At 69.1% G+C, this 57671-nt stretch carries 49 protein-coding genes and 1 pseudogene (2 of these 50 only partly in view); 28 read left to right on the top strand and 22 right to left on the bottom strand.

All coding sequences use genetic code 11. The features are described 5' to 3' along the window. From IEY87_RS27415 to IEY87_RS27405, 3 genes are all read left to right on the top strand, one after another. Positions 1-825 carry the 3' portion of a carbohydrate ABC transporter permease gene (locus IEY87_RS27415; RefSeq protein WP_189141657.1) on the top strand. It extends 192 nt beyond the left edge of the window, so only the last 825 of its 1017 coding nucleotides appear in the window; its start codon lies beyond the left edge, outside the window; it ends in the stop codon at positions 823-825. Then, positions 822-1673: a carbohydrate ABC transporter permease gene (locus tag IEY87_RS27410; protein WP_189141656.1), complete on the top strand. Its 852-nt coding sequence runs from the start codon at positions 822-824 to the stop codon at positions 1671-1673. The genes IEY87_RS27415 and IEY87_RS27410 overlap by 4 nt, the downstream gene beginning before the upstream one ends. 103 nt (positions 1674-1776) lie before the next feature. Further along, on the top strand, positions 1777-3219 hold the full coding sequence (locus IEY87_RS27405; RefSeq protein WP_189141655.1) for a glycoside hydrolase family 3 protein: 1443 nt from the start codon (positions 1777-1779) through the stop codon (positions 3217-3219). Between the two features lie 39 nt (positions 3220-3258). On the opposite strand, the gene IEY87_RS27400 is transcribed toward IEY87_RS27405, so the two are convergent. Further along, entirely contained in the window at positions 3259-4440 is a 1182-nt protein-coding gene (locus tag IEY87_RS27400; protein WP_189141654.1) for an ROK family transcriptional regulator, read from the bottom strand. A gap of 89 nt (positions 4441-4529) precedes the next feature. On the opposite strand from IEY87_RS27400, the gene IEY87_RS27395 reads away from it, so the two are divergent. The 3 genes from IEY87_RS27395 to IEY87_RS27385 all read left to right on the top strand — a co-directional run bounded on the left by IEY87_RS27395 (position 4530) and on the right by IEY87_RS27385 (position 8094). Next, positions 4530-6641 carry an endonuclease/exonuclease/phosphatase family protein gene (locus IEY87_RS27395; protein ID WP_189141653.1) on the top strand — a complete coding sequence of 704 codons (2112 nt, stop codon included), beginning with the start codon at positions 4530-4532 and terminating at the stop codon, positions 6639-6641. 8 nt (positions 6642-6649) lie between these two features. Then, positions 6650-7099 carry an RrF2 family transcriptional regulator gene (locus IEY87_RS27390; RefSeq protein WP_189141652.1) on the top strand — a complete coding sequence of 150 codons (450 nt, stop codon included), beginning with the start codon at positions 6650-6652 and terminating at the stop codon, positions 7097-7099. A gap of 215 nt (positions 7100-7314) precedes the next feature. Beyond that, the gene (locus IEY87_RS27385; protein ID WP_189141651.1) at positions 7315-8094 is read left to right on the top strand and encodes a DNA-formamidopyrimidine glycosylase family protein; all 780 of its coding nucleotides are present in this window, start codon (positions 7315-7317) and stop codon (positions 8092-8094) included. On the opposite strand, the gene IEY87_RS27380 is transcribed toward IEY87_RS27385, so the two are convergent. From IEY87_RS27380 to IEY87_RS27355, 6 genes are all read right to left on the bottom strand, one after another. Next, on the bottom strand, positions 8091-8447 hold the full coding sequence (locus IEY87_RS27380) for a helix-turn-helix domain-containing protein (protein WP_189141740.1): 357 nt from the start codon (positions 8445-8447) through the stop codon (positions 8091-8093). The genes IEY87_RS27385 and IEY87_RS27380 overlap by 4 nt on opposite strands. A gap of 286 nt (positions 8448-8733) precedes the next feature. After that, positions 8734-9225: a CinA family protein gene (locus IEY87_RS27375; protein ID WP_189141650.1), complete on the bottom strand. Its 492-nt coding sequence runs from the start codon at positions 9223-9225 to the stop codon at positions 8734-8736. Between the two features lie 2 nt (positions 9226-9227). Then, entirely contained in the window at positions 9228-9800 is a 573-nt protein-coding gene (gene pgsA, locus IEY87_RS27370; protein ID WP_189141649.1) for a CDP-diacylglycerol--glycerol-3-phosphate 3-phosphatidyltransferase, read from the bottom strand. Continuing rightward, positions 9797-11206, bottom strand: a complete 1410-nt coding sequence (rimO, locus tag IEY87_RS27365) for a 30S ribosomal protein S12 methylthiotransferase RimO (protein WP_189141648.1) — start codon at positions 11204-11206, stop codon at positions 9797-9799. The genes pgsA and rimO overlap by 4 nt, the downstream gene beginning before the upstream one ends. A gap of 46 nt (positions 11207-11252) precedes the next feature. Further along, positions 11253-12026: a helix-turn-helix domain-containing protein gene (locus IEY87_RS27360; protein WP_189141647.1), complete on the bottom strand. Its 774-nt coding sequence runs from the start codon at positions 12024-12026 to the stop codon at positions 11253-11255. Between the two features lie 78 nt (positions 12027-12104). Further along, positions 12105-14612 (bottom strand): FtsK/SpoIIIE family DNA translocase, encoded by a 2508-nt coding sequence (locus IEY87_RS27355; RefSeq protein WP_189141646.1) that lies wholly within the window; start codon positions 14610-14612, stop codon positions 12105-12107. Between the two features lie 159 nt (positions 14613-14771). Between IEY87_RS27355 and IEY87_RS27350 the strand changes: the two genes are divergently transcribed. Beyond that, positions 14772-17210 carry a SpoIIE family protein phosphatase gene (locus tag IEY87_RS27350; RefSeq protein WP_189141645.1) on the top strand — a complete coding sequence of 813 codons (2439 nt, stop codon included), beginning with the start codon at positions 14772-14774 and terminating at the stop codon, positions 17208-17210. Here IEY87_RS27350 and IEY87_RS27345 read toward each other — a convergent pair. Then, positions 17200-18141, bottom strand: coding sequence for an aldose epimerase family protein (locus IEY87_RS27345; RefSeq protein ID WP_189141644.1), 942 nt, complete (start codon positions 18139-18141; stop codon positions 17200-17202). The genes IEY87_RS27350 and IEY87_RS27345 overlap by 11 nt on opposite strands. Further along, on the bottom strand, positions 18138-19109 hold the full coding sequence (locus IEY87_RS27340; protein WP_189141643.1) for a LacI family DNA-binding transcriptional regulator: 972 nt from the start codon (positions 19107-19109) through the stop codon (positions 18138-18140). Before IEY87_RS27340 ends, IEY87_RS27345 begins: the two co-directional genes overlap by 4 nt. 224 nt (positions 19110-19333) lie before the next feature. Here IEY87_RS27340 and IEY87_RS27335 point away from each other — a divergent pair, with 224 nt between their 5' ends. Genes IEY87_RS27335 through IEY87_RS27320 form a run of 4 tightly spaced genes read left to right on the top strand, consistent with a single transcriptional unit; the run spans position 19334 to position 24101 of the window. Further along, positions 19334-20281: an NAD-dependent epimerase/dehydratase family protein gene (locus tag IEY87_RS27335; protein WP_189141642.1), complete on the top strand. Its 948-nt coding sequence runs from the start codon at positions 19334-19336 to the stop codon at positions 20279-20281. Next, on the top strand, positions 20278-21156 hold the full coding sequence (locus tag IEY87_RS27330) for a 5-dehydro-4-deoxyglucarate dehydratase (RefSeq protein ID WP_189141641.1): 879 nt from the start codon (positions 20278-20280) through the stop codon (positions 21154-21156). The genes IEY87_RS27335 and IEY87_RS27330 overlap by 4 nt, the downstream gene beginning before the upstream one ends. After that, on the top strand, positions 21156-22202 hold the full coding sequence (locus IEY87_RS27325) for a mandelate racemase/muconate lactonizing enzyme family protein (RefSeq protein ID WP_372462297.1): 1047 nt from the start codon (positions 21156-21158) through the stop codon (positions 22200-22202). Before IEY87_RS27330 ends, IEY87_RS27325 begins: the two co-directional genes overlap by 1 nt. A 3-nt stretch (positions 22203-22205) precedes the next feature. Continuing rightward, positions 22206-24101 carry a DUF6807 family protein gene (locus IEY87_RS27320; protein ID WP_189141639.1) on the top strand — a complete coding sequence of 632 codons (1896 nt, stop codon included), beginning with the start codon at positions 22206-22208 and terminating at the stop codon, positions 24099-24101. A gap of 23 nt (positions 24102-24124) precedes the next feature. Here the strand turns inward: IEY87_RS27320 and IEY87_RS27315 are convergent, their stop codons facing one another. The 5 genes from IEY87_RS27315 to IEY87_RS27295 form a co-directional block, all read right to left on the bottom strand. Beyond that, a complete protein-coding gene (locus IEY87_RS27315) occupies positions 24125-25405 on the bottom strand; it encodes a Gfo/Idh/MocA family protein (protein WP_189141638.1) in 1281 nt (426 codons plus the stop codon). A 62-nt stretch (positions 25406-25467) separates the two neighbouring features. Next, positions 25468-26754 (bottom strand): ABC transporter substrate-binding protein, encoded by a 1287-nt coding sequence (locus IEY87_RS27310; RefSeq protein WP_225278209.1) that lies wholly within the window; start codon positions 26752-26754, stop codon positions 25468-25470. Positions 26755-26798: 44 nt separating this feature from the next. Beyond that, positions 26799-27668, bottom strand: a complete 870-nt coding sequence (locus IEY87_RS27305; RefSeq protein WP_189141637.1) for a carbohydrate ABC transporter permease — start codon at positions 27666-27668, stop codon at positions 26799-26801. Then, the gene (locus IEY87_RS27300) at positions 27652-28554 is read right to left on the bottom strand and encodes a carbohydrate ABC transporter permease (RefSeq protein WP_225278210.1); all 903 of its coding nucleotides are present in this window, start codon (positions 28552-28554) and stop codon (positions 27652-27654) included. The genes IEY87_RS27305 and IEY87_RS27300 overlap by 17 nt, the downstream gene beginning before the upstream one ends. Positions 28555-28889: 335 nt before the next feature. After that, a complete protein-coding gene (locus IEY87_RS27295; RefSeq protein ID WP_225278211.1) occupies positions 28890-29684 on the bottom strand; it encodes an NAD-dependent epimerase/dehydratase family protein in 795 nt (264 codons plus the stop codon). Positions 29685-29818: 134 nt separating this feature from the next. Here IEY87_RS27295 and IEY87_RS27290 point away from each other — a divergent pair, with 134 nt between their 5' ends. From IEY87_RS27290 to IEY87_RS27270, 5 genes are all read left to right on the top strand, one after another. Then, positions 29819-31132, top strand: coding sequence for a sugar ABC transporter substrate-binding protein (locus IEY87_RS27290; protein ID WP_189141635.1), 1314 nt, complete (start codon positions 29819-29821; stop codon positions 31130-31132). Further along, a complete protein-coding gene (locus tag IEY87_RS27285) occupies positions 31129-32055 on the top strand; it encodes a carbohydrate ABC transporter permease (protein ID WP_189141634.1) in 927 nt (308 codons plus the stop codon). Before IEY87_RS27290 ends, IEY87_RS27285 begins: the two co-directional genes overlap by 4 nt. Then, a complete protein-coding gene (locus IEY87_RS27280; RefSeq protein WP_225278212.1) occupies positions 32052-32912 on the top strand; it encodes a carbohydrate ABC transporter permease in 861 nt (286 codons plus the stop codon). Before IEY87_RS27285 ends, IEY87_RS27280 begins: the two co-directional genes overlap by 4 nt. A 61-nt stretch (positions 32913-32973) precedes the next feature. Then, complete coding sequence (locus tag IEY87_RS27275) at positions 32974-33741, top strand: IclR family transcriptional regulator (protein ID WP_225278213.1); 768 nt, start codon at positions 32974-32976, stop codon at positions 33739-33741. 12 nt (positions 33742-33753) lie between these two features. After that, positions 33754-34662 (top strand): 5-dehydro-4-deoxyglucarate dehydratase, encoded by a 909-nt coding sequence (locus IEY87_RS27270; RefSeq protein WP_189141633.1) that lies wholly within the window; start codon positions 33754-33756, stop codon positions 34660-34662. 55 nt (positions 34663-34717) lie between these two features. On the opposite strand, the gene IEY87_RS27265 is transcribed toward IEY87_RS27270, so the two are convergent. Then, a complete protein-coding gene (locus IEY87_RS27265) occupies positions 34718-36187 on the bottom strand; it encodes an aldehyde dehydrogenase (NADP(+)) (RefSeq protein ID WP_189141632.1) in 1470 nt (489 codons plus the stop codon). A gap of 89 nt (positions 36188-36276) precedes the next feature. Between IEY87_RS27265 and IEY87_RS27260 the strand changes: the two genes are divergently transcribed. Beyond that, a complete protein-coding gene (locus IEY87_RS27260; protein WP_225278214.1) occupies positions 36277-37548 on the top strand; it encodes a glucarate dehydratase family protein in 1272 nt (423 codons plus the stop codon). After that, the gene (locus IEY87_RS27255) at positions 37545-38795 is read left to right on the top strand and encodes a hypothetical protein (protein WP_189141631.1); all 1251 of its coding nucleotides are present in this window, start codon (positions 37545-37547) and stop codon (positions 38793-38795) included. The genes IEY87_RS27260 and IEY87_RS27255 overlap by 4 nt, the downstream gene beginning before the upstream one ends. Here the strand turns inward: IEY87_RS27255 and IEY87_RS27250 are convergent. Then, entirely contained in the window at positions 38792-39277 is a 486-nt protein-coding gene (locus tag IEY87_RS27250) for a DUF402 domain-containing protein (RefSeq protein ID WP_225278215.1), read from the bottom strand. The genes IEY87_RS27255 and IEY87_RS27250 overlap by 4 nt on opposite strands. Before the next feature lie 197 nt (positions 39278-39474). On the opposite strand from IEY87_RS27250, the gene IEY87_RS27245 reads away from it, so the two are divergent. From IEY87_RS27245 to IEY87_RS27225, 5 genes are all read left to right on the top strand, one after another. Continuing rightward, positions 39475-39624, top strand: coding sequence for a hypothetical protein (locus IEY87_RS27245; protein ID WP_189141629.1), 150 nt, complete (start codon positions 39475-39477; stop codon positions 39622-39624). Positions 39625-39818: 194 nt separating this feature from the next. Beyond that, the gene (locus IEY87_RS27240) at positions 39819-40772 is read left to right on the top strand and encodes an MvdC/MvdD family ATP grasp protein (RefSeq protein ID WP_189141628.1); all 954 of its coding nucleotides are present in this window, start codon (positions 39819-39821) and stop codon (positions 40770-40772) included. Then, positions 40772-42274: a TIGR04500 family putative peptide maturation system protein gene (locus tag IEY87_RS27235; RefSeq protein ID WP_189141627.1), complete on the top strand. Its 1503-nt coding sequence runs from the start codon at positions 40772-40774 to the stop codon at positions 42272-42274. Before IEY87_RS27240 ends, IEY87_RS27235 begins: the two co-directional genes overlap by 1 nt. Next, positions 42271-42459 (top strand): hypothetical protein, encoded by a 189-nt coding sequence (locus tag IEY87_RS27230; protein WP_189141626.1) that lies wholly within the window; start codon positions 42271-42273, stop codon positions 42457-42459. The genes IEY87_RS27235 and IEY87_RS27230 overlap by 4 nt, the downstream gene beginning before the upstream one ends. Beyond that, positions 42456-44588, top strand: a complete 2133-nt coding sequence (locus IEY87_RS27225; protein WP_189141625.1) for a peptidase domain-containing ABC transporter — start codon at positions 42456-42458, stop codon at positions 44586-44588. The genes IEY87_RS27230 and IEY87_RS27225 overlap by 4 nt, the downstream gene beginning before the upstream one ends. Before the next feature lie 289 nt (positions 44589-44877). On the opposite strand, the gene IEY87_RS27220 is transcribed toward IEY87_RS27225, so the two are convergent. After that, positions 44878-45519 carry a response regulator gene (locus IEY87_RS27220; protein ID WP_189141624.1) on the bottom strand — a complete coding sequence of 214 codons (642 nt, stop codon included), beginning with the start codon at positions 45517-45519 and terminating at the stop codon, positions 44878-44880. Further along, a complete protein-coding gene (locus IEY87_RS27215) occupies positions 45516-46997 on the bottom strand; it encodes a histidine kinase (RefSeq protein WP_189141623.1) in 1482 nt (493 codons plus the stop codon). The genes IEY87_RS27220 and IEY87_RS27215 overlap by 4 nt, the downstream gene beginning before the upstream one ends. 111 nt (positions 46998-47108) lie before the next feature. Between IEY87_RS27215 and IEY87_RS27210 the strand changes: the two are divergent. The 3 genes and pseudogenes from IEY87_RS27210 to IEY87_RS27200 form a co-directional block, all read left to right on the top strand. After that, a pseudogene (locus IEY87_RS27210) lies at positions 47109-47762 on the top strand (ABC transporter ATP-binding protein); the annotation flags it as partial. A 65-nt stretch (positions 47763-47827) separates the two neighbouring features. Next, entirely contained in the window at positions 47828-48592 is a 765-nt protein-coding gene (locus IEY87_RS27205; RefSeq protein WP_189141621.1) for an ABC transporter permease, read from the top strand. After that, positions 48589-49365 (top strand): ABC transporter permease subunit, encoded by a 777-nt coding sequence (locus IEY87_RS27200; protein WP_189141620.1) that lies wholly within the window; start codon positions 48589-48591, stop codon positions 49363-49365. Before IEY87_RS27205 ends, IEY87_RS27200 begins: the two co-directional genes overlap by 4 nt. Positions 49366-49513: 148 nt before the next feature. Here IEY87_RS27200 and IEY87_RS27195 read toward each other — a convergent pair whose 3' ends face one another. Further along, entirely contained in the window at positions 49514-51199 is a 1686-nt protein-coding gene (locus IEY87_RS27195; RefSeq protein ID WP_189141619.1) for a ribonuclease J, read from the bottom strand. Positions 51200-51253: 54 nt separating this feature from the next. Further along, positions 51254-52171 carry a 4-hydroxy-tetrahydrodipicolinate synthase gene (gene dapA, locus IEY87_RS27190; RefSeq protein WP_189141618.1) on the bottom strand — a complete coding sequence of 306 codons (918 nt, stop codon included), beginning with the start codon at positions 52169-52171 and terminating at the stop codon, positions 51254-51256. Positions 52172-53697: 1526 nt separating this feature from the next. On the opposite strand from dapA, the gene IEY87_RS27185 reads away from it, so the two are divergent. Both IEY87_RS27185 and IEY87_RS27180 read left to right on the top strand, forming a co-directional pair. Continuing rightward, positions 53698-54414: a GntR family transcriptional regulator gene (locus tag IEY87_RS27185; RefSeq protein ID WP_189141617.1), complete on the top strand. Its 717-nt coding sequence runs from the start codon at positions 53698-53700 to the stop codon at positions 54412-54414. A gap of 757 nt (positions 54415-55171) precedes the next feature. Next, positions 55172-55828 (top strand): JAB domain-containing protein, encoded by a 657-nt coding sequence (locus tag IEY87_RS27180; RefSeq protein WP_189141616.1) that lies wholly within the window; start codon positions 55172-55174, stop codon positions 55826-55828. A gap of 471 nt (positions 55829-56299) precedes the next feature. Here IEY87_RS27180 and IEY87_RS27175 read toward each other — a convergent pair whose 3' ends face one another. Beyond that, a complete protein-coding gene (locus tag IEY87_RS27175; RefSeq protein WP_189141615.1) occupies positions 56300-57118 on the bottom strand; it encodes an NmrA family NAD(P)-binding protein in 819 nt (272 codons plus the stop codon). A gap of 326 nt (positions 57119-57444) precedes the next feature. Beyond that, on the bottom strand, positions 57445-57671 hold the 3' portion of the coding sequence (locus IEY87_RS27170) for a hypothetical protein (protein WP_189141614.1). The gene runs 64 nt beyond the window's last position; only the last 227 of its 291 coding nucleotides appear in the window; its start codon lies beyond the right edge, outside the window; it ends in the stop codon at positions 57445-57447.

Here is a 57671-nt window from a genome sequence, read left to right as displayed (position 1 = left end):
CAGAAGGTGGGCCTCCCGCAGATCAGGCCCGTCAACAAGCGCCCCCCTGAGTGGGTCGGCACCGACAACTTCAGCCAGATCTTCGACAACGAGATCTTCTGGAGCGCGCTGCGGAACACCCTCGTCTTCGCCGTCCTGGCGGTGACCCTGACGCTGGTCGTGGGCACCGCCGTGGGGGTGCTGCTCAACAAGCTCGGCAAGAAGATGTCCACCCTGGTGATCGTCGGCATCATGTTCGCCTGGGCCGTGCCGCCGGTCGCCCAGGGCATCATCTGGAAGTGGCTGTTCGACGCCGAGGCGGGCATCATCAACTGGGCACTGAACCTGCTGCCCGACTGGCTGTCCACCCTGGTGTTCGGCCGGGCGGACTGGACCGGCGAGCCCTGGCTCAACGACGCCTGGTCGATCTACATGGTGCTGATCATCACGGTGGTGTGGGCGAGCTTCCCGTTCATCGCGGTGTCGGTGCTGGCCGGCCTCAAAGGCATCCCCGCCGAGCTGTACGAGGCCGCCCGCGTCGACGGCGCGTCCGCCTGGCGGACGTTCAGGAAGATCACCTTCCCGCTGCTCAGGCCGGTCTTCGCGGTGCTCACGGTGCTGTCGATCATCTGGGACTTCAAGGTCTTCAGCCAGCTGTACGTCCTCATGGGCGGGCCGACCAACCGTGAGGCGTTCAACCTGTCGATGTACTCCTACGCCGAGGCGTTCAGGTCGCCGCCCAAGATGGGGTCCGGCGCGGCCATCGCCCTGGTGCTGACCGTGATCCTGCTCGTCGTCACGGCCGTGTACGTCAGGCAGCTGGTCAAGCAGGAGGACATGACATGAGTCCGCTCGCCCGCAAGCGCCTGGGCAAGATCGCGCTCAACGCGACCGGCCTGCTGGTGTTCGTGTTCGCGATCTTCCCCGTCTATTGGATGGTGTCGACCGCGTTCAAGACCAACGACCAGATCTTCACCACCGAGTTCATCCCGTTCCCCACGTCCTTCACCTTCGAGCATGTGCACCGGGTGCTGACCGAAGGGGTGGCGGGCAACTCGATCTGGGTCTACATGGGCAACAGCGCGATCGTGGCGCTGGGCACCGTGCTCGTCGGGGCGGTGTTCTCGCTGCTGGCCGCGACGGCGGTGGCCCGGTTCAACTTCAAGGGGCGCAGCACGTTCCTGATCGTGCTGCTGGTCGCGCAGATGATCCCGGCCGAGGCGCTGCTCATCCCGCTGTACCTACGGGTCATCGACCTCGGCCTGGTCGACCAGCTGGCCGGGCTGATCCTGGTCAACGTCGGCCTGACGCTGCCGTTCGGCATCTGGATGCTGCGCACCTTCGTCGCCGCGGTGCCCAAGTCGCTGGAGGAGGCGGCCTGGATCGACGGCGCCTCGCGGCTCACCACGTTCTGGCGGGTGCTCTTCCCGCTGGTCGCCCCCGGCCTGGTCGCGACGAGCATCTTCTCCTTCATCACCGCCTGGAACGAGCTGATCTTCGCGCTGGTGCTGATGAGCGAGTCGTCCGGCTACACCATGCCGGTGGCCCTGCAGTTCTTCTTCGGCCAGAAGGGCACCGACTGGGGCGCCATCATGGCCAGCTCCACGATGATGACCATCCCGGTCGTCGTCTTCTTCCTGATAGTGCAGCGCCGCATGGTGACCGGTCTGATGGCCGGCGCCGTGAAGGGCTGACCCACCCGGTCCTCGTACGGCCCGCCACCGGCGTGCCGTACCCGACCCTGCCGTTTTACCGATGAGGGCCGTACCCCGGCTCTCCCCTTTCCGAAGAGGAGCCATGAGTCGAAGTGATCGGGGGCTGCGCCGTCTCGCGGCCGGCACGTTGCTCGTCGCCTTCCCGGGAACCACCGCGCCCGCCTGGGTGCTGCGAGAGCTTGAGCTCGGCCTGGGCGGCGTGACGCTGTTCGGCTTCAACGTCGCCGACGCCGAGCAGCTGAAGACGCTCACCGCCGAACTGCGAGGGGCGGCCGGGGAGCCCGTCATCTCGCTGGACGAGGAGGGCGGCGACGTCACCCGCCTGGCCTACCACGTCGGCAGCCCGTACCCGGGCAACGCGGCGCTCGGCGCCGTGGACGACGTGGAGCTCACCCGCCAGGTCTACCGGGCGATCGGCTCGGAGCTGGCCGCCTGCGGCATCAACCTGGACATGGCGCCGGACGCCGACGTCAACTCCGAGGCCGACAACCCGGTGATCGGCACCAGGGCGTTCGGCAACGAGGCCGCGCTGGTCTCGCGGCACACCGTGGCGGCCGTACAGGGCCTGCAGTCGGTACGGGTGGCCGCCTGCGTCAAGCATTTCCCCGGCCACGGCGCCACCCGCGTCGACTCGCACCTGTCCGTACCGGTCGTGGACGTCACGCCGGAGCTGCTGCGCGCGCGGGAGCTGGCGCCGTTCAGGGCCGCGATCGAGGCCGGCACCAAGTCGATCATGACCGCGCACGTGGCGGTGCCGTTCCTGACCGGTGACGCGCCCGCGACGCTGTCCCCGGCCGCGCTCACCGAGCTGCTCAGGGGCGAGCTCGGCTACGACGGCGTGGTGGTGTCCGACGCGCTGGACATGCAGGCGATCGTGGACAGCGTCGGCCTGGCCGGCGGCTCCGCGCTGTCCCTGGCCGCCGGGACCGACCTGCTCTGCCTGGGCCCCCTGCCCACCTACGACGACGTACGGCAGGTCATCGACGGCATCGTGGCCGCGGTGGACGACGGCTCGCTGCCGCTGTCCCGGCTGGAGCAGGCCGCCGACCGGGTGGACGCGCTGCGCGCGTGGTTCGGCTCGCGGACCCACGAGCTCGCCGAGCAGAACGGGATCGGCCTGCACGCCGCCCGCCGCGCGGTCCAGCTCACCGGCACACCCGCGCCCCTGGTGGAGCCGCTGGTGATCGAGGTGGACACGCCGCCGACGATCGCCGTGGGCGACGTGCCGTGGGGTGTGGGGCCGTGGCTGCCCGAGGCCGAGATCCTGCGCGTCGAACCGGCCACCGGCGACGTGCCCGGCCTGCTGGCCAAGGCCACGGGCCGGTCGCTGGTGGTGGTCGTCAAGGACGCGCACCGCAACGCCGCCAGCCGCGAGCTGGTCTCGGCCCTGGTGGCGGCCCGCCCCGACCTGACGGTCATCGAGATGGGGCTGCCGATCTGGCGACCGGCCGACGTCACCTACCTCGCCACGTACGGCGCGGCCCGGCCGAACGCGCAGGCGGCCGTCGAACTGCTCACGAGGTGAGCAACTCCCAGCCGAACGCCCATGTGGCCGTCGAGCTGCTCACGAGGTGAGCAGTTCCCCCCGGGCCCGGTCGAGCGCGGCCAGTACGGCGCCGCGCAACACCGGGTGGGGGTCGGTCACCGCGGTGGTGACCACCTGGGGGCGCACCGGGCAGATCCGGGCCACGGCCTCCTCGACCCGGGAGGTGAGCGCCTCGCCCCCGGCGTGCCCCACCTCCCCGGCGAGCACCACCAGGCCCGGGTCCAGGATCACGCAGACTGCGGCCACGCCCAGGGCCAGCCGGTGGGCGATCTCATCGAGCAGCGGCTCCCCCTCGGCCCCGGCCGCCACCGCGACCTGGACGCTCTGACCGGCGTTGTCCACCTCGAACCCGTGGCTTCGCGCGAGCTCGGCCACCGCCTCGGCGCTCACCAGCGACTGCAGGCCGCCCGCCAGCGAAGGCAGCCGGCCGGGCGAGGTGCGGATGTCCTCCGGCAGCGGCACGCCGGGCACGGGCAGGTAGCCGATCTCACCCGCGCTGCCCGAGCGGCCCCGGTGCAGCTTGCCCCCCAGCATGACCGCCATGCCCAGGCCCCGGTCGGACCAGAGCAGCACGAAGTCGCCGCGCCCCTGGGCGGCCCCGTCGGCCTGCTCGGCGATGGCGGCGAGATTGACGTCGTTCTCGATCATCACCTCGCGCTTGAGGTCACCCGCCAGCGCCTCGCGGATGCCCTCGTGCCAGCCGGGCAGGTCGAAGGAGAACCGTACGTCGCCGCTGCGCGGATCGACCACGCCCGGGGTGCCGATGACCACGCCGCGCAGCTTGGCCGCGCTCACCTTGGCGGTGCGGCAAGCCTTCATGATCGCGTCGTGCACGACGGGCACCGGGTCGTCGTGCCCGGTGGGATCGACGGCGACCTCGGCCACCGTGCGGCCGTTGATGTCGGCGATCGCGGTGGAGATCAGGTTGGGCCCGACCTCGAGTCCGGCCACGTACGCGCTGGAGGCGATGACGGAGTAGAGGGCCGCGTTGGGCCCGCGCCCGCCCGCCTGCGCGCCGACGACCTCGACCAGCCCGCGCTCTTCGAGCCTGGCCAGCGTCTGTGACGCGGTCACCTTGGACAGCCCGGTCAGCTCCCCGATCTGGCCGCGCGTCATGGGTCCGGTGGCCAGCAACAGATCCAGTGCGGCCCGGTCATTGATCTCCCTTAGCAGTCTGGGCACACCAGGGCGTCGCTCCACGCTGAATCCCACCGTCTTATCGAAAAGGCTTGCTGGAAGTTTAGCGCTCCCCGCCTTGCTGACCAGCGCAGAGAAGGCGAGGATGACTCATGACCTCCCCCCGCCACCAGGCCGTGCTGCTGGCGCTCGGCATCATGATCCTCTACGACGTGCTGCGCGTCTTCCTGCCGTCGCTGATCACCCTGTTCGGTCGCGCCGGGTCCACCCCCGCCGAGCTGATGGGCCTGTACGCCGCCGCCTGGTTCGCGCTGCCGTTGCTGTCCGTACTCCTCAAGCCGCGCTGGGCGCTGCTGGGCGGGGCGGTGGCCCTCGTGGCGGCGCGGCTCCTCCTCCAGGCGGGAGTCGAGCAGTTGTACGTCGCCTCGGCGGGCGTGACGGCCGGCCTGGTCTTCCTCCACGGATGCGCACGAACGCTGCCCCGAGCCGCGGTCCCCGGCGGAATCATGAGCGGCCTGGCATTCTCGACGCTCGCACACCTGCTGCTCAACGGAGTGGACCTCATCTGGCGGCCCGGCCTCTTCCCCTGGCTCGCCACCCTGACCCTCTGCACCTCCCTCCTGCTCCTGGTACGCCAGCCGCCCGCTCCTCCCCAGGCCCCAATGCCGCCCGCTTCTCTCCAGGTACGCGTGCCGCCCGCGGATGATCTGGCGCCCGCCCGCGTCTGGTTCCTGTTCGGCCCCACCTTGCTGCTGACGGGGATGGCCACCACGTCCTGGGCCAAGGCGGCGCAGGGGCCGGACCCGCTGATCTGGGTCATCGGGACAGCCGCCCTGCTGGTGCTCACCCTCGTCGCAGCCACCTGGCAGGCCTTCCGGCCGCCGCTGCCACGGGTCCTGGGCACCCTCGCCGGTGTCCTGCTCGTGTGCTGCACCACCGTCTTACTCCTGCCGTCCGTCAGCCCCGCACTCGGCGGCATCGCCCAGGCGGCCGCCGGTGCCCTGGCGATCCTTTGCCTCGGGCCCACGCTCGCCGCCGCCGGCCGAACCCCGGCACACCCCGGACGGCAAGGGCTCGGCGCGCTCGGCGGCGGACTGGTCTTCCTGATCGCCGCCTTCGCCTACTACGCGGCGTACGACATGGACCTCGGCTTCCCACAGCGATTCGTGCCCATCGCGACAGCAGTACTCGTCGCAGCCGTCGCGTTCCTCCCCCGGCCATCGCCCCGGACAGACGACCAGCGCCCCACCAACGCCACCCCCGCAGAAGACAGCCAACCTCCCACCAGCACCGCGTCTGGAGAAAGCAGTCAGCTTTCCACCAGTGCCACCCTCGTAGAGGGCGATCTGCCTCCCACCGGCTTCGGAGGAGGCGGCAGGCGGCGTGGCCGGGCTGTGCTGGGGGTCGCGGTGCTGCTCGTACCACTCGTGGTGGCGGCCACCTGGCGGCCCGCGCCGCCGGTGCGGGCCACTCAGGGGGACACCATCAAGCTGATCGCCTACAACATCAGGATGGGATTCGGCCTGGACGGGCGGCTCTCGCTCGACGACATAGCGGCCTGGGCCGCCGCCCAGCGGCCCGATGTGGTGCTGCTCAGCGAGGTGGACCGCGGCTGGTTGCTCAACGGCGGCCACGACGACCTGGCCAGGATCGCCCGCGGGCTGGGCATGCGCTACCACTTCGCCCCGGCCGCCGACAACGTCTGGGGCGACGCGCTGCTCACCCATCTGCCGGTCCGCCAGGTGCACTCGCACCCGCTCGGCCGCCACGACTACCCCACCGGCGCCCAGGCGCAGGCCATCGTGCTGGAGGTGGGCGGCAGGGAGCTGGGCATCGTCAACACCCACCTCCAGGCCCCGGACGGGCAGGCGCCCGAGGTGGCCGCCATCGTGCGCGCCCTGGCAGCGGGCGAGGACGCGGCGCGGGCCCGCCCGACCCCCACCGCCCCCGGCGAGCCCGCGCAGACCCCTGTGAGCGCCACGTCCGCAGGCGTCGTCAGGCCGGTTGTCCTCGCCGGTGACCTGAACACCCGGCCCGGCGATCCGGCCATGGCGGTGCTGGAGGCGGCAGGTCTCTCCGACCCGCTGACAGCGCTCGGCGATCCGCCCACCTCGCCCGCCGACGCGCCCACCGAGCGGATCGACCACGTGCTGATCAGCAAGGGTCTGACCGCGATATCCGCCCAGGCACCGATGATCGCGTACTCCGATCATCTGCCCGTTCTGACGACCTTGCGACTAACCAGTGTTGACCAGGAGGGATAATCGAGAACATGCGCCTTTCCGCTCGTGTCGACTACGCCCTCCGCGCCGCCGCCGAACTTGCCGCGGCCGGTGCCGGTCCGACCACCGTGGGTGAGCTCGCCAAAGAGCAGGACATGCCCCCTAAATACCTGGAAAACATCCTTTTGCAGATGCGCCGGGCCGGTCTGGTCCGCGGCCAGCGTGGCCCCGAAGGCGGCTACGTCCTGGCCCGGCCTCCTGCGGAGATCTCGCTCGCCGACGTCATCAGAGCCGTCGACGGCCCCCTGGCCAACGTCCGGGGCGAGCGCCCCGAGCACGTCGGCTACCGTGGCCCAGCGATGTCCCTGCAGCAGGTGTGGATCGCCCTGCGGGCCACCGAGCGGGCCATCCTGGAGGAGGTCACCCTGGAGCAGGTCGCCAGCGGCGCCCTCCCCGACCGCGTCCGCCAACTCGCCGCCGACCCCGCCGCCTGGGACTGACCCCACCCCACCGCTTCACAGCACACCGGCCCAGTGAAGAGCACCCCCACCTAACAACCACCGGCCCCCGACCCCACCACCGAAACAGCGCTCACAGCGAACGGCACCACACGCCCGCCGGTCACGCGGACCCTGAAGTGCGGGGTGCCAGGGGGCTGCGGCGGTCGATCCGTGCCGGTACGCGGGCGGCCCCGTCTGATTTCTAGACTGAAGGCATGCCCGAAGGAGATGCCGTCTACCGCACGGCCGCGCGCCTGCGCAAGGCGCTGGACGGCCAGGTGCTCACCCGGTCGGAGTTCCGGGTGCCGCGGCACGCCACAGCCGATCTCACCGGGCGCACGGTGCTGGAGACGGTCTCCCGTGGCAAGCATCTGCTGACCCGGGTGGAGGGCGGCCTGACCGTGCACACGCATCTGCGCATGGACGGAAGCTGGCAGGTGACAGCCCCGGGCCGGCGGGTCGTGGGGGGAGACAGGGTGCGGCTCATCCTCGCCAACGCGCAATACCAGGCCGTGGGCATACGCCTGGGGATGGTGGACCTGCTGAAGACGGCCGAGGAGGGCCAGGTCGTCGGCCATCTCGGGCCGGATCTCCTGGGGCTCGACTGGGACCCGGTCGAAGCCGTGCGTCGGCTGCGCCGGGATCCGGACACGACGATCGGGGAGGCGCTGCTCGACCAGCGCAACCTGGCCGGTATCGGCACCATCTACCGCGCTGAGACGCTGTTTCTACGCGGGATCTGGCCGTGGCGGAGGGTCGGGGACATCAAGGATCTGGACGGGCTGGTCATGCTCGCCCAGCGACTGCTGGACGCCAACAAGCACCATGCGGGCACGGTCACCACGGGCGACCGCCGTCCGGCGAACCAGACCTGGGTCTACGGCAGGGCGGGCAGGCCCTGTCGCCGATGCGGCACCCGCATCAGCCGCGACGAGATGGGAGCACACGCACAGGAGCGGCTGGTCCTGTGGTGCGGCGGCTGCCAGCCTCGTTAGGCAGCCACCATGTCCTTGACTTCGGGGAACACAGTGTCGGAAATGGCTCCGGGCACCGACTCGGCAAGGGGAAGACGCTCGTGCTCAGGCGCGTCGGCCAGCACCGGGGCAGCCTGGAGCTCTGCCAGTGCGAACTGGTCGGACACCTCACGCAGCACTTGCGACAGCGGCACTCCGAGTGCGCCACAGATCGATGCGAGCAGCTCGGATGACGCTTCCTTCTGGCCGCGTTCGACTTCGGACAAGTAGCCCAGCGAGACACGCGCCAGCGTGGACACCTCGCGAAGTGTACGTCCCTGCCGCACCCGCAGCCGTCTCAGCACATCGCCGAGCAGCTGACGCAGCAGAATCATCTGTCGCTCCCTCCCCGGCGTGGATGTCTTCACCACGCCCCGCGCGATCGGATCGTGCCGCCCATTGTTCTTCTTCGCTTCGTACATGCTCCTCGCCGTCATCATCGGACGTCTCCGCCCCTGGCCCGTCGCACGTGGCTCATCGCGTGACTCATCAGGCCCGCCTGCCGGGCGCTTGCTGCTTGCAGTTGGCTCACGGACCTCACTCACACATCCACCGTACCCGTATCGACCGACACCGCGTCAGACCGTGCTTGGCTTGTTCGCTCGGGACGTAACACGGTAATCATCCGGAATGTTCCCCTTCGTTAGCCTTCACCACACTTGCTAGGAGATCAATCGCCTGATCCATCGTCTCTATCCTGATACGTTCGCGAGACCCTTTCAGGCTCAGCTGTCGCTGATGTATCTCATCATCCGGACCGCTCACCGCCACGAAGACCGTCCCGACCGGCCGGCCGTCCTGCGGCTCCGGCCCCGCGACCCCCGTCACGGCCAGGCCGTACGACGCCGCGCAGAGCCGCGCGACACCGGCCGCCATCGCCGCCGCCACCTCGGGGTGCACCGCCCCCTCGCGCCGCAGCAGGTCCTCGGGCACGCCCAGCAGGGCCTGCTTGAGATCGGTGGCGTACGAGATGACCCCGCCCCTGAACGCCTGGGACGCCCCCGGGACGGTGGTGATCGTGGCGCCGATGAGGCCGCCGGTCAGCGACTCGGCCACGGCCAGCGTGGCCCGCCGGCGCACCAGCGCCGCCAGGACCTCAGCCACCTGCGTCATGCTCACTCCCCGCGTGCTCGCCTGGCCACCTTGCGCAGCTGGAACGCTCGTACGACATAGTCGACCCCCGTCGCCACGGTCACCACCACGGCCGCGCCCATCGTCACCCAGCGCAGCGGATCGGGCACGCCGGGCAGGATGTAGAGCACGATCGCGGCGATCTGCAGGACCGTCTTGACCTTGCCGCCGTAGCTGGCCGGGATGACCGCGCGCCGGATGAGCACCAGCCTGAGCAGCGTGATGCCGATCTCCCGGCCGAGGATCACGATGGTGACCCACCACGGCAGCTCGTTGAGCACCGACAGGCACACCAGCGCCGCGCCCGTGAGCGCCTTGTCGGCGATCGGATCGGCGATCTTGCCGAAGTCGGTGATGAGCCCGTAGCGCCGGGCCAGCTCACCGTCGAGGTGGTCGGTGAAGGACGCCACACCGAAGACCGCCAGCGCGGCCAGCCGCCACCCGGTGCCCGGCATGAGAAGACAGAAGACAAAGAAAGGGACGAGCGCCAACCTGAGGACCGTGAGGACGTTGGCGATGTTCCACGGGCTCACCACGCGGCGCTCGTCCTTGGTCATGGACCGGCCTTGATTCGTGCGATCAGGTCAACCCCCTCGGCGTCGACCACGACCGCCCGCACGATCTGGCCCCGGACCAGCCCGATGCCCTGCACCGTGCAGGATCCGTCGACCTCCGGTCCCTGGTGGGCGGCCCGGCCCTCGTAGCCGCCGTCGCCCAGGTCGTCGTCGATGAGCACGTCGACCTCGGTGCCGATCCGCTCCTCCGCGCGCTGCGCGGTGAGCTCCTCGGCCAGTTCGGTGAGCACGCGCACGCGCTCGTCGACGATCTCCTGGTCGAGCTTGCCATCGAAGCCGGCCGCCTCGGTGCCGTCCTCGTCGGAGTAGCCGAACACACCGATCACGTCCAGCCTGGCCCGCTCCAGGAAGCCGACCAGCTCACCGAACTCCTCCTCGGTCTCGCCGGGGAAGCCCACGATGAAGTTGGAGCGCACGCCCGCCTCCGGGGCGTGCTCGCGCACGGCGTCCAGCAGGGACAGGAAGCGCTCCGGATCGCCGAAGCGCCGCATCCGGCGCAGCACGGTGCCGCTGGCGTGCTGGAAGGACAGGTCGAAGTAGGGGGCGATGCCCTCGGTGGAGCTCAGCACGTCGATGAGGCCCGGCCGCAGCTCGGCGGGCTGCAGGTAGCTCGCCCGCACCCGGTCGATGCCCTCGACGGCCGCCAGCCTCGGCAGCAGCTTCTCCAGGGCTCTGAGGTCGCCCAGGTCCTTGCCGTAGGACGTGGAGTTCTCGCTGACCAGGACGAGCTCTCGGACGCCGCGGTGGGCCAGCCAGTCGGCCTCGGCCACCAGATCGTCGGGATCTCGGGAGACGTAGGCCCCGCGGAAGGCCGGGATGGCGCAGAACGTGCAGCGCCGGTCACAGCCGGAGGCCAGCTTGAGTGAGGCCACCGGGCTCTCGTCGAGCCGCTTGCGCAGCACGCGAGGGCCACTGACGGGGGCGACCCCGTCGGGGAGGTCCCCGTGGCCGGGGATGTGGGACCTGGGCGCGGCGGCGCGCTCCACAGGTGAGATGGGCAGCAGGGTGCGGCGATCACGTGGGGTGTGCGGCTTGAGCGAGCGGCCGGCGACGACGTCGTCGAGCCGGCCGCCGATGTCGGCGTAGTCGTCGAAGGAGATGACCGCACTGGCCTCTGGCAGCGCGTCGGCGAGCTCGTTGCCGTAGCGCTCGGCCATGCAACCCGCGGCGACCACCTTGGCCCCGGAGTCGGCGGCGGCCAGCAGCGTGTCGATGGAATCCTTCTTCGCCGAGTCGATGAAGCCACACGTGTTGACGACGACGACGTCTGGGTCGTCGTCGCCCAGCTGCCAACCGGCAGCCTCAAGTCGCGCGGCCAGCTCCTCGGAGTCGACCTCGTTGCGCGCGCAGCCCAGGGTGATCAGCGATGCGGTTCGGCGGGATGACATGGTGAACACTACGGTATCGGGAGTTGGCCACCACCCGATGCACGGGCTACCGCGCTCGTGGTTTGGCGGGCCCGAACGAGCGCTTCACCATCTCCCCGCTGGGGCCCGCCGGACCCAAATTCTTACCGTTGACCTGCAGCGAAACCGCGCCTCCGTCGGCGATGACGAGATTCATCCGGGTCGCCGTGCGCCAGGTCGAGGATCGGCCCGCCTGCAGCGTGCCGGCGAACATCTTCTTGCCCTTGGCGTCGTTGACGTTCAGATAGGAGGCGCGCTTGGCCTTGACCTTGACCACGACCAGGTCCTCCTTGGCGATCGCCTTGGCCTTGGACTTGGCCGGTGAGCGGCGCGGCTCCTCGGTGAACGGCGAGTTGGGCGGCACGCTGGACCCCGCCGGGTTGCTCCCGCCGGCCGTGCGCACGTGGTCCGACTCGCCGCCCATGACCCGCACCACCCCGAACACCACCACCACGGCCACCGCGACGCCCAGCGCCATCGTCCAGCTCGGGCCGCGCCGCTCGCCGAGATTGGTCGTACGGTCGGCCTGGAACACCGCGGCGGCGCGGATGGGCGGCGGCGCGCCCCCGTGCTGCTGGTCGTAGAGGTGCACCACCTCGTCCGGATCGAGCCCCACCGCCTTGGCCAGTGCCCTGACGTGCCCCCTGATGTAGAAGTCGCCCTCGAACTTCGAGAGGTCATCGCGCTCGATCGCAAGGATGATCGCCTCCCGGATGCGCGTGATCGCGCTGAGCTGCGCGACCGTCAGCCCCGCCGACTGCCTGGCGGCCGCCAGCATGGCCCCTGTGCTCTGCTCCTGCACAGCAAACGCCTCCCCCACCACGACGTAGCGTAGTGGCTTATATTCAACCAGTTAGCACCGGGGAAGTCTGCATTGGGGTCATTCGCCACGCAGGTCGGCCAGCAAACCCGGCAGATCATCCGGCTTCACCAGCACCTCGCGCGCCTTCGAACCCTCGCTGGGGCCGACCACGTTGCGGCTTTCGAGCAGGTCCATGAGCCGCCCCGCCTTGGCGAAGCCGACGCGCAGCTTGCGCTGCAGCATCGAGGTGGAGCCGAACTGGGTGCTCACGATCAGCTCCGCCGCCTGGATCACCAGGTCGAGGTCGTCGCCGATGTCCTCGTCGATCTCCCGCTTGACCGGCGCCGCGGACACGTCGTCGCGGTATTCGGCCTGCATCTGCGTCTTGCAGTGCGCGACGATCTCGGCGGTCTCCTTCTCCGAGACGAACGCGTTCTGGATCCGGATCGGCTTGCTGGCCCCCATCGGGAGGAACAGGGCGTCACCCTGACCGACCAGCTTGTCGGCGCCCGGCTGGTCGAGGATGACGCGCGAGTCGGTGAGCGAGGAGACCGCGAACGCCAGCCGGGACGGCACGTTGGCCTTGATCAGGCCGGTGACGACGTCCACGGAGGGCCGCTGGGTGGCGATGACGAGGTGGATGCCGGCGGCGCGGGCGAGCTGGGTGATGCGGACGATGGAGTCCTCGACGTCGCGCGGGGCGACCATCATGAGGTCGGCCAGCTCGTCCACGATCACCAAGAGGTAGGGGTAGGGCTGGTAGACGCGTTCGCTGCCGGGCGGCGCCACCAGCTTGCCCGCCTTGACCGCCGCGTTGAACTCGTCGACGTGCCTGAACCCGCTGGCGGCCAGGTCGTCGTAGCGCCGGTCCATCTCCCCCACCACCCATTCGAGGGCCTCGGCGGCCTTCTTCGGGTTGGTGATGATCGGGGTGATCAGGTGAGGGATGCCCTCGTACACCGAGAGCTCCACCCGCTTGGGGTCGACCAGCACCATGCGCACCTCGTCGGGCGTGGCCCGCATGAGGATCGAGGTGATGAGCCCGTTGACGCAGACGGACTTGCCCGCGCCGGTGGCGCCCGCGATCAGCAGGTGGGGCATCTTGGCGAGGTTGGCGACGATGGTGCGGCCCTCGACGTCCTTGCCCAGTCCGACGATCATCGGGTGGTGGTCGGCCTGCGCGACCTGGGCGCGCAGCACGTCGCCGAGGGAGACCAGGTCCTTGTCCGCGTTCGGGATCTCCACCCCGATCGCCGACTTGCCAGGAATCGGGGACAAAATCCGCACATCTGCGGATTTAACGGCGTACGCGATGTTCTTGGTGAGGGCGGTGACCTTCTCCACCTTCACCGCCGGGCCCAGCTCGATCTCGTAGCGCGTCACGGTCGGCCCCCGGGTGAAGCCGATCACCTGGGCGTCGATGGTGAACTGCTCCAGCACGCTGGTCAGCGCGTTGACCACGGTCGTGTTGGCCTTGGTCTGCGGCTTCGGCAGACTCCCCGGCTTGAGGAACTGCAGATCAGGCAGCAGGTACGGGCCCGTCTGCGGAGAGAGCACCAGTTGCTCGACCTTGCGCGGCGCGGGGGTGGGGTGCGGCGGGTCCTTCTTGACCGGAGCCGCCGCCTCCTCCTCGTCCACCAGTCCCGGCACGATCTCCGGCGAGTGGCCGTCCCGCTTGCCGCCCTTGGGGTCGTCCTCGGCCAGCACCGGGGTGTCGTACGGCTTGACCAGCTCGCTCGGCTCCGGCGCGGCCTTCTTGGGCTTGGGGCGCTTTCGGGGCTGCTGGGGGGCGTCGGGGGCCTGCCGTTCGAACAGCATGTGCCGCAGCTCGCTCAGCCGCTCGGGGATGCGGTGCACGGGCGTGGCGGTGATCACCAGCACGCCGAACCCCGACAGGAGCAGCAGCAGCGGGATCGTGATCCACGACGGCAGGATGCTCATCGGCGGCGCGGACACGATGAATCCGACGAGACCGCCCGCCTGCGACACCCGCTCCATCGTGTTGCCGGCGTCGCCGGCCGGATAGGGGGTGCCGTTGGCGACGTGGATGACGCCGAGGACGCCGATGAGCAGCGCGCTCCAGCCGATCCCCATCCGGCCGGTGTCGGCGTTCTGGTCGGGGTGGCGCAGGTAGCGCCAGGCCAGCAGGCTGAACATCAGCGGCAACGCCCAGGTCAGCGAGCCGAACACGGCGTGCACGACGGTGTTGACGGCGGCGGAGACGCCGGTCCCGGTGTCCCGCCAGGTCATCGCGGCCAGGACGATCGCGCCTGCGAGCACGGCCAGGCCCACCCCGTCGCGCCGGTGCGCGGGGTCGAGCTCGCGCGCATTGGCGCCGAGCGCCCGCGCGGCGCTGCCGATGCCGTTGGCGAGCAGCATCCACAGCCCGACGATCAGCTTGCCGATCATGGTGAAGACCCAGCTGATCGGGTCCTGGTGGGTCATCGACGGCTTACGTGCCGACGAGGCGCCCTTCGCCCTGGGCCGCCCCGCCGACGTGGCTCCCCGCTTGGCGGGGGTCGAGCGGGACGAGGGCGACCGCTTCGCCGGCCCCTTCGATGCGCTTTTCGGCGTACGGGTGGCCATGATGCCAAAGGTACGTCGGAGACCCCCGAGAAAGCACAGGGGCGCGCCGGGCGTTCGTCGAAGAGCGGCCTTCTTCGCAACCCGAGGTATGAGAGGCTCTCGGTCTGCCACCCTGAGAGTGACCGAACTGCCACATCGAGTGATGTTCTAGGACGCACAGTGGATACGACCCGGGAGTCGAGCACCGCCTTCGACGGCACTCCCCATGCCCCCGCCGCGGCACGCCGATTCGTCCGCCAGGTGCTCGGCGAGTGGCGTCTGAGCCATCTGGCCGAGGACGCCGTGCTGCTGACCAGTGAGCTCGTCACCAACGCGGTCGTGCACGCGGGCACCGGCATCGAGCTGACCTGCCGCCTGGACGCGGACGCCACCCCGCCCAAACTCGAGATCGAGGTCGACGACCACCAACCGGAGCGGCAGGTGCTCGGCGGCACGCCGCCGCTCGTCGATCCGCTGCCCACCTCCGGACGCGGGCTGGCGCTGGCCGGCATGCTGGCCGACGCCTGGGGCGTCACCTACACCAGGACCGCCAAACGGGTCTGGGTGCGCATGGAGTTCGCCGACGTCCCGGAGTCGCCGGCCGCGTGCCTGCCCGCGCCCCGCCGGCCCATCGACAGGTTGCAGGTCGCGGTGGTGGTCGCCGACGCCGAGGGCCGCGTCGTCTCGTGGAACTCCGACGCCGAGTCCCTGCTCGGCTGGACGGCGGAGCAGGTCGCCGGCAGCCCTCTGGAGGAGCTGGTCGTCTGGCGCGGGCACGGGCCGTACGCCTTGTCGCTGGCCGAGACGCTCGGCCTGGGACGCTGGCGCGGCGAGACCCGGATGCGGCACCGGGACGGCAGGTCGGTCCCCGTCTACATCTCCCACCTGCGCACCGACGGGCCGGCCGAGGACCGCCGGTCGATCTGGATGGTGGCCGACAGCGAGCACGGCTTCGTCCTCGCCTCGCCGCCCGCGCCGCTCAGGCGGGAGGCGGGCCGGCGGATCAAGGACCTGCTCGACCAGGACCGGCCGCTGGCCGAGCTGCTCGACACCATCGCGCGGATCGTCCAGCTGTCCAGCGGCGGCGACGCGGCCTACGTGCTGCTGCGGGCCGACGGCTGCAACCGGTTCGGTGTGGCGGCGGGCGCGGGCGCCACCGCCGGGCTGGTGGGCGTGCTGTCCTCCTGCGCGTTCAACCTTCAGTGCGAGACCCCGGTGCTGGTCGACGACCTGCTCGCGGTGGACGTCGAGCTGGCCCAGCGGCTGGAGGCCAGGTCGCTGGCGTGCGCCCCGCTCATGGTCGCGGGCGAGGTCGTGGGCCATCTCGCGGTGACCGCCGCCCAGCCCGGCCGGTTCGAGCAGGACCTCACGGTCAGCCTGCTGCACATCGCCGACCAGGTGGCGGCCACCGTGCAGCGCGAGCGGCTGGCCGAGCAGGAGCGCGCGCATCGGGGCAGGCTCTCCTTCCTCGCCGAGGCGGGCGAGCTGCTCGCGGGCGTGCACGACGAGGAGCTGCTCGCGGCCCTGGCCGCGCAGCTCGTGGTGCCGAAGATCGCCACCTGGGCCGCGGTCTACCTGACCGACCTGACGGGCATGACCAGGCTCGCCCGCGTGTGGCACAGCGAGGAAGAGCACAACGCCGAGCTGCGCAGGTCGTTGCCGGCCATCCCGCGCTCGCCGCTGAGCGAGGTGACCTGGCCGGTCGGCGAGGAGACGGTCCTGTCGTTCCCGCTGCGGACGCAGGGCCGGTCCCACGGCGCGCTGGTGATCGGGCGCAGCGAGCCCACGCTCCCGCTGGAGCTGGCCGACCTGCTGGCCGACCTGTGCCGGCTGGTCGCGCTCAACGTGCACACGGCCATGCTGTACGCCCGCCAGGCGACCACCTCGCGGGTGCTGCAGCGCAGCCTGCTGCCGATGCGGGCGGCGCCGATGCCGGGCCTGGAGTCCGCGGTCATCTACCGGCCCGGCGAGGAGGGCGCGGACGTCGGCGGCGACTTCTACGACCTGTTCACGGTGGCCGACCACTGGTGCTTCGCGCTGGGCGACGTGTGCGGCAGCGGGCCGGAGGCGGCCGCGGTCACCGGACTGGCCAGGCACGCCGTCCGGCTGCTCGCCAAGGAGAACTACACCGTGGCCGACATCCTGGACCGGCTCAACCAGCGACTGCTGGAGGAGGGCGACGAGGGCCGCTTCCTCAGCCTGCTCTGCGGCGAGCTGACCCCGCTGCCGCAGGGCGGCGCGCTGTGCACGATCGCCTCCGCCGGTCACGTGCCGCCGCTGCTGCTGCGGGCCGGCGGCAAGGTGGAGGTGGTGGCGACGCCTCAGCTGCTGCTGGGCATCGAGGCCGACGCCCGCTTCTTCGTCGAGACGTTCGAGCTGGCGCCCGAGGAGGTGCTGCTCTGCGTGACCGACGGCGTCACCGAGCGCCGCGACGGCAAACGGTTTCTCGATGACGACGACGGTCTGGCACGCCTGCTGTCCGAATGCGCGGGCCTGAGCGCCGACGCCGTCGCCGAACGGGTGCGGCGGGCCGTCGACTCCTTCGCCGCCCGGCCGTCCACCGACGATGTGGCGGTGCTGGTGCTCAGGGCCATGCCGGCCCGGCTGATCAGCCCGTAAAGGCGTAGGTGGTGGTGGAGGTGTAGCGCTCCCCCGGCCGCAGCACGGTGGAGGGGAAGTGCGGCTGGTTGGGCGAGTCGGGGAAGTGCTGGGTCTCCAGGCAGAGCGCGGCGAATGGGCCGTAGGGGGTGGCGTCGGCGTCGAGCATGCCGCCCGCGTAGAACTGCACGCCCGGCTCGGTGGTGGTCACCTCCATGGTGCGGCCGCTGACCGGCTCCACCACGGTGATGTCGCCGTCCAGGACGAAGCAGTGGTCGTAGGCGCCGTCGAACCTGGCCCCCACCGCGTGCGGGACGGTGAAGTCGAACGGGGTGCCCTTGACCGGGGCGAGCTCACCGGTGGGGATCTTGTCGTCGTCCACCGGGAGATAGTGCTCGGCGCCGATCCGTACGACGTGGCCGAGCACGTCGCCGCCGCCCGCCAGGTTGAAGTAGGAGTGGTTGGTGAGGTTGAGCACGGTCGGGGCGTCGGTCTCGGCGGTGTAGTCGAGGCGGAGGGCGTCGCCGGTCAGCGTGTAGGTGACCGAGGCGGTCAGCGTGCCGGGGTAGCCCTGGTCGCCGTCGGGGCTGGTCAGCGTGAGCGTCATCGAGGAGTCGGTGGCGTCGGAGACCGCCCAGACCCTCCGGTCGAAGCCGTCGGTGCCGCCGTGCAGGCTGTTGGGCCCGTTGTTGACGGGCAGCCGGTATTCGACGCCGTCGAGGGTGAAGCGCCCGTCCGCGATGCGGTTGCCGTATCTGCCGACCACCGCGCCGAAGTAGCGGCTGCGGGTGAGGTAGTCCTCCAGCGTCGGCAGGCCGAGCACCACGTTGACGCCCGACACCTCGAGCGTCTGCAGGATCGCGCCATAGCTGAGGACCGAGGCGCGCAGCCGCCCGGCCGACAGGACATGACGCTCGACGGTCTCCCCCGACGGAAGCGTTCCGAAGATCATTTGCGGTTTTCCCCCGTTGAGTCGCGGACGATCAAACTCGTCTCCAGCACCGTGACGCCGCCGGTCGACTCCGAGTCGACGGACTGGAGCAGCAGGTCCACGGCGATGCGCCCGGCCGCGGCCGTGGGCATCGCGATGGTGGTCAGCTTGGGACGGCTCAGCCGGCCGGGGACGATGTCGTCCACGCCTATCACGCTGATCTCGCCGGGCACGTCCACGCCGCGCGCGGCCAGCCCTTCGATGAGCCCGATGGCGACCAGGTCGTTGTAAGCGAGCACCGCGGTCGCGCCGGAGGCGAGCACGTCGGTGACGGCGGCCAGGCCGCCGAGCTCGGTCGGCGGGTTGGGGCCGAGGAAGGTGACGTCGGCCTCGACCATCGCGGCGGCGGCGGCCTGCATCTCCTTGCTGGTCCACGAGCCGCTGGGGCCGGTGACCAGGGCGAGCCTGCGGTGCCCGAGGCGGGTGAGGTGCTCGACGGCGAGCCTGACACCGCGCCCCACGTCCATCAGGACCGTGGGCATGCCCTTGACCCTGCGGTTGACCACGACGAACGGGATCTCCTCGCGCAGGCGCTCGATGGTCCTGTTGGTCAGCCGGGGGCTGCACAGGAGCACACCGTCGACCTGCTTGGTGAGGGTCTGGATCAGCTCCTCCTCGACCTGCGGGTCCTCGTCGGTGTCGGCCACGAACACGTGGTAGTCACGCATCCTGGCCTGCGCCTGGGCGGCCTTGATGAGGGGCGGGAAGAAGGGGTTGGCGATGTCGGCGACGATGAGGCCGATGTTGTGGGTGCGCCCGGTGGTCAGCGCCCGCGCGGCCCGGTTGGGCCGATAGCCGAGGTCCTCGGCGATGGCGAGCACCCTGGTCCGCGTGACGGTGTTGACCAGATGGGGCGCGGAGAATGCGCGTGACACCGTGGAGACATGCACTCCTGACGCCTCCGCCACGTCACGAATCGTCACCGCCACGCTAGGCCTCCGACCATGCCCTGTACATTAATGCAAGCGCTTGTATCACTGTCAATGGACCGTGATAACGCCTTGCCTGCCGCCGAAGGCCACCTTATCGATTCGCTGAGGTCCGGGTCACCCCGCAGGCGGGAGGAGTACGGCTTGACGTCCTCCCAACACCGCCTCGATACTTTTGCAACCGGTTGCGGTAACACGAACCCTTACAGGAGGGTGAGCCAAGGATGACACGAACACTGGTGACGGGCAGTGCCGGACGGCTCGGGCGCAGCCTGGTCACCACACTGGCGCAAGCCGGTCACGAGGTGATCGGCGTCGATGTCACCGCCGGCACTCCGGGCGAGGCTGCGGCCACGTTGCCGGCCGACCTGACGGACCTGGGCGAGGCCTATGACGTCATGGCGCGCTTCCGGCCCGACGTCGTCGTGCACCTGGCCGCGATCGCGACGCCGTTCAGCCGGACCGACGGGCTGACCTTCCGCACCAACACCCAGCTCGCCTTCAACGTCTGCCAGGCGGCCGGCAATCTCGGCGTCGGCCGCGTCATCGTGGCCAGCAGCCCCACGGTCATCGGCTACGGCGCGCCCTCCGGCTGGACGCCGAACTACCTGCCGATCGACGAGGAGCATCCCACCGAACCGTGGAACTCCTACAGCCTGTCCAAGCTCGTGGCGGAGCAGACCATGAGGTCCTTCGCCCGCGACTCGGAGACGAAGTTCGCGGCCGTGCGCCCGTGTTTCGTGGTGGCTCCCGAGGAGTGGGCAGGGGCGCCCACCCAGTCGGGTCACACCATCGCCGACCGCCTGGACCGGCCGGAGCTCGCCGGCGTCTCGCTGTTCAACTACATCGACGCCAGGGACGCCTCGGACATGATCTCGGTGCTCATAGAGCGGCTCCCCGGCCTGCCCAACGGCGAGGTGTTCTTCGCGGGCGCCGCCGACGCGCTGGCCCGGCGGCCACTGGCCGAGCTCCTGCCCCAGGTCATGCCCGCCACCGAGACCCCTGCCGGGGTGTCCATCGGGGCCTCCGGCGAGGCTCCCGTCGAGGCGTCCGTCGAGGCCATCGCCTCCCCACTGACCGGCACGTCCCCCGCCTTCACCTCGGCCAAGGCCGAGCGGATGCTCGGCTGGATCGCCAAGCGCAGCTGGCGTACCGAACTGGAGATTCGATGAACCTCAGCGGAGTTCTCTTCTTCCCCGTCACCCCGTTCGCCCCGTCCGGCGAGCCGGACGTGGACGTGCTGGCCGAGCACATCAGGCGCGGCCTGGAGCACGGCCCCGGCGCGGTGTTCGCGGCGTGCGGCACCGGTGAGTTCGCCGCCCTGTCCGAGGCCGAGCACGCGACCGTCGTCCGGGTCGCCACCGAGACCGCGCGCGGCAGGGCGCCCGTCTTCGCGGGGGCCGGCGGACCGCTCGGCGCCGCGCTCAACCAGGCCGCGGCGGCCCGGGACGCGGGCGCCGACGGCCTGCTGCTCATGCCTCCCTATCTGTCCAAGGGCACGCATGAGGGCTTCGTGGCCTATGTGCGTGCGGTGGCCGCGATCCTGCCGGTCATCGTCTACCAGCGTGACAACGTGGTGCTCACCCCCGCCCAGGTGGTGGAGCTGGCCCGGGTGCCCGGCGTGATCGGGCTGAAGGACGGCCTGGGCGACATCGACCTCATGCAGCGCATCGTGCTCGCGGTGCGCAGGGAGGTCGGCGACGACTTCACCTTCTTCAACGGGCTGCCGACGGCCGAGCTCACCATGGGCGCCTACCGCGGGCTCGGCGTCGAGCTCTACTCCTCCGCCGCCTTCGCCTTCGCGCCGGACCTCGCCACCGCCTACCTGAACGGCGCCCACCACCTGCTCACCGAGTTCTACGAGCCGCTCGTCCGGCTGCGCGCCAAGGTGCCCGGCTACGCCGTCGCCCTGGTCAAGGCGGGCGTACGACTCGGCGGCCTGGCGGCGGGACCGGTGCGCGCTCCGCTGGTCGACGCCTCCCCGGAGGACGTGGCCGAGCTGGAGGCGCTGATCAAGCACGGGCGATCGGTGGTCGGCACGTCATGATCCGCGACCTCAAGGTCACTCCGCACACGGCCCGGCTGCCCCGGCCGTGGGGGCCGGACGTGCCGGTCAACCACGTGCTCGTCGTGGAGATCACCCTGGACGACGGCCGTACCGGCACCGGGTTCTCCTGGACGCCGCAGATCGGCGCGCGGGCGGTGCGGGCGCTGCTGGAGCATGACATCCGGGACGCGGTGATCGGCCTGGACCCGCACCCGGAGGTGGTGTGGGACCGGCTCTGGCGGCACCTGCGCGAGGCGGGGCCCGGCGGGATCACCACGGTGGCGCTGGCGGGGGTCGATCTGGCGCTGTGGGACCTGCGCTGCGGCGAGCTCGGCCTGGTCGACGTGCTGGGCCGGCGCAGGGACAGCGTCCCGGTGTACGGCAGCGGCGTGAACCTGCACTACTCGCTGGAGGAGCTCGTCGCGCAGGCCGGCCGGTGGAAGTCGGCGGGCTGTGCGGGCGTGAAGATCAAGGTGGGCAGGCCGGACCTGCGCGAGGACGTCGAGCGGGTGGCCGCGGTCCGCGAGGTGATCGGCCAGGACACGCTGCTCATGATCGACGCCAACCAGCGATGGGATCTGCACCGGGCCCGCCGCGCCGTGGCCGCGCTCGCCCCGTACGGGCTGCACTGGCTGGAGGAGCCGCTGCCCGCCGACGACGTGCCCGCGCAGGTGGAGCTGCGGCGGTCCGTGGACGTGCCGATCGCGGTCGGCGAGAACGTCTACACCGTCTACGGCTTCCGTGACCTGCTGGCGGCGGGCGCCTGCGACGTCGCGCAGCCCAACGTGGTCAGGGTGGGGGGAATAACCCCTTTCCTGCGCATCGTCGAGCTGGCCCGGACTTACGACGTGCCGGTCTACCCGCATCTGCTGCCCGACCTGTCGGGGCAGCTGGCGCTCACGTTGCCGCTGCCGTGCATGGCCGAGGATGTCGAGGACGCCTCGTTCGCCGCGCTCGGGCTGCTCGCCGAGCCGTACCCTGTCGACGTGGACGGCGCGACGCTGCGCGTCGGCGAGCACCGGGGCCTCGGCCTCCGCTGGAGGTGAGCCATGCGGGTCGTGCTGGCCGGAGCTCACGGCTTCGGCTCCCATCACCTGGACCGGCTGCGGCGCCTGACCCGTCTGGTGCGGCTGGTGGGCGTCTGCGACGTGCGGCCGGTCGAGGAGGAGAGCCTGGCCGGGCTCGGCTCCCCTGAGCTCTCCGCCGACCTGCCCGCGCTGATCGAGCGGACCGGCGCCCAGATCGCGATCCTGGCCACGCCCATCCCCACGCACGCCGACCTGGCCGTGGCAGCGCTCAAGGCGGGCGCGCACGTGCTGGTCGAGAAGCCGACGGCGGCCACGCTGGCCGACTTCGACCGGATGGCGCGGGCCGCCGCCGAGGCGGGGCTGGCCTGCCAGGTGGGGTTCCAGAGCCTGGGTTCGGCGGCGGTGCCGGCCGTGCGCGAGCTGATCGCGGGCGGCGCGATCGGCCGCGTCACCGGCATCGGCGTCGCGGGGGCGTGGCCGCGGCCCGCCTCCTACTTCACCCGCAGCGCCTGGGCGGGCAAGAGAGTGCTCGACGGCGTGGACGTGGTCGACGGGGCGCTCACCAACCCGTTCGCGCACGCGCTGGCCACCGCGCTGGCCGTCGCGGGAGCCGAGGAGCGGGGCGCCGTGGCCGCGGTGGAGACGGAGCTCTTCCACGCCAACGACATCGAATCCGACGACACCTCCGCCATCCGCGTCCATCTGCAGGACGGCCCGCCGATCGTGGCGGCCGTGACCCTGTGCGCTGCCGAGCGGGACGAGCCCTACGTGGTGGTGCACGGCGATCGGGGGCGCATCCGGCTCACCTACACCCTGGACGAGGTCCAGGTGAACGACGGGCCGGTGCGCCGCTTCGGCCGGACGGACCTGCTGGAGAACCTCGTCGAGCACCTGCGGTCCGGCACCGGCCTGCTCGTCCCGATCCATCGGACGGGCGCGTTCATGGAGGTCATGGAGGCCATCAGGGTCGCGCCCGACCCGCTGCCGATCGCCGCCGACCACCAGGACCGGGCCGGCGAGGGGCGGGTGCTGCCGGGCATCGCGCGGGTGGTGGACACCTGCGCGGACCGGCTGACGCTCTTCTCGGAGCTGGGCCTGAGCTGGGCCGTCCCGCTCACCGTGCGGAACACGGCAGGGACCACCGTGGTCGCGGACTACACCACCGCCCCCGACCTGCCCCTCACCGCCGCCCCCAGGCCCTACCTCCACCCGGTACGGACACTCGGCGGCGTCGTCGTCACCGAGACGCGGCCGGACGACCACCCGCACCACCTGGGCGCCGGCGTGGCCGTGACCGACCTGGGCGGGCGCAACTTCTGGGGCGGCCGCACCTACGTCCGCGACCAGGGCCCGGCCTGGCTCGACGACCACGGCGTCCAGCGGCACGTGTCGTTCACCGCCCGCGACGCCTCGGGGTTCACCGAGACGCTGCTGTGGGAGCGGCCGGGCGAGGAGCCGCTGATGCGTGAGGAGCGGACCGTGCGGGCGGCGCCCGCCGCGCGAGGGTGGGCGCTGGACTTCGCGTTCACCCTGCGCAACCTCACCGGCGGCCCGCTGAGCGTGCGCAGCTCGGCCACCAAGGGGCGGGTGGGGGCGGGGTACGGCGGGTTCTTCTGGCGGGCTCCCGCGGGCTCGGCCGGGCTGCGGGTGTTCACCGCGGTCGCCGAGGGCGAGGAGCGGGTGCACGGCTCACGTGCGCCGTGGCTGGCGCTGGCGGCCGACGACTGGACGCTGCTGTTCGCGCAGGACGACGATCCGTGGTTCGTCAGGGTCGCCGAGTATCCGGGGGTGGGCACGGCGCTGGCCTGGGACGCGCCGCTGGAGTTCGCCGAGGAGCTGACCCGCCGCGTCACCGTCGTGGTGACCGACGGCCGGCTGTCCCGGTCAGAGGCCGCCGCTGTGGCGGCGGGCCGCTGACCGGTCAGATCGTCCGGTACGGCCTACGCATCGGCCAGCCGGGTGCCGTCGGCCGCCAGGTGGACGGGCAGGCCGGTGGCGGCGGAGCGGTTGGCCGCGACGCCGACGAGCACGCTGCGGATGCCGTCGCGGTAGCCGGCGGGGCGGCCGAGCGGGTCGTCGGCGGGGCCGCGGAAGACGTCGTTGAGCAGCAGCCGGTCGCCGCCGCCGTGGCCGCCGGCGCCCTGCTCGATCGGCACCTCCTCGCGCTCCTGCCAGTGCCGGTGCAGGGTGAGCCGCTCCCAGGACTCGGCCGCGTGCTCCTTGCTGGCGGCGCTCGGGTCGATCGCGGCGTGCGGCGGCGTCCAGGACCGCTCGCAGACCTCCAGCTCGATCCGGCCCTCGGTGCCGTTGAAGGCCACCCGGTAGCCCTCGGACGGGGCGTGCGCGGTGAGCGAGTAGGTGAGCGTGGCCCGGTTGGCGTAGCGGACCAGGACCGACATGTTGTCGTCGATGTTCACGCCGGGGGCGAAGACGTCCTGGTCGCGGATGTAGCCGTCCTCGTGCTCGGCGTCCAGGTAGAGGCGCTTGAGCCGCTCGTCGGTGGAGATGTCCAGGATGAACGGGTCGCTGCCCAGCCCAGGGGCGCCCTGGCCGCGTGCCGGGCGCTCGCCCCGGGGCAGCGCCTCGCCGTAGAAGCGCAGGTCCGTCTGGGCGAAGACGAGCTCGGGGGCCGCGCCCAGCCACCAGTTGACCAGGTCGAAGTGGTGGGTGGACTTGTGCACCAGCAGGCCGCCGGAGTGGGCGCGGTCGCGGTGCCAGCGGCGGAAGTAGTCGGCGCCGTGGATGGTGTCGAGGGTCCACTCGAAGTGCACGGAGGTGACGTCGCCGATCGCCCCCTCGCTGATCAGCCGCTTGACGGCCGAGTTGCGCGGTGAGTAGCGGTAGTTGAACGTCACCACCAGCTCGCCCGTGCCGCGCTCGGCCGCCTCGGCGATGGCCTGGCAGCTCTCGGCGTCAATGGTGAGCGGCTTCTCCACGACCACGTCGAGCCCGGCGTCCAGGGCGGCGACCACATAGCGGGCGTGGGTGGCGTCCACCGTGCAGACCACCACGGCATCGGCCAGCTCCAGCACCTTGCCGTACTCAGCGGGGTCGAAGCACGGCACCTCGCCGCCGATGAGCTCGGCGTAGTAGCTCATCCGGGTCTGGTTGGTGTCGCACAACGCGACGATCGTGCCGGTGTCCCGCCAGTCGCCCAGCAGGGCGTCGACGTACATCTGCGCCCGGTGGCCCAGGCCGACGAGGGCGTATCTCTTGCTCAACGGTTTCTCCCCGATAGAGGTGGTGCCGGGGGCCCGCGCGGGCCCCCGGCCATGGTGACGGGTCAGCCCGCGATGGCGGCGTTCGCCTCCGACAGGAACTTCTGGGCGGCGGCGTCCGGTGTCGCCTTGCCGAACAGGACCTCCTCGGAGTTGCGCTGGAGGATGTCCTCCATCTCCAGCGCGCCCTTCGGCGGGGCCTGGATCGGGCTCAGCTCGCTCTTGACCTCCTCGATGAAGGTCAGCGTCTTCTGGTCGACGGCCGGCAGCTTGTCCTTGACCGCGGCGAGCACCTTGGCGTTGGTGGGCAGGCCGCGGTCGCTCAGCAGGGTGGCGGCCGCGTCGGGGTCGTTGACCAGGAAGTCGATCAGCTTGGCCGCCTCGGCGGGGTGCTCGGACTTGGCCGAGGCGGTGTAGAACATGGCGGGCTGCAGGAACATCCCCCCGGTGGTGGCCCCCTCCGCCTTGGGCATCCGCAGCAGGGTCATCTCCTGACCGGACGACTTGGTCAGGGCGTTGAGCTGGTTGCTCCACCACATGCCCATGGCGCCGGCGTTGGTGCCGAGGAGCGACTGCTCGGGGCCGGTGGAGCCGATCTCCGCGCTCTTGGCGGCGTCCGGCGAGCCCTTGGTCTCGATCAGCTTCTGGTGGATGGCCCACCAGGACTTGACGGTCTCGGCCGACATGCCGATCTTGTTGCCGTCGTAGAACTTCTCGCCGCGCTGGGCGGCGTAGATCTGCAGGAAGGCGGGGTTGAAGTTGTACTCGGCGCCGGTGACGCCGCTGCCGGTGGCCGAGATCTCCTTGGCCAGGCCGGCCCACTGGTCCCAGGTCCAGGAGGTGTCCTCGGGCAGTTCCTTCTTGGCCTTCTCCAGCGCCGCCGGGTTGGCGACCATGGAGAAGGCGTTGACGCCGGTCGGGACGGCGTACTGCTTGCCCTTGATCTGGCCGCTGGCCAGCACCTGCTGGTCGAGGTCGGCGGCGGGCACCTTGCCGGAGAGGTCGGCGAGCGCGCCACGGCCGGCGTACTCGCTGAGGCCGCGGATCTCGATGCTCATCACGTCGGGGGCGTCGTTGGCGGCGACCTTGGTGGCGATCTTCTCGTAGTAGCTGTCCCAGGAGGAGAAGTCGCCTTCGACGTCGATCGTCGGGTTCTTCGCCTCGAACTTCTTGATGACCTCCTCGGTCAGCTTCTGCCGGGCGTCGCTGCCCCAGTAGGCGAAGACGATCGACACCTTGCCGTTCTCGGCCGGGTCGCCGCCGCTGCCGCCGCCACAGGCGCTGGCCGTGGTCATCACGACCACCGACAGCAGGGCGACCGTCCACGTGGTCGTGCGAGAGCTGAACTTCACAGCTCTACCTCCTCTTGGAAGAGTTGCCGGGGGGTGCGGAGGAACTACTTCAAGCCCGTGGTCGCCAGGCCTCTGATCAGGTATTTCTGTCCCGCCAGGAAGAACCCGAAGATCGGGCCCAACGAGACGATCGACATCGCGAACATCGGGCCCCAGGAGGACTCGCCGCTGGAGTCGAGGAACTGGCGCAGCGCGACGGCCACCGTGAGGTTGTCGGAGTTGGTCAGGTAGAGGTTCTGGCTGAAGAAGTCGTTCCAGGTCCAGATGAAGGTGAAGATGCCGGTCGTGGCCAGCGCCGGCATGCACAGCGGCAGGATGACCTGGAGGAACACCCGCCAGTAGCCCGCGCCGTCGATGGCGGCCGCCTCGTCCAGCTCCCTGGGCAGCGTCCGGATGAACTGCACCATCAGGAAGATGAAGAACGCGTCCGTGGCCAGGAACTTGGGCACGATCAGCGGCCAGATCGTGTTGATCCAGTCGAGTTCGGCGAACACGATGTACTGCGGCACGACCGTGACGTGGTGCGGCAGCATGATCGAGCCCAGCATGACGGCGAACCAGATCTTCTTCAGCGGGAAGTCCAGCCGGGCGAAGGCGTAGGCGGCCAGCGAGCAGGCCACCAGGTTCGCCAGGACGGACAGGCCGGTGATGACGGCGGAGTTCCACAGGTAATAGCCGAAGGAGTGCTTGAGCGCCGTCCAGCCCTCGCTGTAGTTGTCCAGCGTCACCGAGCTCGGCCACAGCCCCGGCTCACGGAAGATGAGCTCTTCCGGCTTGAGCGAGCTGGAGATCATCCACAGCAGCGGATAGAGCATGACCAGGCCGAAGCCGATCAGCAGCAGATGCTTGAGCAGGCGGTTCCCGCGCGGCAGGGGCCGGAACAGGAACGGGAGCGGCTTACTTCGTGTCGCCATAGAAGACCCAATACTTCGACGTGAGGAAGCTCACGCCGGTCAGTCCGGCGATGAGGAGCAGCAGGACCCACGCCATGGCGGCCGCGTAGCCCATCTCGTAACTCTTGAAGCCCTTCAGGTAGAGGTAGAGCGTGTAGAAGAGGGTGGAGTCGGCCGGTCCTCCGCCGCCGCCGCTGACGATGAACGACTGGGTGAACGACTGGAACGACTTGATCACTTCGAGGACCAGGTTGAAGAAGATGATCGGCGTCAGCAGCGGCAGCGTGATCGAGCGGAACTGGCGCAGCGTGCCGGCCCCGTCGACCGACGCGGCCTCGTAGAAGCTCTGCGGGATCTGCCGTAACCCGGCCAGGAAGATCACCATGGGCGCGCCGAACGTCCACACGTGCAGGAGGATCAGCGTGCCGAGCGCGGTGTCGGGGTCGGAGACCCAGCCCGGCCCCTCGATGCCGAACAGGGCGAGCACCCCGTTGACGAGGCCGTCCGAGCCGAAGATCTTGCGCCACAGGATGGCGATGGCGACGCTGCCGCCGAGCAGCGAGGGCAAGTAGTAGACGGACCTGTAGAACGACAGCCCGCGCAGCCCGCGGTCCAGCGCCAGGGCCAGGATCAGGGCGAAGATCAGCTGCAGCGGTACGGACACGATCACGTAGATCGTCGTCACGCGGAGCGAGGCGATGAACCGGGTGTCTTCGAGGAACATCTCCCGGTAGTTGCCGAGCCCGACCCACTGAGCCTCTTCCAGCAGGCTGTAGTCGGTGAACGACAGGTACAGCGAGGCCAGGATCGGCCCCACGGTGACCAGGAGGAGGCCGATGAACCACGGCGCGAGGAACACGTAGGCCGCACGGGCCTCTCGCCGTTTGTGAACGTTCACATAGGACATCGGGGGCGGCCTCCGGGGGGTGAGGCGGACGATGTGATCGATTCGGACATGCATCCCTCTTCCAGGTCCAGCCGGGCACGACGGGATGGGATAGCGCATTCCTATAAGGGATACAAATATTCCGTCAACCCTTTGCAGGCGTTACAAACCCGTTACCGATATATCGTCATCCTCATTTCCGCAGGTCACAGCGTCTTTACGGATTGTCACATGTTCTTAACATTTTGAGTCACCCCATCCACCTCTACAACCGGTTGCATCTTCAAGTACAAGATCCGGGCAACGGAAAAGCCGCCCCGATCTGCGCGATCAGGGCGGCTACCGAGCAGGAACGCTCACCAGGAGCCGCCGAGCTCCTTCTGCGTGAAGATGCCGCCGACCCGGTCGTGCAGCGGGTCGGCCAGATCCGGCTCCCCGTGCTCGGCGATGAGCGCCGCGGCACGGGACTCGGAGTCGTCCTGGGAGACGTACCCGATGGCTTCGGCCTCCCGCAGCGACCACCAGCGGCGCGCGTTGTCGGAGACCCCCCAGACGACGTGGAAGCCGGGCGCGGTCAGCGCGGCCTCCACCAGCCGGGTGAGGTCGCCCGGGGAGATCCAGGTGGCCAGGCCGCGGGTGTCGTACGGGCCGTCGTTGCAGGTGCCGAGCCTGATCACGGTCACGTTCATGCCGAACCTGTCGTGGTAGAGGCTGGCCAGCCCCTCCATGACGACCTTGCTCACCCCATAGAAGGTGTCGGGCCGGGGAAAGGCGTGGGCCGGCAGCTCCTCGCCGGCCGGCGGCCGGGTGTGGAAGCCGACCGCGTGATGGCTGCCCATGAGCACCAGGTGCTCGACCCCCGCCTTCCTGGCGGCCTCCAGCAGCACGTGCGTGCCGTCGATGTTGGCCCTGACGATGTCGTCCCACGGATGCTCGCGGCTCTGCCCGCCCAGATGGATCACGGCGTCGACGTCCTTCATCGCCGTCGCCATGGCGGCCTCGTCGGCGAGGTCCGCGACCACCTGCTCCTCGCCTGCCCCGAGCTCCACCGGCTGAAGATCGGACAGGCGCAGGGTCCTGCCTTCGCGGGCGAGAAGAGGGCGGAGCAGAGTGCCGACCTTCCCGGCGGCGCCGGTCATGAGTATGCGCATGGATCTGTTGTACACAAATCTGTATGAGATTCACATTCTTGAATATTGACCGTGATGTGTGCCACTCGTTAACGTTCCAGGAACAACTTCCACGTCCGCGACAGATGTCACATATGTGAACAGGAGGCGGTCTGATGTCACGTAGTGTGCTCGGGGTCGCTATTGCGACGGCCCTGACCGTAACGCTGACAGGCTGCGGCTCCGGGGGCTCAGAGTCCGCTACCGACGATGCACTGGAGATCTGGATCAGGCAGGCACCTGACTCCGACTCCCACAAGACAGCGCAGAAGCTGGCCGACGGCTTCACCAAGGCCAGCGGCATCAAGACCAAGGTAGTCGCTCTGCTCGACGACTTCGAGACGAAGCTGCAGCAGCAGGCCGCTCAGAAAGATCTGCCGGACATCGTCATCAACGACACCGCCCAGATCGGCAACATGCAGACGCAGGGCTGGCTGCGCGAGGTGGACAAGGCCTCGCTCGCCGGCAGCGACAAGGTGTCGGAGACCGCGTGGAAGGCGGCCACGGCGAGCGACGGCAAGACGTGGGGCGCGCCGTTCTCCTCCCAGGCCTTCGCCATCATCGCGCGCAAGGACTGGCGGGAGAAGCTCGGCCTGGAGGTGCCCAAGACCTGGGACGACCTCGCCGCGCTGGCCAAGGCCTTCACCGAGAAGGACCCCGACGGCAACGGCAAGGCCGACTCGGCCGGCCTGCTCATCCCGGCCAGCACCAAGCGTGGCTACGCCTCGTGGTACGCCTCCTCCTTCATCTACGCCAACGGCGGGGACTTCGTCACCTCCAGCGGCACCGGCACCTTCGGCGCCACCATGAACGACACCAAGACGGTCGAGGCCGTCCAGTGGCTCCAGGACCAGTTCTGCGACGCCAAGACGGTCAACCCCGGCGCGGTCAACAACGACACGGCCGTCACCCACGAGGTGTTCGAGAACAACCAGGGCGGTCTCTACCTGACCGGCCCGTACGTGCTCGCCCGGTTCGCCGGCAGCATCGGCACCGACAAGATCGAGGTCTTCCCGGTGCCCAAGGGCCCGTCGGGCGGCCCCGGCACCCTCGGTGAGGGCGAGAACGTCTACCTGATGGCCGGCTCCCAGAACGAGGACGGCCAGAAGAAGTTCGCCGAGTACGCCATCTCCGCCGAGGGCCAGCGGATCGGCATGAACAAGGACGCCAACGGCGCCATCGTCCGCCTCCCGGTCAACACCGAGGTCGACCTGGCCGCCGAGCGGCAGGACCCCCGCTGGCAGGTGTTCCAGGACGCCTACGCGAACGCGGTCTACGCGCCTCCCGTGCCGAACTGGGCGCCGATCCGCCAGAGCTCGGCCGACGCGCTCAACGCCGTCTGGGCCGACTGCGGCAAGGACGTCAAGACCGAGATGGAAGCCGCCAACACCAAGCTGACCCAGGAACTGCAGAACCAAAAGGCATCATGACCCCGACGCTCACGCGGGCGAAGTCCCGGTCGGCGGCCTCCCACCAGAGCCCCAGAATGGCGCGCTGGCGGGGGCCGCTCGTGGCCTGGGCCTTTCTGGCGCCCGCTCTGGTGCTGTTCCTCTACTTCAAGTTCATCCCCATGATCACCGGTCTGGTGATGAGCTTCCAAGAGATCCGGTACATCGACACCACCTGGGTGGGTTTCGACAACTACGCCGCGATCCTCTCCGACGATGCCTTCCTGACGGCCATCTGGCACAGCGCGGTCCTGGCCATCGGCACGACCGTGGGGTCGCTGCTGCTCGGCTTCTGTTTCGCGCTGCTCATCGAGGGTCCGGCCAAGTACCTCTGGTTCATCAGGACCGCGGCCTTCCTGCCGGTCGTGACCACGATGGCGGCCGTGGCCGAGGTGTGGCGGATCATGTACTACCCCGGCGACACCGGGCTGCTCAACACCATCCTCGGCTGGGTCGCCCTCGGCCCGCAGCCCTTCCTGGCCAGCGAGGACACCTCGCTGCTGTCCATCATGGGGATGAGCATCTGGCGCGGCACGCCGTACGACATGATGGTCTTCCTGGCCGGGCTGGTCGGCATCGACCGCACCCTCTACGAGGCGTCCGCCGTTGACGGCGCCTCCGTCTGGCGCCGGTTGCGGCACATCACGCTGCCCGCGTTGCGCCCGGTGTTCTGGATCCTGTTCACCCTCGCCGCCATCCGCGGCCTGCGGGTCTTCGTCGAGGTGTACGTGCTCACCAACGGCGGGCCGAACGGCTCCTCCGAAGTGTTGATGACCTTGATCTACAAGCTCGGATTCCAGTCGGGCGAGCTGGGGATCGCCTCGGCGGGCGGCATCGTGCTGTTCGCGGCCACCCTGGTGCTCACCGTGGGAGTGCAGCTGATGCGCAGGAGGCAGGCGGCGTGAAATTCGACAGCGCCCTAGGGCTTGAGATGCGGCGCGGGCCGCTGGCCGTCCTGTTCAAGATCGTGATCTATGCGGGCATGGTGCTGATCTTCGCCGGCCCGCTGTTCGGGCTGCTGGTCAGCGCCTTCAACAAGACGCTCGACCCGACCTCCTTCTCCTTCTGGCCGGACGAGTTCACGCTGGACAACTTCGTCCAGGCCGGCAACAGGAACGTCTACCTCTACCTGTTCAACTCGTTCGTGGTGGTCGGGTTCGGGCTGCTCCTTCAGGTGCTGGTGAGCGTGTTCGCCGCCTATTCACTGGCACGCAAGAAGTTCAAGGGCATGTCGCTCGTCATGCTGATCATGCTCGCCACCATGATGCTGCCCGAGGAGATCATCGCGATCCCGCTGTCTCTCGTCCTCGCCGACATGCCGCTGCTGAACGTCAACCTCATCGGCACCTACGCGGGCATGATCCTGCCGGTGGGCGCCTGGGGCTTCTCCATCCTGGTCATGACGGAGTTCATGAAGGAGGTGCCGGTCGAGCTGGAGGAGTCCGCGCGCCTCGACGGCGCGGGCGAGCTGCGGACGTTCTTCACGATCATCCTGCCGCTCTGCCGCCCCGCCCTCGGCGTGATCGGCGTCTTCGGCTTCACCATGATCTGGGACCAGTATCTGCTGCCCTTGATCGTGGCCCCCGAGTCGGACATGTGGACGCTGCCCATCGCGCTGCGCTCGCTGCGCGGGGACGAGGAGGTCGGGCTCGGCGTGCTGCTCGCGGCCACGCTGCTGGCGCTGCTGCCGTCGATCATCGCCTTCCTCGCCTTCCAGAAGCAGTTCATGCGCGGCCTCACCAGCGGTGCGGTTAAGGGTTGAGTGTCCATGTATCTGGACGGCATCCAATATGCTGACACATCTAATCCGCAGGGGAGATGGGATGAGCATGGAGCCGCAGCTGGTCAAGTCCGCCGAGCGGACGGTACGCATCCTGGAGACACTGGCCGCCTCCCGCGAGACCTTGACGCTCTCGGAGCTGCAGCAGCGCACCGGGTTCCCGCGCAGCAGCCTGCACGCGCTGATGCGCACCCTGGTGGAGCTGAACTGGGTGGAGACGGACGGCGCGAAGTCGACGTTCGGCATCGGGCCGCACGCGCTGCTGACCGGCACCGCCTATCTGGACAAGGATATGGCGCTGCCGTTCGCCCAGGAAGCGCTGGAGGACCTGCGGGAGGAGACCGGGCACACCGTCCACTTCGCTCGCCGGGACGAGGCGCACGTGCTGTATCTCGCCACGAGGGACTCGCGCGAAGCGCACCACATCATCCCCCGGGTGGGCAGACGTTTACCTGCCCATGTCACCGCCCTCGGCCAGGTGCTGCTGGCGCAGCTCACGGACGACGAGGTCGCGGCCCTGATCCCGAAGCCTCTGGCCCCGATCACCGATCACACGATCACCGACTTCGCCGAACTGACCGGCGAGCTCGACAAGATCAGGGCCAGAGGATGGGCCTACGAGCGCGAGCAGGGCACGCCGGGCGTGGTCTGCGTGGCGGTCGCGGTCGATTACCGGATCCCGGCCACCGACGCGATCAGCTGCTCCATGCCGGTGGGCCTGGCGCCCGCCGACGTGGAACGGGTGACCGATGCGGTGATCAGACATACCCACAAGCTGGGTGCCACTCTCCGCCGGGAGGGCATCCGCTAGAAGGAGGCGTTGATGCGGCTAGATGGTGTTCTCTTCTTTCCTGTTACTCCGTTCGGACCTGATGGCGAGGTGGCCGAGCAGCCACTGATCCAGCATGTCGACCAGGGAGTGTCAGCCGGGGCGGGAGGAGTGTTCACCGCGTGCGGCACGGGCGAGTTCAACGCCCTCGACCTGGACGACTACACCCGGGTCGTGGCGGCTTCCGTCACCGCGACCGCCGGGCGCGTCCCGGTCTTCGCGGGGGCGGGGGGCTCGCTGCCCTTCGCCAAGTCGGTCGCGCGCGCCGCGGCCGCCCATGGGGCCGACGGCCTGCTCCTGATGCCCCCCTACCTGGTCACCGCCCCGCCTGAGGGGCTGATCCGGTATGTGCGCGAGGTGGCGGACGCGGCCGGTCTGCCGGTCATCGTCTACCACCGGGGCAACGCGCGCTTCACCCCCGACTCGACGGCGACGCTCGCGCGGATGCCGGACGTGATCGGGCTGAAGGACGGGCTGGGGGACTTCGACCTGCTGCAGCGCATCATCCTGACGGTGCGGCAGCAGGCTCCCGGCAGCGAGTTCACGTTCTTCAACGGGCTGCCGACCGCGGAGCTGACCGTGGCGGCCTTCCGGGGGATGGGCGTGAGCCTCTACTCCAGCGCCGCGTTCGCGTTCGCGCCGGAGATCGCGCTGGCCTTCTACCGGGCGGTGACGAGCGGCGACGACGCGCTGGCCCAGCGGCTGCTGACCAGCTTCTACCTGCCGCTGGTCCAGCTCCGCGACCTGGTGCCCGGCTACGCCGTCTCGCTCGTCAAGGCGGGGCTCAGGCTGCGCGGCCAGGACGTCGGAGGGGTACGTCCACCGCTGGTCGACGCGTCGGCCGAGCACGTGGCGGAGCTGGAGAAGATCATCGCGGCCGGGCTCGAGATCGTGGGAGCCTGACCGCATGGGGCCGTGCGGAGCGCGTCCGCACGGCCCGTGCCGGCCGGCGGGGCCGTCAGCGGGTCAAGGTGCCGTCGACCCGGCGCGGGACGTTCAGCGGGTTGTCGTCCTTGAGCTCGTCCGGCAGCAGCTGCTCCGGCCAGTCCTGATAGGCCCTGGGCGCGAGCCAGCGGTCGATGGCCGTGGCGCCGACCGAGGTGGTCGTGGACGTCGCGGCGGGCCAGGGTCCGCCGTGGTGCATGGCCCAGGTGACGGCCACGCCCGTGGGCCAGCCGTTCCAGATGAGCCGCCCGGCCCGGGCGCCGAGCGCCTCGGTGATCTCGGCGGCCTCGCCGGGGTCGGTGCCGTGCACGGTGGCGGTCAGCGATCCGTCGAGCCGCTCCAGCACGGGCCGCAGCTCGGCGAGCTCGCGGTAGGTCACCACGATCGACGCCGGGCCGAAGCACTCCTCACCGATGCCCGGCAGCTTGTCGGCGAAGGTCTTCACATCCGTGGTGAACACCTTGGGCGTGACCGCCCACTCCCCCTCCCCCGGCTTGCCCTCGGCCAGCAGCCGCAGCTCACCGAGGCGGCCCACGCCGCCCAGATAGCCGTCCCTGATCCGCTCGGCCAGCATCGGGCCGCCCGTCGTCCCCTCGACGGCCTCGACCAGCGCCGTGCGGAGCTCGTCGTCCTCCGGCACGAACATCAGCCCGGGATTGGTGCAGAACTGCCCCACGCCCATCGTGAGCGAAGTGGCGAACCCGCTCGCCACCGCGGCCTTGGGCGCCGACGGCAGCACCACGACCGGGTTGACGCTGCCCAGCTCGCCGAAGAACGGGATCGGCACCTCCCGCTCGTCGATGAGGCCCTGGATCGCCTTGCCGCCCGCGACGGACCCGGTGAACCCGGCCGCCACCACCCTCGGGTGCTGGACCAGGTCGGCCCCCGCCCGCATGCCCTGCACCAGCCCGAGCAGGTCAGGGTACGGCAGCGCGCGGCGGACGATCTGGGCCACCCGCGCGGAGGTGTGGGGATGGCCCGGGTGCGCCTTGACCACCACGGGGCAGCCCGCGGCGAGCGCGGAGGCGGTGTCGCCACCGGCCACCGAGAAGGCGAACGGGAAGTTGCTCGCCGCGAACACCGCCACCACCCCGGCCAGCGGCTGCTTCATCCGGCGTACGTCCGGCCTGGGCGGGGCGGAGGCGGGATCGGCGTGGTCGACGATCGCCTCCAGGTAGCCGCCGTCCCTGATCACCTGGGCGAAGAGCCGGAACTGCCCGGCCGTCCTGGCCACCTCGCCGCGCAGCCGTACCTCGCCGAGCGCGGTCTCGCGGTCGGCGAGCCGCCACAGCTCGTCGGTCTCGGCGGCCAGCGCGTCCGCGACGGCTTCGAGCGCCTGTGCCCGCTCGGCGGCGGGGGTCGCGCGCCACGCCTCGCCCGCGGCCGCCGCGGCGGAGACGATCATGTCGACCCCGTCGCGATCCGTCTCGGGGAGGGCGTCGCCCACGGTCTCGCCGGTTCTGGGGTCGTATCCGTAGATCATCGAATGGCCCTTCGGAGTCTTGACACTGTCTCAGCTCGATTCTTACAGTTGCCGCATTCTGTCCACAAATCTGACCATTGTTCACATATATGAACGGCGATCACATGATCATTACGCAGATCAACGTCACCCCTGTCGCATTCAAGGACCCGCCTCTGCTGAACGCCGCAGGGGTCCACGAACCATGGGCCCTGCGCACGATCGTCGAGGTGATCACCGATGAGGGCCTGACCGGGCTCGGCGAGACCTACGGCGACCTGGGCCACCTGACCAAGGTACGGGAGTGCGCCGAAGTCCTGATCGGCCTCGACGTGCACGCCACGAACCAGATGTACGCCAGGATCGCCGCCACCGTCGGCGACGCGGTGAGCGACCTGCACGGCCTGACCGGCGCCGCCACCAAGGAGAAGAGCGTCGACCGGGTGTTCTCCCCGTTCGAGGTGGCCAGTCTGGACATCCGCGGCAAGGCGGCCGGCGTGCCCGTGGTCGACCTGCTCGGCGGCCGGGTCCGCGACGCCGTGCCGTACAGCGCCTATCTGTTCTACAAGTGGGCGGGCCACCCCGGCGCCGAGCCCGACAGGTTCGGCGCCGCGCTCGATCCCGAAGGGGTCGTCGAGCAGGCGTCGCTGTTCATCAAGGAATACGGCTTCACCTCGATCAAGCTCAAGGGCGGCGTCTTCGAGCCCGACCAGGAGATCGCCGCCACCCAGGCGCTGCACGAGGCGTTCCCCGGCGTGCCGCTGCGCCTGGACCCGAACGCCGTCTGGAGCGTGGACACCTCCATCCGGGTCGGCCGCGAACTCGACGGCGTGCTGGAGTACCTCGAAGACCCCACTCCCGACATCGCCGGCATGGCCGCCGTCGCCGCCCAGGTCTCCATGCCCCTGGCGACCAACATGTGCGTCGTCACCCCCGAGCACCTGCCCCCCGCCATCGCCGCCCGCGCCATCGGCGTGCTGCTGCTCGACCACCACTACTGGGGCGGCCTGGTGCGCACCGCGCACGTCGCCTCCCTGTGCGAGACCTTCGGCCTGGAGCTGTCCATGCACTCCAACTCGCACCTCGGCATCAGCCTCGCCGCCATGACCCACCTCGCCGCCGCCACCCCCAACCTCACCAGCGCCTGCGACACCCACACCCCCTGGCAGAACGGCCAGGACGTGGTCGCGCCCGGCGCCCTCAGCTTCGTCGACGGCGCCGTCCCCGTGCCCGCCGGCCCCGGCCTCGGCGTCGAACTCGACCGCGACGCACTCGCCGTCATGCACGAGCAGTACCTCACGTGCGGCGTCACCGCCCGCGACGACACGACGTACCTGCGCCGTTTCGAGCCGGCCTTCACCGCTGAGCGGCCCCGCTGGTGAACCTCGTCTACGCCTACCCCTGGGACATCGTCGGCGACTCCGCCGCCCCCGAGCGCCTGGCCGCGCTCGGGGTGGACGCCGTCGCCCTGGCCGCCAGTTACCACTCCACCCGCGCGGCCACCCCGCTGCACCCCGCGCACCGCGTCCTCGACGTGCCGCACTCGGCGTTCTACCTGCCGGTGCGGGCCGAAGCCTGGGGCCGCCTGGTGCCCGCCGCGCCCACCTGGACCACGCCGGACGCCTATCTGCTCGCGAGCGACGCGCTGCGCGCGGCCGGGCTGAAGGTGTACGCGTGGACCGTGCTGACGCACAACGCCCACCTCGGGCAGGCACATCCGGACCTGGTGGTACGCAACGCCTTCGGGGATCGCTACCCGTACGCGCTCTGCCCCGCCTGGGAGGACGTGGCCGACTACTGCGAGCGGTTGGTGCGCGAGGTGCTGACGGCCGGGGAGCCGGACGGGCTGATCCTCGAAGGATGCGGGCCGATGGGGTTCGGGCACCAGAGCGTGCACGAGAAGACCGCGGGCGCCGACTTCGACGCCGGCCTGATGTCACTCTGCTTCTGCACGCGCTGCGCGGACCGGTACCCGGCGGGCACCGGGGAGCGGGTACGAGCGGCCGTCGACACCGGGGAGCCGGTGCGAGCCACCGTCGACAGCCCGGCCGCCGACACCAGGGAGCGAGGGCGAGCCGTCGACGACGGCCCGGCCGCCGACACCGGGGAGCGGGTGCGAGCCACCGTCGACGACGGCCCGGCTGCGCCCGGTGGCACCGGCTCCAGCGTCCTGGAGACCGCTCTCGGGCCGCTCGCCGACGAGGTGCGTGCCGTACGCGTCGAACTGTCGGCGGCCCTGCGCCGACGCCTGACCTCCACGGCCCGGCAGGTGGCGCCGAACCTGCCCATCGCCCTGCACGCCGACCCCGACCCCTGGGCCACCGGCCCGTTCGCCGCACTCCCCGAGGGAGAGCAGGCGGCCGACGTGCTGGTGGGCAACTGCTGGGGCGACCCGGACAAGGACGCCGCCCGGCTGTCCCGCCTCGGCGAGCTGTGCGGCCCAGGTCAGCGGGTCGGCGCGTACGTCCTGGCACTGCCGCCCCGCCCCGCCGACGCCGGGGCCCTCGCCGAGCTCCTCAGCACGTACGTCAAGGCGGGCGCGTCGGAGATCCACCTCTACCACGCGGGCTTGGCGAGCCCACAGCGATGGGCGGCCATGAAAGACGCCCTCCGGATCGCCGGCCGCTAACCCTCCCCCATCCAGCGCAGGTGCGCACCACCGAACGGTTCTTCCCGCCGCTCCACCGCCGCGAGCAGCCACCGCGCGGTCTCCTCAGCCCGAACGATCATGTCCCGCGGGTAGCCGAGCAGCACCTGATGCTCGGCGAACTCGTCCTCGTCATCCAGAAACAGCCGCCCGTCCCGCATCCTGATCACGTCGAGATCCAGATCGAACATGGTCATCTCACCGTCACGCCACTCGGGCACGGTCGTGACGTCGACGTAGATCTCACACGTGTGCGGCAGCGAGTGGAAGGTCGCCGTCCACCAGGCATCGCGCGGGAACAGCATGAGGCAGTCGGTCTGCCAGGTGACCGGCGGCCCCTCCCCCTTGCGCGCGACGGTCCCGCTCGGCACCGCCACCCACACGCCGTGCTCGTCCTCCCCCAGCAGCTTGCCCAGATGGTTCCAGTGCAGCGCTCCGCCGTACTTGCGGTAAACAATCTTCACATTTCCCACGAACGGAACTTACCCGTACCTCCCGCGCCCGTCACCCCGCCCGGCGGAGGCCGCACGCATCCGCGTCCGCTGGAGGGAGGATCTGAGATCACCCGGCTGACGGACGCCCGGCCGGGGGCCGCTCGCCTAACTTTCCTCATGCAACGGAGCACACCAGGTGTTCCGTACGGGAAGAAGGGCTCATCCACATGAGCAAGACGCGTACCACGCTGGACGACATCGCGGCTCTCGGCCCGGAGCTCGATGAGGGGCAGCTTCTTCAGGTGAGCGGCGGCGCCAAGAGCCAGGTCATCACGATCCACGGCAACCACAGCCACACCTCGGGCGACAGCAACTAGCCCCCACGGGGGCGCGACCCAACTCGCGCCCCCACCATCGCCCCCGCCTTCGGGCCCTCACCTTCGGGCCCTCACCTTCGGGCCCTCACCTTCCGGCTCTCACCTTCCGGCTCTCACCTTCGGGGCTCCGCCGTCGCCTTGGCGCCCCCCACCTTGCAGTCCTCGCCTTCGCGCCCTCGTCCGGAGCCACGCTGATGATCCTCGTCCTGACCTCTGACGGAGATGAGCACGCCGACCGGGTCGTGAAATCAGTCACGGCCGCCGGTGCGGACGTCATCGTCTTCGATCCCGCCTCCTTTCCCACCGATGCCACCCTTGAGATCGGCCATTCCGGTGACGGTTCGACCGGCCGGGTGCTCGACCACGGTGGCCGCCGCATCGCCCTCGACGAGCTGACCGCGCTCTGGTACCGCCGGCCGCGTGACCCGGTGGCCCATCCGCAGGTCGCCGGACGCGACTACGTGCAGGAGGAGTGCCGCCTCATGGCCGAAGCGCTCTGGGACAGCCTCGACTGCCTCACGATCCCCGCCGCGCGTCCGGTCATCGACCGCGCGGCAAGCAAGCCGTACCAGCTGGAACTGGCCCGGCAGCTGGGCTTCGAGCTCCCCGCGACGCTGATCACGAACGACCCCGAGAGCTTTCTCGACTTCTACGACCGGCACGAAGGCCGTGTGATCACCAAGCCCGTGCACGGCAACCGACCTGAGCCGGATTTCGGCCGGTTCGCGGCCCCCGTAACCCCCACGGACATCACGTACGCGGGCACCCTGCGCCTCTGCCCGATCATCATCCAGGCGTACGTGCCCAAGCGCGTCGAGCTACGGGTGACCGTGGTCGGAAGCGCGATCTTCGCCGCCGAGATCCACTCCCAGGTGAGCAACCACACAAGGTACGACTGGCGGCACTACGACCCCGGCGCGACGCCCATCCGGCCGCACGAACTGCCCGCAGAAATCTCCCGACGCTGCCTCGAACTGGTCGAACGCCTCGGGCTCACCTACGGCGCGATCGACCTGATCCTCACGCCGGACGACCGCCACGTCTTCCTGGAGATCAACCCGAACGGCCAGTTCCTCTGGATCGAGGACGCGGCCGCGCTGCCCATCAGCGCGGCCATCGGCGAGCTGCTCATGAGCGGAGTCAAGTGATGGCGGACGGGCGCATGCTCGCCGAGGCGGTCGACCTGCTCAGCGCCGGTACGGCCGAGCGAGACCTGGCCAGGTTCCGGGCGGAGCACCCGTCCGTCCGGGTGCGGCTGGTCAGGCAGCGCGAGGAGTACGACGGGTCGCTCCACCACGCCCTGCTCATCAAGAACGGCGACGGCGCCACGATCTCCCTGTCGTGGTGTCAGGACCAGGCGCTGCCTTGGCCACTGCGCGGCGTGCACCGGGCCGCAGAGCATCTGCTGCTCCGGGTGAACGGGGTCGAGACACCGGTGGCCAGGGCCATCGCCTGCCTGGACTTCATATGGGACGAGTCCCGCCCCGCCGACCGCCTCATCAACGACAGCTTGGTACGCGAGGTGCTGGAAGAGGAGTCGGAACCGCTGACCGACGCCGAGCTGCAGACGGCGATGGACGCGTTCCGCCGAGCACGCGGCCTGCTGACCGCAGACGCGGTCCAGGCGTGGCTAAATCGCCACCACATCTCCCATTCCGAACTGGAGGAACTGGTCACCGTCGAAGCCTCCGTAGCCCGTCTCCGCTCGCGAGTGGCCTCAGGAAAGCTCGAGCCCTGGCTAGCCGAGCACGGCCACGAACTCGACATCGCTCGCGTCGCGCGAGTCGAGTTCACCACCGAGGCCGGCCCACGAGCACTCGACGCCGACGGATTCCTCGCCGCTGCGGAACAGGCCTTCGCCGAAGGCACGGCCCGACCGGGCGAGGTATTCGCCACCCTGCGCCGAGGCGAACTGGACAGAGAAACGGCCGACCAGGTATTCGGAGCAGCACCGGGAACAGTCGTCGGCCCCTTCCCCACAGAACACGGCCACCTCCTGATCAAGGTACTAGCCGTGGAACCAGCCATTCCCACTCCCCCCACCCCAGAGCCCACCGCTCCCAACACCCACCCTCCCGACACCACCACGCGCAACACCGCCATTCCCGACACCTCCACTTCAGACACCACCGCGCGCAACACCGCCATTCCCGACACCTCCACTTCAGACACCACCGCGCGCAACACCACCATTCCCGACACCACTGTGCGCACCACCTCTCCCCACACCACCGTGCGCGGTACCACTCCCCACGACACCGCGCGCACCAGCGCTCCTCACACCACCCCTCTCAGTACCTCCGCTTCCGACACCGCCGTGCGCAACACCGCTACTTCGGGCACCACCGTGCACGACGCCGCTACTTCGGGCACCACCGTGCGCAACACCGCTGCTTCGGGCACCGCCGTGCACGACGCCTCTGCTTCCCACGCCCCGGCTATCGACGCCACCGTGCGCGACCTTGTCGAGCGGCAGATCTTCGCCGACTGGATCGAGCGGCGCAGAAGCACGGCCAAGATCGAGTGGTTCTGGGGCACCGCCGACCGGACCGGTGGCCACGGCTCTTCCGGCGCCGCGAATTCGACCGGCATGGCCGAGCGGACCGACACAGCTGAGCGAATCGACATTGCTGAGCGGACCGGCACGTGAGCCAGCTTCCGTACCGGGAAAAGGCGGTCCACCACCACACGACCTCCCGAAGGCACATCGAGCAGCCGTACCGAATCTCCAGGAAACTCCTGATCGGCCTGTGGACCTACGTGGGACTGCTCGCGCTGTCCATGGCGGGCGTAATCCTGATCGGCATCCTGCCTGCCCTCGGGGCGGGCCGATGAGGCGCAAGCGGATACCGGTCATCAGGCAGAGCACGATGACCGACTGCGGCGCGGCCTGCCTGGCGATGGTCCTCGGGCACCACGGACGACGTGCGACTGTACGCGAGGTCAGCGAGCACGTCCAGGTGTCGCGGGACGGACTGAACGCGTCCGCGATCGCGGCGGCCGCCAAGTCGTACGGCCTGCGTGCCAGGGCGTTCTCGCTCGCCCCCGGCCAACTCGGCGCGGTGCCCGGCCCCTTCATCGTGCACTGGGAGTTCAACCACTTCCTCGTCGTCGAACGCTGGCGGCCGGACGTCGTCGAGGTCGTCGATCCCGCCTCCGGTCGGCGCAGGCTCACGGCGGAGGAATTCGACCTCGGGTTCACGGGCGTCGTCCTGGCTTTCGAGCCGGGCCCCGATTTCAGCGTCGAAGGCCCGAAGCTCCGCCCGTGGCGCCGGGAACTGGTCACCGCTCTCCTGATGCGCCACCGCCTCCTGCTGTTCCAGGCCGTGCTCGCCTCCCTGCTGCTGCAAGCGCTCTCCCTCGTCCTGCCGCTGCTGGCCGGGCTCGTCGTCGACGAGATCCTTCCCAGCGAGAACCGCTATCTGCTGCGCATCCTCCTCGTGGGCCTCGGCTTCGTGGTGCTCACCCAGGCGATCCTCACCTTCCTTCGTACGGCCGTGCTGCTCATGCTGCGGGCACGGGCGGACACCGAATTCACGGCCGGTGTGGTCGGACACCTGTTCACGCTCCCCTACCGGTACTTCACTCTCAGAGGCACAAGCGACCTGGTCATGAGCACGCAGAGCGCGGCCAGCCTGCGCGCCATGCTGTCCGGCCAGGTGCTCTCCACCCTGCTCGACGGCCCCCTCGCGGTGGTCCTCGTGACCCTGGTCCTGCTGGGCGATCCTCTGCTCGGCGGCTGCCTGGCGGCCGTGGCGGCCATCCAGGTCGCGTTGCTCCTGGCAACCCGCAGGCGGGTCACAGACCTCACCGGACGCGGCCTGACCGCCGCCGCCACGACCCAGAGCAGACTCATCGAGTCCATCGGCGGCATCGAGACGATCAAGGCATCCAACGCCGAGTGGCGTGCCGTCGAGCGGTGGTCCGGGATGTTCACCGCCCAGATGAACACGGACATGCGCTTGGGCCTGACCCGAGGCGTCCTGGACTCGGCCCTTTCGGGCATCAGGATCCTCGGTCCCGCACTGCTGCTCCTCGTTGGCGCGGCCCAGGTGCTCAACGGTGAGCTGAGCCTGGGCACGATGCTCGCGCTCAACGCGCTGGCCGTGTCCACACTCACCCCGCTGACCTCCCTCCTGACCAGCCTGCAAGAGCTCCAGGAAGCCGGGGCGCACTTCGAAAGGCTGGCCGACATCGTCGAGGCAGAGCCAGAGCGGAAAGGCGGCAAGAAGCCACACCTGCGCGGGGAGGTCGTGCTGCGAAACGTCGGATTCCGCTTCGACCCGCGCTCCCCATGGACGCTCAGGAACATGTCCTTCGCGGTGGGCCCCGGCCAGAAGGTGGCCCTGGTCGGGAGTTCCGGGTCGGGCAAGAGCACGCTGGGGCGGCTCCTGCTCGGCCTGTACCAGCCGGTCGAGGGCGAGATCTGGTACGACGGAACACCCGCCTGGGACGTCGACGTACGCTGGCTGCGCAGCCGCTTCGGCGTGGTCACCCAGGATCCGCATCTGTTCACCGGAACCATCAGGGACAACATCGGCCTGACCGTCCCCGACGCCTCGCTGGAGCAGGTCGTGGCGGCGGCCGGCCTCGCCTGCGTCCACGACGACATCATGGCCATGCCGATGGGATACGAGACGATACTCACCGAAGGCAGCGGCCTGTCCGGCGGCCAGCGGCAGCGGATCGCGCTCGCCCGCGCACTGCTCCCCCAGCCCCGGCTCCTACTGCTCGACGAGGCCACGAGCCACCTGGACACCGCCACCGAGGCAGCGATCGAGCAGAACCTAGCAAGGCAGCCCCAGACCCGCATCGTGATCGCCCACCGCCTGAGCACCGTACGCGACGCCGACCAGATCCTCGTCATCGAGACGGGCCGCATCGTCGAACACGGCACCCACGACAGCCTGATGCGCCACGGCGGCCGATACGCCGCCCTGACCGAGCGCCAATCCATCCGCTGACCAGCCAGCCCACCACAGTAACCAGCCAACCCATCCACAGCGCCCTTCCGGCAGTCACGCGTCCCTCCCTCACCCCCAGAACCCACGCACGAGCCGCATCCACTGCCCAGACGAGGTGTCTGACCCCACGCGAACCGAGTCGTACGCCTTGCATGTGCGGGTGGGCCTCGCTTGGCAGGCGGGCCTTCCTTGTCGGGCGGGCCTTCCTTAGCAGGCGGGCCTTCCTTGCCGGGCGGGCCTTCCTTGCCGGGTGGCCTTGCTTGTCGGGTGGATGGTCCTTGCCCTGTCGTCAACATGCCGCAGAAACCAACCCGCTCTCGTAGGCCGCGATGACAAGCTGCGCCCGATCGCGAGCGTCGAGCTTGTTGAGCAGATGACTGATGTGCGTCTTCACTGTGGCCAGAGTCACCTGAAGGTGCTGAGCGATCTCGGCGTTGGACAGACCTCTGGCTATCAACGTGAGAACCTCCCGCTCCCGCTCCGTCACGCCGTCCAACCCTTGAACACGAGGTGAGGCCGGCGTGCGCGCGAACTCCTCGATCAGCCGACGCGTCACAGCCGGGGCCAGCAACGCATCCCCAGCCGCCACCACCCGAATGGCGGCGATCAAATCAGCTGGCGGAGTGTCCTTGAGCAGGAATCCACTGGCCCCCGCGCGCAACGCGTCGTAGACATACGCATCAAGATCGAACATCGTCACGATCAGAACCCGTGTGGTGTGCCCGATGTGCCTCGTCGCCTCTATACCGTCCATCTCTGGCATGCGCACGTCCATCAGCACGACATCGGGACGGGTTTCCCGCGTGACCGCCACAGCCTCCGCCCCCGTAGCGGCCTCACCGACGACCTCCAGATCAGGCTCTGAGTCCACCAGCACCTTGAAGCTACCTCTGAGCAACGCCTGGTCATCGGCGACGAGCACCCGGATCACGAAGCCCTCCGATAGGGCAGCTCGGCCGACACCCGAAACCCGCGCTGGGGAAGCCCTCCTGCTTCGAAGACTCCGCCGTACATCATGACCCGCTCTCGCATCCCGATCAGCCCATGCCCCAGCCCTTCGCCTGGCACAGTCCGGTGCCCCGGCCCGTCGTCTCTGATCTCAATCCGAACAGACCGCCCATCGTCGACCACCGACACCCAGCAACGAGCCGGTGCCGCATGCTTCACGACATTTGTCAGCGCCTCTTGCACAATCCGGTAGACGGACAGCTCCACACCTTCAGGCAGCCTTCTCGCTCCACCTGCTCCCCCACGCTCCGTCCGGGGCCGGACACCGCCCGCGCTGCCCTCAGCCCTAAGGCCCACCTCAACATCATCAACCGGACTCGGTTCTGAAGGGGACCTCCCCTGCGCTGACTTCCGCAGGTTACGACGGCCCGTTTGGCTCGCCTCCAGCACATCACTAGGGCCGGTCCCACCGAACTCCCGCACATCACCGGGGCCGGTCACGCCAGACTCCTGCACCTCACCACGACCATTCCGGCCAGACTCCCTCACATCACCGTCTGTGGTGTCCGTCTCGCCGTTGCGGTCCTGGCGATCGTCGTCGCCGCTCCTGACGCGAACATCGAGGTCGACTCCCACCCCAGCCAACCGGGCCTGTTCCACCAAAGCACCTAATCCGCTGATGCCCGGCGCCGGATCGAGTGTCGGCGTGTCAACAGAGCGGAGAACCCCAAGCAGGTGACGCATTTCAACCAGCGCACTTCGGCTGGCCGTCTCGATCACGCGCAGCGCCTCATATGCCTCTTCTGGCCGGGTGGGCAGGACATGGTTGGCAACGCCGGCCTTGACCGCGATCAGCCCCACATTGTGGGTCACGACATCGTGCAGCTCACGCGCAATGCGCAACCGCTCCTCGCTCACGGCCTGGGCCGCCATCCGCTCGGCGTCATGGGCCGCATAAATCCTCCTTTCGCGCACTGCCCGCCCGACCGTCCAGGCACCGCCCAGCGCCGCGACGCCGATGAGCATCTTGTCGACGCCCAACAACCACTCTGGAGCGGCCGCCTTGGGCGCGCCTCCGGCCACCACCAAGCCAAGCCCTGTGACCGCCGTGACCACTCCAATGGCGGAACTGGGCAACCAAGTGCTGCGACTCTGGGCCACCGCCACCAAATAGAGGGCGTACGCCGGCGATACGTAGGCGAAACTCACCGCACCGAGCCAGACGGCCACGATGGCGACCACCAACGTGAACAGGAAAACCGGCAGAGGGAGCACCCGTCGCATGGCCAGCGGCAGCCCTAGGCCCAGAGGGACGGCGAGCCGGACCCATGGTGGCAGCTCCCCCGCGTTGACAGCCGCCGTCAAGAAGACGAGCGAGAGGCCCAAGCCGGCCGCCATGTCCAACATGATCAGCTGGGCACGTGGCAGCCGTCTGGCGAAGAGGGGTTGCGAGGCGTTCACGCGACGAAGGTAGCCGGTGAACCGAGGCTCGCACGTCAACCCGGGGTCTGAGATTGAGGTTCGGACCGTGGTCCGATGTGGGGAGGGCCCGCCGTGCCGCAACCTAACGGCGTGATCGATCTCCAACACCTCACGAAACGCTACGGCCGCACGCTCGCGGTCGATGACCTCTCCTTCACCGTGCTGCCGGGCCACGTAACCGGATTCCTCGGCCCCAATGGCGCGGGCAAGTCCACCACCATGCGACTGGTCCTCGGCCTCGACGCGCCGTCGTCCGGCGCGGCACTGGTCAACGGCAAGCGCTACGCCTCATTGCCCAGGCCCATGCATGAGGTGGGCGCCTTGCTCGACGCAGGCGCGATGCATGGCGGTCGCAGCGCCTTCAACCATCTGCTCTGCCTGGCCCGCACCAACGGCATCGGCCCTGGACGAGTGTCGGAGATGCTGGAGCGGGTGGGCCTGGCCGGCGTTGCACAGAAGCACGTCGGCGGGTTCTCCCTCGGCATGAAGCAGCGGCTGGGCATCGCGGCCGCGCTGCTCGGCGACCCTGGCGTGCTCATGTTCGACGAGCCGGTCAACGGACTCGACCCCGATGGAGTGCGCTGGATCCGCGATCTCATGCGCTCATTGGCCGCGGAGGGCAGGACGATCCTGCTGTCCAGCCACCTGATGAGCGAGATGGCGCTTACCGCCGACCATATCGTCATCGTCGGCAGAGGAAAGTTAATCGCGGAAGAGACCGTCCAAGAGCTCACCACGCGCTACCCCTCCCTCGAAGACGCCTATCTGGCGCTCACTGCCGGCAGCCTGGAGTACGGAGCATCGGGGTCATGAGAATGGCTTTCTCCTCCGAGTGGCTCAAGTTGCGCTCGGTCGCCTCGACCTACTACGCGCTGGGTTCAGCCGCCCTCATGATGCTTTTCGGGGTGGGGTGGACGATCTATGTGAGCAGTCTGGCGGAGGAGCGTGGATCCCTGAGGGCCGCCGCCCCCGAAGAGGGTTTCCTCCCGCTCGTGCAGATCAGTCTCGCCACTATCGGCGTGCTTGCCATCACCTCCGAGCACGCCACGGGAATGATCCGCGCCAGTCTCACCGCCGTGCCGAGCCGAGGCACTCTCCTGCTGGCCAAGGCCGCAGTCGTCGGTGGGGTGACGTTCGTCGCCGCTCATGTGGTCCTTCTCGTCACCTACGTGGCCGCCCGGTTGATCGCGGGAGATCGTCAGCTCGGATTCAACAGCACCGGCTTCTCCGATGATTTGCCGTTGCTGTTCGCCTCAGGTGTCTCGGTCACCGTGCTGGCCCTCGTAGGGCTTGGCCTGGGGGCCGTCACTCGCTCAACGGCGGCGGCGATCGTGTCGGTGGTGGCGATGCTATTCGTCCTGCCCGGCATCGCGACCTACCTACCTCAGCCGTGGAACAGCAGGGTGGCATCTCTGATGCTGCCGAATCTCGTCCCCCAGATCGCCGGCGATCGGCTCTCTTCACGCCTGGGCGATGGCCTGCTGTCTCCCGGAGTGGCCTTCGTGGCACTCATCTCATACGCGCTGGTGGCTCTCGCCGTCGGCTTCTACTTCCTGTGGAGGAGGGACGCATGAGTGTTCTCGCCTCCGAATGGCTCAAAATCCGCTCGGTACGGTCAAGTCACCTCACCGTGAGCATCAGCCTCGGCGGCATCCTGCTCGGCCTTGGACTCGCATGGATGGCTGTTGACATGTACGACCACGCCACCCCAGCACAGAAGCCGGGTGCTCGCCTTGCCGAGCTCGAAGAAGTCGTGCTCATGGTGCCCCAGCTCTGCATGGGCGTCCTGGGTGTGCTGGCCACGACATCCGAATACGCCACCGGTTTCATCAGAACGAGTCTGACCGCTGTGCCCAAACGCTGGCCTGTGATGGCCGGAAAGTCCGTTGTGGTCGGTGTCATCGCCCTGTTCACAGGCTCAGCGGTGATCTTCGCCACCTACTTCGTGTGCCGGGCACTGATCGCTGACCGCTTCGGCGGCCTCTACCAGATACCGTTCACGGACAAGCTGCCGCTCTTGACCGCCTTGGCGCTCACAGTGCCGGTGTTCGCGCTGCTCGGCGTAGGACTGGGGTCGATCCTTCGCACCGCTTCCGGCTCGATCGTTGTGCTGGTGGGCGCCGTGTACGTCGTCCCCATCATCGTGGGCAACCTGCCCCAACCCTGGAGTGACCTGCTGGGATCTGTGATGATCGGCGCTCTCCCGCATGAGATCACCCGCGATACGACCACGAACACGGTGTACGGCTCACTTCTGCCACCTGTGGCGGCGGCCGCAGTCCTGGTGACCTATGCCCTGCTACCCCTGCTCGCCGGCACCTGGCTGCTATGCCGAAGGGACGTGTGACATGGCACCGTTGGCTGCACTCTTGCGGGCACCACGACATGTCGTCACCTGCGACGCGATCTTGTGGGAGGCCTGTTCGCCTCTCGCACAACCGAAAGGCCGTTCACGGGTACGGCAGGCACACATGCATGCCGTACCCACGACGAAATCAGACCTCGACCACCACAGGGATGATCATCGGACGGCGGCGATAAGTGTCGCTCACCCAGCGTCCGACGGTGCGGCGGACCACGCGGCGGATCTCCTGCATATCCACCACTCCATCAGCCGCCTTGTCCTGCAGAGCCTTCTCGATCTGCGGGATGAACTGCTCGAACTGTGCCGGATCGATGCCGGAGCCACGCGCGTGGATCTCCGGGCCCGCGGTGATCTTGCCCGTGGTGGAGTCCACGGCGATGACCACGGAGATGAACCCCTCATCACCGAGGATCCTGCGATCCTTCAGCGACACGTCTGTGATCTCACCGACCGACGAGCCGTCCACGTACACGTACCCGGCATGGACCGCACCGACGACCTTGGCGCGGCCGTCGACAAGGTCGACCACGACACCGTCCTCGGCGATCACGATGTGATCGTCCGGAACTCCGGTGAGTGCGGCCAGCTTGGCGTGGGCCCTCAGGTGACGCCACTCGCCGTGTACCGGCATGAAGTTGGACGGCCGGGTGAGGTTCAGCACGTAAAGCAGCTCGCCTGCGGCCGCGTGCCCGGAGACATGCACCTTGGCGTTGCCCTTGTGCACGACACGAGCACCCCAGCGGGTAAGCCCGTTGATCACCCTGTTGACCGCGGTCTCGTTCCCCGGCACCAGGGACGAGGCGAGCAGGACCGTGTCCCCCGCGGCGATACGGATGGGATGGTCGCGATTGGCCATCCTCGACAGTGCCGCCATCGGCTCACCTTGAGAGCCAGTGCAGACCAGCATCACGTCCTCTGGCGGCCACTCCTCGATGTCGCGGGAGTCGACGATGACGCCCTGCGGCACCTTCAGGTAGCCGAGGTCGCGAGCGACCCCCATGTTTCGCACCATCGACCTGCCGACGAGCGCGACCTTGCGGCCATGCTTGGCAGCCGCGTCGATGACCTGCTGGATACGGTGCACGTGAGAAGCAAAGCTCGCGACGATGACCCGCTGTTCAGAGGTACGGATGACCTCGTCGATGACCGGACCGATCTCACGCTCGCTGGTGACGAACCCCGGCACCTCGGCGTTGGTCGAGTCGGACATGAGCAGGTCGACGCCTTCGGTGCCGAGCCTGGCGAAGCCGCCCAGGTCAGTAAGTCGACCGTCACTCGGCAACTGGTCCATCCGGAAGTCGCCGGTGTGCAGCACAATGCCGGCGGGCGTCCTGATGGCCACGGCCAAGGCGTCCGGAATCGAGTGGTTGACTGCCAGAAACTCACAGTCGAACGGCCCGAAGGTGTGACGTTCACCCTCGACCACCTGGAGCTTGGTCGGCTGGATCCTGTGCTCGGTGAGCTTGGCCTCGATCAAGGCAAGCGTCAGCCGGGATCCGATCAGCGGGATGTCACGCCGCTCTCGCAGGAGATACGGCACAGCCCCGATGTGGTCCTCGTGCGCGTGCGTCAGAACTATCGCCTCGACTTGGTCGAGGCGGTCTCTGATGTATTCGAAGTCGGGCAGGATCAGGTCGACACCCGGCTGATCAGGCTCGGGGAACAGCACCCCGCAGTCAACGATCAGCAGACGGCCGTCGTACTCGAAAACGGCCATGTTTCGGCCGATCTCACCCAGCCCGCCCAGTGCGACGATGCGCAGCCCTCCGTCGGGCAGCGGCGGTGGGGGGCCAAGATCAGGATGCGGATGGCTCATGGCCGGCCCCCAATGTCAAATCGTGTTCTCAAAGCTTCCGGTTCCTCCCCGTTTCTATGCGTCTGTCAACTTCACCCCGCCGGCTACCAGGCAAGCACGCAGCTCGGCGATTTGCTTCTCCGTCGCGGACACGAGCGGCAGGCGCACCGGTCCGACCGGCACCCCCACCATGCTCAGCGCCGCCTTGGCCATGATCGCGCCCCCCGCGCTCAGCATGATCCCGTCGACCACGGGCGCCACCTGGCGGTGAATGACCAGGGCCTGGTCGACATCACCACCACGGTGCAGTTGGATCATGCGGGCGAGATCGGCGCCCACCACATGGCCTACTACGCTCACGAACCCAACCGCGCCCAGCGACAGCCAGGCCAGGTTAAGCAGATCGTCGCCGGAGTAGAAAGCGAGGTCGGTCATCGACATCATCTGACTACCGGCGAACAAGTCTCCCTTGGCGTCCTTCACGGCCACGATGCGATCGTGCTGGGCCAACCGAAGCAAGGTCTCGGTCTTGATCGGCACTCCGCTACGCCCAGGAATGTCATACAGCATGACAGGCAGGTCCGTCGCATCAGCGACAGCGCTGAAATGTCGATACAGCCCTTCCTGCGGGGGCTTGCTGTAGTACGGGGTCACCACGAGGAGACCATGGGCCCCCTCGCGTGCGGCCCGTTCTGCCAGCTCGACGCTGTGACGGGTGTCGTTGGTGCCTGCACCCGCCACCACGGTCGCCCGATCGCCGACCGCCTCCAGGACAGCAGCGAGAATCCGTGCTTTTTCGTCGTCGGAGGTAGTGGGGGATTCGCCGGTCGTACCGCTGACGATCAATCCGTCGTTACGCTGCTCGTCCACCAGATAGGTAGCGAGGCGTCGCACAGCCTTGTAGTCGACCGCGCCATCATCAGTGAACGGCGTGACCATGGCGGTCAACATGCGGCCGAAAGGCGCATCGATGGTTCCAGTGGGCGATGCCATAGTGCGAACGCTACCTGGATTCCCAAATCCGTTGGACGCCGCCACCCCGCTTTGCCAGCCTGGCGCCGCTTTTTATCACACCGTCCTCCGGCATCTCTTAGCACATTCTACTACAGTCCGCAGCCTATCGATCGCCCTCCGCTTTCTCCTCCCACCGCCGCTACTCCCGACCCACTGCGCCTATACCCACCCCCGGCAGGCAAACGCGCCCCGTGACCATGCTGTCCACCTCGAAGTACCAAGCCCCGCTCACGTACCGAGTAGGCGACTCGCCATGAGGGTGCGCCAGACTCGCGCCAAGAGCGCGCAGTCCATCGGAACGGTGGCTCACGGCTGGCGGCTCACGGCTGGCGGCTGGCGGCTGGCGGCTGGCGGCTGGCGGCTGGCGGCTGGCGGCTGGCGGCTGGCGATGATGTCGCGGAGGGCCTCTCACACAGTCCATGGCTTCGGAGGACACGGCTTCGGCGTTGAGCTACCCGACAAGGTGAGATGGCTCTCGCCGCCACTCCATGGCACTAGCTCCGGCCGCAGCCGTCGACTCCTTTGCTCCGGAGCCGAAGTCCGCCACAGCGTATGGAGCGCCTCCAGCCGACGCATCTCATCAGCCACCCGCATGGGGGGCTTCAGTCGACGGCTCTCATCAGCGACCCCGCATGCTAGGCATCTCGAAATCGCGAACCAGCAAAGTCGCTACGAGCGACACCCCTGATCATTTACCCGATCACGATCACGTCTACTCAGTACACGGTCACGTCCACGAACAACCGAGAGAGGGTGCCAGCGCACCAGTAAACGACTGTCCTGAGTGACCTCCACGGCCTACGACAATCCCCCGCCTGGCGAGCCACTTCTAGGCCCACCCATAACTCGTACCAGCAGGTGCGAGGACCGATGGCAGCCTCGCATGCGAGAAGCTCTCGGCTGTCCAGATCCCGCCACCGCAGGGGTAGTAGCAGAGGATTACAGGTCAGCGGTTAGCGCGGGGCCGCTGCGCGTCGTCGCCGGCTCCGGCGTCGAGCGCCGCGCGCCGCGCGCAGGAACGTGAACTGCTGGTACGCAGGTCAGCCAGGACGGGTCAGGGCGGAGCGCAAGGCCGTTTCGCGGATCAGCCCAGAGCCGACCCCACCGGTGGTCGCGCGTGGCGGTGCGCCGATATTGGTTGCAGACCGGCCAGGTGGCGAGGGCTGGAGCGCGGCCCACAGCAGAGCGCGGCTCACAGCGGGGTGCGGCCCACAGCAGAGCGCGGCTCACAGCGGGGTGCGGCCCACAGCAGAGCGCGGCTCACAGCCGGGTGCGGGGGCGCTGGGGAGGGGTATGGGAAGAGGTCGCCGATATGTGCTCGGGGGTACACACATCGACGACCTCTACCGGAGAATCGCCAGCCCTTACACCGGCGTTACAGAGTTTCTCCGATAATTTTCCGCTACTGCAAAGTTGGGGCTCCAGCAGTCCTCGATGACGGTCGGTTACCTGCCGAATACGGCAACATGGGGCAACGCCTCACACGAACCCCCAGGGATGGACTAGTGGCCACCTCAGATCCGGTCTACCTGCGTGTCGTCGAAGACATTCGGCGACAGATCAACGACGGCTCCCTTCCTCCCGGCTCGCCCATTCCCTCGCGGGCGCAGCTGACCCGTAAGTACCAAGTCGGCGAGACCGCCGCCCGCCACGCTCTGCGCGTCCTCGCGGGTGAAGGGCTCATCATCGGCCGAGTGGGCTCGGGCCATTACGTGAGGGAACGTCCCGATCTTGCGCCCTTGCACCGCTGGCGCTTTCTTGATCATTCCACCCCGTTCGCCGCCGATCTGCAGTCCCAGGGCAGGCGGGTGACCTGGGATTGGCACAGCGAGCCCACCGAGGCCGGCCCTGACCTCGCAAGACGACTCCGAGTCGATCAGTCGGCGACCCTGACCAAGACGCACTACGTCTTCCGCGGCGACGGCCGGCCGCTGCAGCTGGCCACCGCCTACGAGCCGCTGGGGTTCGCCGCCCACAACGTGGAGGAGCGGCGCAGCCTGGTCACCAGGATGTACGCGCATGGCGTAAAGATCACCGAGGTTGTCGAGAGCGTCCAAAGCCGCGTCCCCGACCCGAGCGAAAGTGACGTCCTCGACCTTCCGGCAGGCGTACACGTCCTGCATGTCGAGCGCACGCACTGGGCCGGCGACCGACCCGTGGAGACCAGCGACATCATCATCCCGGGTGACCGGTTCCGTATGGTCTACAGCATGCCGGTCTGACCACCCGCCACCGTGAGCTCCGCGCCGCGACCGCTTCGTCCGCCGGAGCTCACGTTCGACTACGTATTTGAATCCGACTTCGTATATGAATACGGCGGCGAAGCCGGACCTTGTTCACGCAACGCGGCGAGTGCGCGACCACATGCGGCTGGACAAGAAGGTCCGCGGCGCCAGATCACGGCACCGCGGAACATGCCGCCAAGGCCGGATCGCATCGCCATGCAGCGCTCCATCCAGAGCCGAACCTCGCCCATGGAGCACCGTGAAGCAGGATCCCGGTGCCACGGGGCGTGCCCTTGGGACTGGTCCACGTACATGAGACACGTTGGGGCCGGGCCGCGCCACCGAGCATGACGGATGAGCGATCTTCGCGCCGTGTGAGCACCCACCGGCGAGCACGATCGTCATGCCCCGCTCACCGACGGAGCAACTGACCACACCGCGCCTCAAGCGGGAACGCACTCCGGCAGTCACCTCCTGCGCGAAAGCCGACCAGGTCGACGCGATCGCCCCGAACAGAGAAATCCACCACGAACCACACCAGGTAGCGTCGCCGCAAAGCCCGCGACCGCCCCTCAATAAGCCGATATGTCGCGGTATTTCGTGGACAACACTCCGTCAGCGGCCATACGACCCAAGCGCCGATGAACGAAATAAGAGCCGCACTACCCCACGTATCGGTCATCGCGGAATCGCGCGAATGCGCAGGCCAGAGGTTGTCGGTGGTCGTTGATAGAACTTTTTTGGAGGTGCGGGGATGCGAGTGAAAGACCTGCCGAGGCGGGAGCGGCCGCGAGAGCGGTTGATGGAGAGCGGGGCCGCGGCACTGGCGGATCGAGAGCTGCTGGCCGTGCTGCTCGGCTCAGGGTTTCGTGGGCACAGCGCGATGGATCTGGCGGCCCAGGTCATCGCACACTGCGGCGACCTCGACGGGCTGGCCCGGTCCGAGCCACACCGACTGCTCGCCGTGCCGGGAGTGGGCCCCGCCAAGGCGGCGCGGGTGGCTGCGGCCTTCCATCTTGTCCGGCGCGCGGAGGCGGAGCCCGAGCCGGCGCGGGTCACCAGCACGGCGGACCTGGCCCTGGTAACCGCGCCGCTGTTGCGCGGGCACTCGCACGAGCGGCTGGTCGTGGTCGTGTGCGATGTTCGCGGCGCGGTGCTGCGGCGCACGGTGCTCACGGAAGGCGGGGCGGATCACACGACGGTTCCGGTCCGGGAGATCATCACCACGGTGCTGACAGCGGGGGGCGCCGCATTCGGCATCGCTCACAACCACCCGAGCGGCTCACTGCATCCCAGCGACGCCGACCTGATGGCCACGAGCCGCCTCATGGAAGCCGCCGAGACGGTCGGCCTGCGGTTCCTCGACCACCTCATCGTCACCGACTCGCTGTGGCGGCGCATCGAAGGTTGACCACAACGGCGGCCCAGACCGCAAAGCCGTACAGGCCGCGTTCATCGGATGCAGCGCAATGAAGCAGATGAAGCAGAAAACTGTAGGGCCTTTCACTCTCCACCACCGAAAACGCGCGTTCTCTATGAAAGCGCGGAAGGGCAGCGGCACCATGGAAAGCCATGCCATCCTCGTTCCTGCGGGCAGGCCATTTCATGACCGGCCAATTGCTCGTGATACGTGGTCCCGCGCCTCCCGGAGGGGGCGGGACCACGTGGCCCGCTGCCGGGCGATCCTCGGATTTCGATCATGAAGAGGACAACGATCCGACGGCAGGTTCACCGGAGATCGTGGACAGCGCCACCATCGGTGATCCAGGCAAGTCGACCACCGAGGACACCTCCCGCCAGGCTCCTCGGGTTCGCGTCCACGGGAGCCGGTCACGTTCACGGACGTGACCGGCCTCCGACGAGGAGCGAGCGGCGAGCGTACTCAGCTGAAGTGCGCGGCGTGGCCGTGGACCCACTCGCTGAAGCTGCGAGCAGGACGGCCGGTGAGGTTCTCAACGGTCGGGACCACGGTGTACGCCTCTGGAGGCGGATCGCTCTGCCACGCGGCGAGCAGGTCGATCAGCTCGTCCGCGTGACCCGCCTGCTTCCATCGCGCCCGTGCCTGCTCCTCGGTGAGCTCGTCGAACCGCAGCGCACGATCGATGACGGCGGCGATGATGTCGAGCCGCCGACGCGGGGTCAGCGCCTCGGGCCCGGTCAGCGTATAGATCTTGCCCGCGTGCCCCGGCTCGACGAGCACAGTTGCCGCCACCGCTCCGACGTCGGCCTCGTGCACCATCGCGGCCGGAACATCACCGAACGGTTCCCGTACCGAATCTTCGGTGCGGATGGACTCGGCCCAGCCGAGCGTGTTGCCCATGAAGTCGACGGGCTGGAGCCGGGTCCATGCGAGTTCGCTCGTCTCTACGGCCTCCTCCACCGGGCCCAGTTGCCCGTTCCACAGGACGGTGGCGCGGCGGACGCCGGATTTCAGGGCCAGGGCGACGATGTCGGGGCCGGTTCGCAGCGTGGCGTAGTCGTCTCCGCCCACGGTCAGCAGGTGTACGCCGGTCACGCCGTCGAAGGCGGGCGCGAGGGTCTCCGGGGCCGTGAGGTCTCCGGCCACCACCTCCACCTGCGGCGGCAGGTCGGCCTTCGCCGGGTCGCGGGTCAGTGCGCGGACCTGCTGTCCGGCCTGGAGCAGGTGGTCGACGACGTGGCGACCGGCCTTCCCGGTCGCTCCGGTCACGAGGAACGTCATGCCAGGTCCTCCTTTCAGAGAACCCCGACGCTAAGACCTCAACCACGCCTGAGGTCAACCGCTCCGACTGGCCGGCGGCTGGAAAAGGAGGACTCCGGCGGGCCTGAGCGACCAGGAAGCCCGCCGGAGTGCCCCGGTGACCCCCCGCGAGCAGGCGGCAGGAGCTCGCGGGGGAGTTGACCCGGCAGGCGTGGTGCGTGGGATGACGCCTGCCGGGAGCCTTCAGCGGGGTACACACCTCCCGGATCGTCTCCGGCAGGCTGAGTGGGGCCATCCCCTCAGGAAGAGGAGGGCTCGCGCCAGCGCGGACGGCCGGCGTCGCGCGATCATCGTGCCGCTCCCTTCAGCAGCTTGGCCCACAGTTCGTTGATCGTCAGAGCGACCGCGTCCGGACTCTCCGCAATGAGCAATCCACCACACTCCTTGCTGATCCGGCGGATGAAGCGCACACCGCCTGCCTGACACAACTCGTAGGACGTCGGCTGGCAATCGCAGGTGTAGTCGCGAACCCGCACCCGGACCATCCGGGGCTGCTCCGGCAGCCAATCGATCA

The sequence above is a fragment of the Nonomuraea glycinis genome (genome assembly GCF_014646515.1).
Taxonomy (GTDB): domain Bacteria; phylum Actinomycetota; class Actinomycetes; order Streptosporangiales; family Streptosporangiaceae; genus Nonomuraea; species Nonomuraea glycinis.
The sequence above is the reverse complement of the archived record's forward strand: the minus strand, read 5'-3'. Positions and strand labels throughout refer to the sequence as shown.

What these genes read in the sequence shown, in the direction of transcription:
- IEY87_RS27355 (WP_189141646.1), bottom strand. Translation starts at nt 14,612, where the DNA reads ATGGCCACCCGTACGCCGAAAAGCGCATCGAAGGGGCCGGCGAAGCGG.
- IEY87_RS27200 (WP_189141620.1), top strand. Translation starts at nt 48,589, where the DNA reads ATGAGTGTTCTCGCCTCCGAATGGCTCAAAATCCGCTCGGTACGGTCA.
- IEY87_RS27345 (WP_189141644.1), bottom strand. Translation starts at nt 18,141, where the DNA reads ATGATCTTCGGAACGCTTCCGTCGGGGGAGACCGTCGAGCGTCATGTC.
- IEY87_RS27290 (WP_189141635.1), top strand. Translation starts at nt 29,819, where the DNA reads ATGTCACGTAGTGTGCTCGGGGTCGCTATTGCGACGGCCCTGACCGTA.
- IEY87_RS27375 (WP_189141650.1), bottom strand. Translation starts at nt 9,225, where the DNA reads ATGACGCAGGTGGCTGAGGTCCTGGCGGCGCTGGTGCGCCGGCGGGCC.
- IEY87_RS27320 (WP_189141639.1), top strand. Translation starts at nt 22,206, where the DNA reads ATGCGGGTCGTGCTGGCCGGAGCTCACGGCTTCGGCTCCCATCACCTG.
- IEY87_RS27195 (WP_189141619.1), bottom strand. Translation starts at nt 51,199, where the DNA reads ATGAGCCATCCGCATCCTGATCTTGGCCCCCCACCGCCGCTGCCCGAC.
- IEY87_RS27260 (WP_225278214.1), top strand. Translation starts at nt 36,277, where the DNA reads ATGAACGGCGATCACATGATCATTACGCAGATCAACGTCACCCCTGTC.
- IEY87_RS27265 (WP_189141632.1), bottom strand. Translation starts at nt 36,187, where the DNA reads ATGATCTACGGATACGACCCCAGAACCGGCGAGACCGTGGGCGACGCC.
- IEY87_RS27300 (WP_225278210.1), bottom strand. Translation starts at nt 28,554, where the DNA reads ATGTCCTATGTGAACGTTCACAAACGGCGAGAGGCCCGTGCGGCCTAC.
- IEY87_RS27180 (WP_189141616.1), top strand. Translation starts at nt 55,172, where the DNA reads ATGCGAGTGAAAGACCTGCCGAGGCGGGAGCGGCCGCGAGAGCGGTTG.
- IEY87_RS27305 (WP_189141637.1), bottom strand. Translation starts at nt 27,668, where the DNA reads ATGGCGACACGAAGTAAGCCGCTCCCGTTCCTGTTCCGGCCCCTGCCG.
- IEY87_RS27270 (WP_189141633.1), top strand. Translation starts at nt 33,754, where the DNA reads ATGCGGCTAGATGGTGTTCTCTTCTTTCCTGTTACTCCGTTCGGACCT.
- pgsA (WP_189141649.1), bottom strand. Translation starts at nt 9,800, where the DNA reads ATGACCAAGGACGAGCGCCGCGTGGTGAGCCCGTGGAACATCGCCAAC.
- IEY87_RS27330 (WP_189141641.1), top strand. Translation starts at nt 20,278, where the DNA reads ATGAACCTCAGCGGAGTTCTCTTCTTCCCCGTCACCCCGTTCGCCCCG.
- IEY87_RS27380 (WP_189141740.1), bottom strand. Translation starts at nt 8,447, where the DNA reads ATGATTCTGCTGCGTCAGCTGCTCGGCGATGTGCTGAGACGGCTGCGG.
- dapA (WP_189141618.1), bottom strand. Translation starts at nt 52,171, where the DNA reads ATGGCATCGCCCACTGGAACCATCGATGCGCCTTTCGGCCGCATGTTG.
- IEY87_RS27395 (WP_189141653.1), top strand. Translation starts at nt 4,530, where the DNA reads ATGACCTCCCCCCGCCACCAGGCCGTGCTGCTGGCGCTCGGCATCATG.
- IEY87_RS27410 (WP_189141656.1), top strand. Translation starts at nt 822, where the DNA reads ATGAGTCCGCTCGCCCGCAAGCGCCTGGGCAAGATCGCGCTCAACGCG.
- IEY87_RS27205 (WP_189141621.1), top strand. Translation starts at nt 47,828, where the DNA reads ATGAGAATGGCTTTCTCCTCCGAGTGGCTCAAGTTGCGCTCGGTCGCC.
- IEY87_RS27175 (WP_189141615.1), bottom strand. Translation starts at nt 57,118, where the DNA reads ATGACGTTCCTCGTGACCGGAGCGACCGGGAAGGCCGGTCGCCACGTC.
- IEY87_RS27235 (WP_189141627.1), top strand. Translation starts at nt 40,772, where the DNA reads ATGGCGGACGGGCGCATGCTCGCCGAGGCGGTCGACCTGCTCAGCGCC.
- IEY87_RS27225 (WP_189141625.1), top strand. Translation starts at nt 42,456, where the DNA reads ATGAGGCGCAAGCGGATACCGGTCATCAGGCAGAGCACGATGACCGAC.
- IEY87_RS27385 (WP_189141651.1), top strand. Translation starts at nt 7,315, where the DNA reads ATGCCCGAAGGAGATGCCGTCTACCGCACGGCCGCGCGCCTGCGCAAG.
- IEY87_RS27275 (WP_225278213.1), top strand. Translation starts at nt 32,974, where the DNA reads ATGAGCATGGAGCCGCAGCTGGTCAAGTCCGCCGAGCGGACGGTACGC.
- IEY87_RS27335 (WP_189141642.1), top strand. Translation starts at nt 19,334, where the DNA reads ATGACACGAACACTGGTGACGGGCAGTGCCGGACGGCTCGGGCGCAGC.
- IEY87_RS27405 (WP_189141655.1), top strand. Translation starts at nt 1,777, where the DNA reads ATGAGTCGAAGTGATCGGGGGCTGCGCCGTCTCGCGGCCGGCACGTTG.
- IEY87_RS27295 (WP_225278211.1), bottom strand. Translation starts at nt 29,684, where the DNA reads ATGCGCATACTCATGACCGGCGCCGCCGGGAAGGTCGGCACTCTGCTC.
- IEY87_RS27240 (WP_189141628.1), top strand. Translation starts at nt 39,819, where the DNA reads ATGATCCTCGTCCTGACCTCTGACGGAGATGAGCACGCCGACCGGGTC.
- rimO (WP_189141648.1), bottom strand. Translation starts at nt 11,206, where the DNA reads ATGTCATCCCGCCGAACCGCATCGCTGATCACCCTGGGCTGCGCGCGC.
- IEY87_RS27390 (WP_189141652.1), top strand. Translation starts at nt 6,650, where the DNA reads ATGCGCCTTTCCGCTCGTGTCGACTACGCCCTCCGCGCCGCCGCCGAA.
- IEY87_RS27285 (WP_189141634.1), top strand. Translation starts at nt 31,129, where the DNA reads ATGACCCCGACGCTCACGCGGGCGAAGTCCCGGTCGGCGGCCTCCCAC.
- IEY87_RS27245 (WP_189141629.1), top strand. Translation starts at nt 39,475, where the DNA reads ATGAGCAAGACGCGTACCACGCTGGACGACATCGCGGCTCTCGGCCCG.